Genomic DNA, 41,519 nt, shown 5'->3' with positions numbered 1-41,519 from the left:
AGTTGCCCCGGGGCAACTCGGCCTCGGCCGCTTCGATCCGCCACGGCTGAGGCGCCACGCCGCCCAGCGCGATCCGGCCGCTGCCGTCACGCTGCACCACCGCGCCCACGGCCACCAGGGCGAACGCGAACGACGCGCGGTCCCGCACTTTCCGATAGAAGTGCACGCCGCCGATCGGCTTGGGCAGCGTGACCGCCGTAATGAGTTCCCCCGCCTCCAACGCGTTGTCGATATGGGGCGTGTTTCCTGGCTGACGGTAAAAGTCCGCAATCGGGATCACGCGCCGGGAGCTGTCGGCACGCACGGTTTCGATGCGGGCGTCCAGCAGCCGCATGCCTACCGCCATGTCGCTCGGGTGCGTGGCAATACAGGCATCGCTGGCGCCGATCACGGCCAATTGCCGGGTGACGCCGCCGATGGCCGAGCAACCGCTTCCGGGCGCCCGCTTGTTGCAGGGCATGTTCGTGTCGTAGAAGTACGGGCAGCGCGTGCGCTGCAGAAGGTTACCGGCGGTCGTGGCGCGGTTGCGGATTTGTCCCGATGCGCCGGCCAGGATGGCGCGCGCCAGCACCGCATAATCGCGCCGGATGCGGGCATCCGCCGCAAGATCCGTGTTGCGCACAAGACTGCCTATCCGCAGGCCGCCTTCCTGCGTTTCGGTGATGCGGTCCAAGTCCAGACCGTTCACGTCCACCAGGTGCGTGGGTGTTTCGACTTCCAGCTTCATCAAGTCGAGCAGATTCGTCCCGCCCGCGATGAAGCGCGCGCCACGCACCCGCGCGGCACCGGCGGCCGCTTCAGCGGGCGTGCGGGCGCGCTCGTAGGTGAAGGGCTTCATGTTTTGCCCCCCGCCTTGCCCTGCGCGACCTCGACGATGGCGTCGACAATATTCGAATACGCGCCGCATCGGCAGATATTGCCGCTCATGCGTTCACGGATCTCGTCCACGCCAAGCGGCGGGCGCTCGGTCAGGCTGGCGCTGACGTGGCTGGGAATGCCCTGCTCGACCTCTTCCAGCATTGCGACGGCCGAGCATATCTGCCCTGGCGTGCAGTAGCCGCACTGATAGCCATCATGCTTGATGAACGCGGCCTGCAGCGGATGCAGCGCCGTCGGCGTGCCCAGCCCTTCGATGGTCGTTATGTCGGCCCCGTCATGCATCACGGCCAGCGTCAAACAGGAATTGACGCGCCTGCCGTCCAGCAGCACCGTACAGGCGCCGCATTGCCCGTGGTCGCACCCCTTTTTGGTTCCGGTCAATTGTAGATTTTCCCGCAGGGCATCCAACAGCGTGGTGCGCATGTCCAGCGACACTGCGCGCGCGGCGCCGTTGACACGCAGCGTCACCGTGACAGCCGTGGGCAGCACGGCGCCTTGCGCGGCCTGCTGCGCGCAGGCGACCGACGGGGTGGCCATCGCCGTGGCCGACACGGCGCCGGCTTTCAGCAGATTGCGCCGAGTGATCTTGATTGAGAGCGAATTTTCCAAAACAACCCCTTTGTTGGGCCGGACAGGATGCGGGCCATGCCGCAAGCGGCGGCGTCTGGCAGCAAGCGGCATTCCCGGCGCATCCGCGCCTGTCGGCAAGACGCGTGCCTGAACCGGACACACTGGCGAGCGCTAAAGGCCACAGCAGAAAGTGTGTAGTTGTTTAAAGCGCGCCCGTCCGCTTCTTCACACTCCTTAAAGGGATTCAAGAAAATCCCGGGACGCTTCCCGATACATTGCCCGCCAGCGGTCGCCCGGCCGCATCGCAAGCGAGGGAGGGAGGCCGCCCGTGTCGGAAATCGTTGTCTATGTCAGAAGCCAGCCGCAACTGGGCGACCAGATCGTCGCGCTGCCGACGCTGTATCAGTTGAAAAAATGGTGGTCTTCCAGACGCATCAAGGTGGTCGCCCGCGACGATGTGGGCGGGTTCTACCAGTCGTTGCCCTGGGTGGATGAATTCGTGCGCGCGTCCACGTTCGGCGATTACCTGCGCACCCTGAAAAAAGAAACCCGGGTATCGGTCAGCCTGCATCACAGCAGCGAACGTTTCGGTCTGGTCAATCTGCTGCGCCTGCCGTCGATCCGGCTGGGGTTCCGCAATGCGCGGATCAGCGATCTGATCTGGACGCATTCCCATCGCAAGGACACGGGCGAATACATCGGCCAGGCGAATCTGCGCCTGCTGGCCGCATACCGCCCGTTCGACCCTGAAAGCGCGGCCCGGGAGTGCTTCCAGGCGCTGGGTGGAACACACCTGCGCACCATTCAAACCGCCGATGTGGTGATGATCCCCGGCGGGGGCGCGGGCGCGTTCAAGCGATGGAGCCTGACAAACTACCTGCGCCTGGCGGACCGACTGAAGCGGCTGCTGGGCGGCGGCACGCGTTTCCTGTTCGTGCTGGGCCGGCAAGAAGCCGCGGAACGCGACGCCTTGGAGGCCATGCAGCGCCCCGACATCGCTATCGCCTATTGCCGGCCGGTTCCCGAACTTAGCGCCATCATGCTGCGCGCGCGCCTGGTGGTGGCCAACGATTGCGGCCCCTCACATATCGCCCAAGGTGCGTGTGTGCCCTACGTCGGGATATTCAACGAACCGAACCCCGAATGGTTCTGGCACCGTGCCGGATCGGCCGCCGTCGTTCCGCGACATCCACACGACGGCATCGACGCCATAACGCCTGACGACGTACTGGGCGCGTGCCGCAATGTACTGGAGCATCATGCGCATACTGCATACGCTGGCTGAATACAGCCTGGGCGGACTGGAATTCCGCACCTTGGAGCAGGCAAGCTGGCTGCAAAGCCATGGCTACGACGTCGCGATCGCATCCCCGGCAAGCAGCGCCGTCAGCCGCCAAGCCCGCGAGCGCAACCTGACAACGGTGGACATCAACTTCAAGCCCGCCTATTCGCCGTCGACGGTGCTGACGCTGCGGCGCGCCATCAAGGCGTTGCGCATCCAGGTCATCGACAGCCATAGCCGCGCCGACGGCAAGACCGCCGCGCTTTGCCGAGACCTGTGCGCGGTCGTCAGGACCCGCCATTTCGCCAAACCCATGCGAACCTCGCCGCGCCGCCGGCTGGAATGGAAGATCGGCTGTGATCACGTCATCGCGACCAGTAACGTCGGCAAACAGGAATTGGTGGCGGCACGCCTGGTTCCCGAAGACCGGATCAGCGTGGTAGGCGAGTGGGCCCGCGACGATTTCTTCGGTCCGGCCAGCACGCCCGATGCGTCCCTGCGCGTACGTCAAGACCTGGAAATCGCCGCGCCCGAAACCGCCTACGTCATCGCCACGGTCGGTATGCTGCGGCCGGAAAAAGGCCAGGCTGACCTGTTGCGCGTTGTGCAATGGCTACGCGTCCAGGGCGTACCCGCCGTCGGCCTGGTCGTAGGCATGCCAACGGCGGGCACCAAGCCTTATGCCTACGAGCTGTACCGCTTGGCGGTGGATCTCGGGATTGCGGAACATGTGGTCTTCGCCGGCCATCGGACCGATGTCGCCGACATGATCAAGGCGGCCGACGTGGTCTTGGTGCCGTCGGCCACTGAAGCGTGGTCGCGCATCGTGCCCGAGTCATTTGCCGTCGGCCGACCGGTCGTCGCCAGCCAGGTCGGCGGCTTGCCTGAGATTGTGAGGCCCGGCCAGACCGGTTGGCTGGCCGCGCCGGGCGACGTCGCGGGCTATGCGGGCTGCATCATGCAGATCCGCAACCGCCCGTGGCTGGCCGCGGCCATCGTCGATAACGCCAGAAGGTTCGCGGAAACGAATTTCCGCTTGGGGGGAAAGATGTTCAGCACGCTCGAGGCGTATCGGCGGGCCACGGGCGGCGGGTGATCCGGCAAGCCGGTCAACCGCGAATCCCCGTCACGATACGGATATGGCTATCGTTTTTTTCCTGGGCGTTCCTGCAGCCGGACTTCTGCGGCTGACTCCACTGCAGAAAAACGTCCTTTCTCATCAGCACGATTATCTTTGCCTGCACTGGCGGCGTCACGCAGATTATCTCTTCGATTATTTTTTGCGATGGCCAGACCGCAAGCAAAGAAGCCACAGACACTACCCACGCCCTGTTCAGCATCCCGGATTCGCATTTCTACACGGACCGCGCAGTGTAGAGAGAGATACAAAAGGCCGCCGCTAGTAAACGCAAATAAAGTGGACAGAAAGTATCTAACCCGTTAACTATGTTTCGATTTATTCCGCAATATAGTTTCCCAGGTTTTCGCACGACGGCGTCACCCGCTTACTGGGCAAACGCGCGGCGAAGCCGTTCCAATTCGGCCTTGTTCAGGCGCTTGGCTTCCTGCTCCGCATAATTGCGCTCACCGGCGTCATACGATCCTTCGTAAATGCACCGGCTGCGCAGAAACTTGCAGTTGTCGCTGACCACCCGCTCGGAGGCGGCGCTTGAACTTGCGCCTGAACCGGAGCTTGATGCCCCGGGGAGGATCGACGAACACCCCGAAACGAGTGCGACGAGTAAAAGCGCCACCGTATAGCGACTCAGTGTTTGAATGGACATCTTCCTGCCTGGATAGCTGTTGCAGGCATCTTTATAGCAAGCTCCGGCCGCGATAGGGGTTCCAAAAAGTACCGGGCGGCCCGTGCGGAAGGGACTTGCCGGCTATTCGGCGCGCAAGACCTTGCGGCGCACGCGCAGACTGCCGCGCATCGTGCCGCGCCGGTCATCGGCAGGCCGGTCCCCGCGCCTCTTGCGCCGCTCAGACCGCGCCTGCAGCCTGGCTCGCGCCGTGCAGGCCGCCGCCAGCGCGAGCAGCTTGTCTTCGTCCAGCCGTTCGGCATCCACGAGCCCCTCGTCCGCCCCCTTCAGCGCGATGAGCAGTTCGTCCAGTTTCAGGTGCAGCGCCTGACCGTCCTTGTTCTGGCTCTGTTGAATCAAAAAAACCATCAGGAACGTGATGATAGTGGTGCCGGTGTTGATCACCAGCTGCCAGGTTTCGGAATACCCGAACATGGGGCCGCAAGCCGACCAGACCAGCACCGCACCCAGCGCCAAACCGAAGGCGACGGGAGAGCCCGCCCACTTCGTGACATGGGCGGCAAAGTGATCAAAGAACCTGGCGACGGCATTGCTCTGCCGACTGTGCTTTTTTTCGGGCATGGCCGTCTCCACGGAAGGAATCGTCGACCCCGAGCAAGTTCCGTGCCGCAGCCCGGTCGGTTGCACTAGTCCGTATAGCGCTGCAACACTATTGCAGGACCGCCCACGGCTGCGTAATACTGATTGCCCACTCATCTACTTTTGGAGGTGCGGCAATGCACGATGACATCCGAAAGCTGGGCGCCCAAGCCGCTCGTGATGGATTGACGTTGTGGGATTGTCCCTACTATCAGGCGGCCGTCATGCCGGGGCACACCGGGGAACCGATTGCCGAATGGCGCGAAAAAGTTGAGGCCTGGGAAGCAGGATGGATGGCCGAAACGAAATCCTGGAAACCTCCTAACGAGCTCGTCAGATATGTACCGCGTGCAACCGAAAGACGCCGTCATTGAATGATGCCCGGGGGGTGCCTGGGGTGACGCATAGGATGACGGCAGGATGCTTTCGGCCTGGGCGCCTGGTTGCTGGTGGCGGGCATGGAGAAAACGATGAATCTTTTTTATGCGAGCAGTGCGCCGCGTGAGCCTGGCAAAGGCGATCCGCTCCCCCCTCAACATCCCGCGGAGATCCCGCCTGCCCAGCCAAAGCGGGACGATCCTCCGCAGCGAGAAGGCGGAAAGCAAGCCCCCTGGCCACCCGATAGCATCCCGAACCCCATGCCCGGTGTCGACCCTCAACAGACGCCGGGCATTGACCGGCTAGGATCCGCCTGCGCCCGCGTGGCTAACCGCTAAACGGTGGAGGTCTTCAAGGACGGCCGCCCGTGCTAGATTTGACGCGGCACGCCCAACTGGCGCGAATGTTCTTGGAGACTCACCGCAATGGCCATATTCGGCGCATTTGTCCTGCTTCACGGCATCATCCTATTGCCCTTTCTGCTTTAGCTACGCGCACACGCCTGAAACCATCGGAGATCGAGCCGGGGAAAATGTCCGATGGCCCCGCATGGGTCTTTGCCCTTGCCGGGACCTGCGAAGCAGCCGCAAAGCCTTCAGGGTTCGCGGCCGTACTTCTGCCGATAATCCCTCTCCATGCGCTCACACGTGCTGGCGACGAACTGTTTGTCGGACGCGCTTAACGATTTTCTTTCGTAATCTTTCCAGCATAGGGCGATGCCGCCTCTCAGGGCAGCCTCGGGCTCTGCCTGCCCCGAATTCCTGCCCATAACGCTGAAAATCAGAATCGCCCCGAACAGGCCTCCGATCACGAGCACCGCCTTGCCAATAAACGGCATGCCTTCTTTCTGCTTGGCTGCCGAGGGAATCGCTTCAGCAGGCTGAGGCGTTACGAGTGCGTCCAGGATTTTCGCCTTTGCCCGGTCGAACTCTTCTGCACTGAGCACGCCACGATCCCTCAAGGCGGCCAGCCTCTCCAATTCGTCTACGTCGGTCATTCATCCCTCACCGCTAACGGTTTTACCAAGCCTCTGGATCGCCCGTTGAAAAAATTACTTGGGCGATTTGACCGCGAGACTATAGCCGACCACCGTCAACTGGGGACGCGACGGCCGACGCCCCCGCTTCCGGAACCTTAAACCGATTCCAGCTCGCGCGTCCCCGCTCTGAACTGCGCGAACGTGGGGCCGCCGGGATGCATGCGCAGGTTGTCGCGCAAGTTGGTCCAGGGCAAATCCAAGGGATTCATCGGCATCGGTCCCGGGGCCGCGCAGATCAGGATGTCTGCCGCGATGGGTGTGAAATCCGCCCGGAAATGCGTTGTGCTCTTGAGCACCAGGATGTTCTGCTGGGTAGGTTCGATTCCCACGTAGCGGAACATGGCCTGATCAGCCATCTGCGCCTTATGGGACGCCACGACTACGCGCACTTCGCCAATACGCAAGCAGGCGCTCGGCCCCAGCTCCATGCGAAAGCCGGAGTAAAAGGGACCGGTTGCGACAAACTTCCCATCGGACAGCCGCTCCACCAGGAAATCCGCCTCGAAAGGCGCATCGCCTGGAATCCGGGAATGGCCGCCGAGCGCGATACGCACCGTTGCCCCCTCCCCCGCCTTGTGCGCCAGCAGGGCCGCCTGGGGATCCACCATCAACCCCAATGCGCTGCCCGGCAAGTTGTAACGCACGAGCGCGCGCAGAATTGCCGTGGTGTCGGAGTCGCCGCCGGCGCCGGGATTATCTTGCGCGTCCGCAATGACGACCGGTTTATCGGCGCTGGCAGCCAGCGCCGCCGCATGCAGCACCGCTTCTTCCGGTGAATACAGCTTGCCCGCAAACGCGGCTTCGGCCGCCTCGACATCCGCGCTCAGCGCATCCGCCGCGGCATCCGCCGCCGACTGCGTATCGGCATAGGCCCACACGAGCGCGCCACAGTCCGGAAAATCCGCGGCGGGAAAGCCCATGCAAAAGGACATGCTGGAAATTCCCGCTGCGGCCTCCAGCGTTTCAAGACGCTCGTAAAGTCCTTTGGCCGGCATGGCCATCGTGCTTTGCCAGCAGGTTGGCAGCAAATAGGAAATGCGGCGGGCGGCGACCCTCGGACGCGGCATGCCGTCGAAGCGCTTTTGCATGAAGGCAAACGCGCGGGCGCCCGTATCAGCCATGTCCACGTGTGGATACGTGCGATAGGCGATCAGTGCATCTGCCTCTTCCAGCATGCGCTCGGTCACGTTGGCGTGCAGGTCCAGGCTGGCGACCAGCGGCACATCCGGCCCGATCAGTTCGCGCACGCGGCGCAGCACTTCCCCTTCCCCATCGTCGTAATGCTCGGCGACCATTGCTCCATGGAGATCAAGATAGACCCCGTCCACAGGCAGCGCAGCGGCGATGTCCGCAAGCAGGATCGCCGCAATGCGCTCGAAGGCATCGCGCGTGACGTGCGCCGAAGGGCTGGCGGCACACCACAACGTGGGGATCAAGGTGTGCGGGTGTCCACGCGCCGCATCCGCAAAGCCCGCTGCGGGGATATTGGCTCCCTGGATAGCCGGGAAGACTTCCTCGCCGCGCGCCATGCCGGGCCAGCCGCCCCCCAGTTTGAAGGCGTCCCAATCTGCCTTGCTTGGTGCGAACGTATTTGTTTCATGCTGAAAGCCGCCAACAATAATGCGCATCTTGCGCTCCTGTGCAAAGGGAAAAACAGTTAGATCACCGACATGCCTGGACGAGAGGCCCAGCCTCGATCCGGGTCCTGTGAATTGAATGCTTGGCCAGCGCTTCATGCCGCGCGCAAGGCGCGGAAATTGCGGAAATCCCAGTCCCGCCCGGGTGCCGCCTCGATCAATTCGCGCGTGTATGCCTGCTGGGGAGCCGTCAACACGCGGGCGGCAGGGCCGGACTCAACGACACGCCCCTTCTGCATGACAACAATGCTGTCGCAGATCTGGGCTGCCACGCGCAAATCGTGCGTGATGAACAGGATCGCCACGCCCGTACGGGCACGGATCTCCTCCAGCAGCTTGAGAACCTGATCCTGTACCGACACGTCCAGGGCGGAAACCGCCTCATCGGCCACCAGCAGATCCGGTTCCATCACGACAGCGCGCGCAATGCACAGGCGTTGACGCTGCCCCCCCGAGAACTGGTGGGGATAGCGCTGCATCACATCGCGCCCCAGACCCACCAGTTCCAGTGCCTGCGCGGCCTTCTCGCGGGCGTCGGCGTTTGCGACGCCAAAGTTGACCAAGCCCTCGATCAACGAATCGCCCACCTGACGCCGCGGATTCAACGAGCGATAGGGATCCTGGAAAATCATCTGCACACGGGTCCGCCGCAGTCGCATCTGGGCACTCGAAACCCGCACGATGTCCTCGTCCTTGAGAAAAATGGCGCCCGCGCTCGGCTCAATCAACCTGACGACACAGCGTGCGACGGTCGACTTGCCCGATCCCGATTCACCCACCACGCCGGCGATTTCACCGCGTCTTACCGTCAGGGCCACGTCTTTGGCTGCCGCAACCACACGCGCCGCGCCAAAAAAAGGCTTCTCCGTGTAGGTCTTATCGAGTCCCATGATCTCCAGCACTTTCTCTCCGCTGGGCAATGGCCGCTGCTGCGGCACAAGGCTGGGCACCGAAGATACCAGCATGCGTGTATACGCTTGCGACGGCCGGGCAAGAATCTGATCGCGCGTGCCTGTCTCCACGACGCTGCCCCGGTTCATGACCACGATGCGATCGGCAATCTCGGCCACCACGCCGAAATCGTGCGTGATGAACACCACGGCGGTGCGCTGCCGTTCCTGAAGCTCCCGGATCAGCGTCAGGATCTGCTTTTGCGTGGTCACGTCCAATGCGGTGGTGGGTTCGTCCGCGATCAGCACTTGCGGCTTCAGAATCAAGGCCATCGCAATCACAATGCGCTGGCGCTGCCCGCCAGACAATTGATGCGGGTAGGCGTTGTAGACCCGCTCGATGTCCGGCAAATGCACCGACTCCAGCATCGCCAATACCTGTTTACGCCGCTCGGATGCCCCCAGGCGACTGTGCAAGCGCAACACCTCGTCAATTTGCCGGCCCACCTTTTGTACCGGGTTCAACGCCGTCATGGGCTCCTGGAACACCATGGCGATCCGGGAAGCCCGCAGGGCGCGCAGTCGGTCAGGCGTCGCCCGCAGCACATCATCATTGCCAAGCAGGATGCTGCCGGCCGTTGCGGTCAGCACGCCCTTGGGCAGCAGTCCCATGGCGGCCAACGAGGTCACGGATTTGCCCGAACCGGATTCGCCCACCACGCACAGGGTTTCGCCGGGATAGACCTCGAACGATATGTTCTCGATCACCGGACGACGGGCGGCGCCATGGCCAGCTTGCACGGTGAGTGCCGAGATCTTCAGCGCAGGCGCCTGGCTCGTCTCGCGAGTAGCGGATGTCGTTTTCATACAGTCGTGATTCCTCGGTAAACCATCAGAAGCGGCGCGAGAATCGCGGATCGAGCGCGTCGCGCAACGCGTCGCCAAGAATGTTCACGCTCAGCACGGTCAACGACAACAAGAGTCCCGGATACAGGATCAGGCCTGGCAGCATCTGGAAGTACACGCGCCCCTCGGCCATCACATTGCCCCAAGACGGCGTTTCCGGCGGAATCCCCGCGCCCAGAAAGCTCAGTACCGACTCCGTCAGAATCGCCGCGGCGAAGATATAGGTGCCTTGCACGATGAGCGGCGCATAGGTATTGGGCAGCATGTGCCGCAGCACCAGAACCGGCACCCGGGTGCCCAGCGAAATCGCCGCTTCAACGTAGGGTTCGTTGCGAACGGACAGGATGACGCTGCGCACCATACGCGCAACCCGGGGAATCTCCGGAATGGAAATCGCCACCAGCACCGTGAACAGACTGGCCCCGGACAAGGACACCAGCGCAATCGCCAGCAAGATGCCGGGAATGGCCATCACGCCATCCAGAAAGCGCATGATGACGGTGTCGGCGGACTTGAAGTATCCGGCCAGGATCCCCAGGACCAAGCCAGCCAGCAGGCTGGCCACGACCGCCCCCAATCCCACCACCAACGACACACGCGCGCCAAAAAGCGTGCGCGAGTAGACATCGCGGCCATACGCGTCGGTACCCAGCCAGTGCTCGGCGGACATCGGCTTCAGGCGTATGGCTGGATCCATCAGCGTGGGATCCACGGTCCCCAACCACGGGGCAAAAATCGTCCCGACCAGCAACAGGCTCAATAAGGCGATAGCCAGCATGGCCGGCCAGGCCGACATGGTGGTTTTGAGTTGCCCCAGGATCGAAGACGTGGCGGCAGCCTCGACGGCAGGCGCGCCAGGCGCCGGCAAAGATGAAGTCGTAGCAGACATGGCGTGCGCACCTTTAGTAACGAATGCGCGGATCAAGAACGGTGTACGAAAGATCGATCACCAAATTGATTCCGACATAAACCAATGAAAAAAGCAGGATCATGGCTTGGATGACGGGATAGTCCCGCGCCAAGACGGCGTCCACGACCAATCGCCCCAGGCCGGGAATGTTGAACACCGATTCCGTCACCACCACGCCGCCAATGAGCATCGCGATACTGACCCCGATGATCGTGACGATGGGAACGGCGGCATTGCCCAGGGCATGACGCAGCAACACGCCGCTTTCGCCCAGCCCCTTGGCGCGTGCCGTGCGCACGAAGTCTTCCTGCATGACTTCAATCACACTGCTGCGCACAATGCGCGCGATCAGGGCGACATACACCGTGCTCAAGGCGAGCGTCGGCAGGACCAATCGTTGCGCGAACTGCCACCCGCCCTCGGACATCGGCTGATAGCCCTGCACGGGGAACCAGCCTAGCTGCATCGAAAAGACCAGGATCAACACGTAGCCAATGATGAAGACCGGCACGGAGAACCCGACAACCGAGCCTGCCATGATGGCGCGATCCAGCAGTTTTCCCTGCCGCCAGGCCGCCACCACACCCAGCGGAATCGCGACCAGCACCGTAAAGACGATGGTGGACAGCGACAACGCGACGGACGGCCCGATGCGGTCGGCGATAAGACTGGACACCGGCGCATCGGAAATCAACGAGGTGCCCAGATCTCCCCGCGCCAGTTGGCCTACCCATATCGAAAACTGATCCGGAATGGACTTGTCCAATCCCATGTTCTTGCGTATTTCGTCTATCTGAGCCGAGGTGGCCCCGTCGCCGGCAATGATTGCAGCGGGATCCCCTGGCGTCAGACGCAACATGGCAAAAACAATGATGGCGACCACCACCAATACCGGAATGACGGAAAACAGGCGCTTCAAAAGAAATCCAGGCATGGCCGACTCACTTACCGGTTTTCTGAAGGTCCCAGAACACGGGAACCGGCGCGACCACCACACCTGTTATTTGCTTGCCCGTGGCGGACAGGTTTGAAAACTGGCCCAAGGGCACGATGACACCTTCATCGATCACCAGTTCCTGGATCTCGTCGGCCAGGCGCTTCTGCACGGCCGGGTCATTCGTGCGCGCAAACTGTGCGCGGCGCTTTTCGATTTCCGGCACGTCCGGCCAGCCGAACCAGGCATCCTTGCCGTTGGCCGCCACGCCCATGAACGCAAGCGGGTCCCGGATATCCGGAATTACCGTATAGGTGCCGAAGATATTCCATCCCCCCTTGGCGGCCGGTTCGTGAGAAGCGCGACGATTAAGCACCGTCTGCCAGTCCATGGACTGCAGGTCCACCTTGAAACCGGCCTTGCGCAGCGATTGCGCAACCACTTGCAGGATAGGCGCCGAACCCGGATTGTCGGAAGGCATCAAGATCACGACCGGCGTGCCGTCGTACTTCGCCTCTTTCAATAAGGCCGCGGCCTTTACCGGATCGCCCTTCACCAGTTTTTCGGCGCCGATGCTGCTTTCGTAGGGGCCGCCGCAGCCAAATACGGCGGGGCACGTCTGGAAGTACTTGGGATTGCCGATCTGCGCCTGCAGCACCTCTTTCTGATCGACCGCCAGTACCGCGGCTTGCCGAATCAGCTTGTTGTTAAACGGCGGCTGCTCGAAATTGAAGCGGATCTCGGATTGCCCGCCTTGCGAGGTCAGGACGTGCACGTTGATGTCTTTATTGCCTTCCAGCATCGGCAACAGATCGAAGGGCGCCTTTTCGAGGAAATCAATTTCCTTGTTGATCAGCGCATTCACCGCCGTCATCTGATCCGGCATGGTCACCCATTTGACCTTGTCCACCTTGACGACCTTTCCTCCCGCCAAGCCGCTTGCCGGCTCCTTGCGCGGCACATAGTCCGTGTTCTTCACGTAGACCACCTGCACGCCCGGTTTGTATTCCTCGGTCACAAAGCGGAACGGACCCGAGCCGATGGTCTCCTTTATCGGTTGCGACGGCGGCGTATTGGCAACGCGCTCGGGCATCATGAAGGCGGGGATGGCGCTGGGCTTGGCCAAGGCGCGCACCGCCAGATCCGTGGCCTCGGAAAAGCGCATGACAAAGGTCTTGTCATCGACCGCCTCGATACCGGACATCATCGACGCCATCATCTGGCCCATCTTGTCCTGCGACGCCCAACGCTTGATCGACGCGATGCAGTCGGCCGAGGTCACCGGCTTGCCGTCATGCCACTTCAGCCCCTCTCGCAAGGTGAAGGTATAGGTCTTGCCATCGTCCGAGGCTTTCCAGGACGCAAGCATCTGAGGCTGGATCTTGTTGTCCCCGTCCAGGGAGAACAGGGTGTCATACACCATGTAGCCATGGTTCCGGACGATATAGCCGGTGGTGATCACCGGGTCCAATGAACGCAAAGCGGCATGCATCACTGCCGTCACGGTCTGCGCCTGAACGGGCGCCAATGCGGTCGCGCCGAACACCGCGCTGGCGGTCAGCGCCAGGCGTACTGCCTGCAATGCCATCGATTGCTTTTGTGCCATGTTTTTTTCCCCTTGGTCTAAAAGAATGAAAGCTGCTTAGAAGTAAGTGCGAATGGCTCCCACCACGTCATACCGCTCGTCCACCATCAGAATGGCCTCCCACTTGTCGAACGTCAGGCAGGGGTGCGAAATGCCGAAGCACACCATGTCGCCCACGCGCAAGGGCGAATCGGCGGGAACGCTCATGTGGCAGTGCTGGTCATCCAGACCCGTCGCCACGTGGTCTGGCGACAAGGAGGAAGGCGCCGCGCCGGCTGCGGGTACGGCATTCGCGGCCGGCCGGAACCACCCCATCACGGGGGGCATGTGGTCGGGTGAAATATCGCGCTTTCCCAGATTGACAATGACCTTGCCCGACTCCGGCCGAGACTGCACATAGCCCCAGACTTCCAGCGCCGGCCGCAAACCATGGCCCAGGCTGGCAACATCCGGACTGCGATCCTTCAAGCGAGCGAAGGCCTCTTTGTAGAGATGTGAATCGTGCGTCAGATAGCAGCCGCTACGGGTCAACACCATGTGCTCGCGCGACAAGCGCAGCGAGGAAAAGTGCCGGGTCACCAGGTCGTAGAAAGACGAGCCGCCGGCGCTCAGCAGAATCGGGCCGTCGGCAAATGCCTGCTGGGCTTCACATGCCTGCACGGTGGCAATCATGCGGGCAAGGAAGGCGGCGATCTGCGTTTCCACATCCTGGTCGGGCAAAGGCTTGATCAAGCCCTCGAATCCTTCCACCCCACGCAGGGCCAGGTAAGGGGACGCGTGCTTCAACGCGGCAATCACCTCTTGCACGCACGCATCGTCTCGGCACCCGGTACGGCCGCCGGCATACCCCACTTCAAGCAGCACCTGCAAAGGCCTGCCGACATCGGCCTCGCGGGCCGCCTGCGCCAGGGCTTGCACATGCGCCGCGTCGTCCACCAGGCAATAGAAATCGAAGCTCGGATCGTCGCGCAACGCCTGCAGGATGTATGCGACAGATTGTTTGCCGACCAGCTGGTTCGCCAATACGATCCGCTTCGCGCCGAACTGGCGTGCGACCTGAACCTGATGGCAGGTCGCCAAGGTGATGCCCCAGGCGCCATCGCGACGTTGCAGATCAAACAGCTGGGGGCTCATCGTGGTCTTGCCGTGGGGCGCGAAAATCGAGCCGCGCTCTTCCAGGAACCGGCGCATCCAGTCGCTGTTGTGATGCAAGGCGTCTTGCCTGATCACGGCCAGCGGCAGCGGCAGATCCTCGCGCAAGACGTTCCATCCCTGCTTGGCGATGTCCTCGACGGGCACCGGCCCGATCAGGCCCGGCATTCCTTTCACGCAGGCATCCAGGGGAGCATGCGCGCGCGTGGCTGCTTTCTTGTTCAAGGCTGGACCCACGCCCTTGCGCTCGACAATCAAGCCGTAGTGCTGCGGCTCGCGATGGCGCTCGAAATCAAAGAATGTCTCGCGATACACCTTGCTCATGTCCAGATCGCAGCGCGCGGTCACGAGTTCGTCTTCGAGCGTTGTCGCCATCGCCACGATTTCGCCGGAAGGCGCGATGATGGCGCTCTGCCCGATCATCTGGGACCCCTCTTCGCGGCCGCACTTGGCCGTGCCCACCACCCACGTGCTGTTCTGATACGCCCCCGCCTGCATGGCCAAGTGGTTATGGAAATTGGACAAACCATCCACCGCGCCGTCGCCGGTATGGTCATTGGGCGTGTTGTAGCCCAGCACCACAAGCTCCGCGCCTTGCAGGGCCATCACCCGATAGGTTTCGGGCCAGCGCCGGTCATTGCACAAGCACATGCCCACCACGCCGCCAAAGGCATCCCATACGGGAAAACCCAGATTGCCCGGTTCAAAATAACGCTTCTCCAGATGCTGGGCATCGCGGCCGGGCTGCGGCTCCGCATGCCCGGGCAAATGGATCTTGCGATACTTGCCAATGATTTCGCCATCTGCACCGACCAGAATGGACGTGTTGTAGTGGTGCGTCTTGCCGTCTTCGACGGCCAGCTCCGCATACCCAATATAGAAGCCGATGCCTAAGGCGCGCGCCTCATCGAACAAGGGTTGCGTCTGCGCGTTTGGCATTTCGGCCTCGTACCAGGCGTCCAGCTCGGGGCCGCTTTCAATCAGCCAGCGCGGAAAGAAGGTGGTCAGGGCCAGCTCGGGAAAAACCACGAGTTCGCAGCCGCGGGCACTGGCTTGCCGAAGCAATGCGATCAGCCGCTTGACCACCGCCTCCCTGCCCTCTCCCCTGGCAATCGGGCCAAGCTGCGCCGCGCCGATCGTGATATGCCGTGCCATCTTCATCTCCGTGAGGTCGACCTGCATGTGGTCGCTGATGGCTGCATAGTCACCTTGATCAGAAGGCGATACAAACGACTTATACTGGCCCAGCCCATTAGCCGCACTAATCTCAGGCCGGACAATCGCCGGGATCGGGCAAAGCACGATTTGCTGCACCGCGATGAGGTTTTTTTCGCACCGTCTCATGCCAATCCTGCACCACGCCGGGGAACGGCCACCCAACTAACGAAGCAGATGATGAAGACGCGTTTCTCACCCTCTCTATTGACTTGGTTGCGCTGCTTCGAGGCCGTTGCGCGCTGCGGCAGCTTCACGCGTGCGGCGCAGGAACTTCACATCACCCAGGGCGCCGTAAGCCAACAGATCAAGCAACTTGAAGGTTGGCTTGAAGTCCCCGTGCTCCAGCGATTACCCCGGGAAGTCCTGCTTACCGCGGAAGGCGAACGATTGCGTTGCGTGGTCAGCGATGCCTTTCGCTGCATGGATACGGTCATCGGTGAAATCCGCCAGGAACGCATTGCCGCGCCCATGGAAATGATTTGCGCGCCCTCGTTTGCCATGCGCTGGCTGATGCCCCGCATGGGAGACTTTTTTCGATGCCATCCTGATATACCCCTACGCGTGCAGGCCGAAGTGCAGCCCCTGGACGATAAGCACCCTCCTGGCAAACACATCGACGCCATGATTTGCTTCACGCCCGCGCAGACGGCACCCGCCGAGGGCGTGGCAATGCTCGATGAATGGATCTTCCCCGTCGCCAGTCCGGAATTCCTGGCTGCGCACCCCGAGATCCTGACCCCTCAAGACCTGCGGCCGAATTTCCTGCTGCACGACGACTCTGCCTGGTCGGGCGCACCCGCCCTGATCGAATGGCGCACGTGGCTGGAACATGCCGGCGTGGATCTGCCGGACTTGCACCTGGGTCAACGCTTTAACCTGTCGCAATTGGCGGTGGGCTCGGCCATGACCGGGCAAGGCATCGCGATGGGACGCGCAGCGATCGTTTTCGAAGATGTGCTGGCAGGCCGCTTGATCGATGTGTTCGGCATCTTCGCGCCCTCGCCCGCGTCATACTTCTTCGCGACCGCGCACCAGCCGTCCGAACAGATCGCCGCGCTGCAGGGCTGGATGCTTGCCGAGGCCGATGAATTCCGCCACCAACGCGATCAGCATTTCGCGCAGCATGCCGCCGTCACCCGCCATGCCCCGTCCATGCAATTGCAGATGCGGAACAGCGGAAGCTGACCTTGGAACGCAACCCTTTTCGTTGCCCGGTGTATGGAGCCTCAGGCCGGCGCCATCAAATACTGCGTCAATTTCTCCATCATGGCGTCGCAGGCCGCCAGCTGGGAGAGCTCGACGTATTCGTCGGCCTTGTGCGCCACGTCGATGCTGCCCGGCCCACAGATCAGCACGGGCGTGCGCGCCCAAAGCGCCTGGAATAATCCGCCTTCGGTGCCGAACGCGGCCTTGGTGAGCGGCGTGTGCGGCGGCAGCCACGAGGCCAGCAACGCGACGCCCGCGGAGTCCTCCGGCGTGGCAAGGCCAGGATAGCTATTGACTGTCGTGACTTGGGGCGGCTCAGCATCGGGCAAGGCGCCCGCGGCACGCATTTTCGCCCGGGTGAGTTCCAGCACCCGCTCCAGGATCTGGTTCGGGTCGTCCTGCGCAACGTTGCGGATCTCGAAATTGACTTCGCATTCCGCGGGCACGATGTTCAGCGCCGTGCCGCCTTTGATGGTGCCCGCATGCACGGTCGTGTAGGGCACCTCATAGCCGGGCTCGCGCGGCCCGTGTTCGGCAAGATCTTGCTGCACGTCGCGTAGAGCGCTGATCAGGTCGCTGGCCGTATGGATGGCATTGACGTAATGCGGCGCCAGCCCGGAGTGGCCCGCCTGGCCGCAGCACAGGGCCCGGTAGGCCGCCTTGCCTTTGTTGCCGGTGCCGATCTTCATCAGCGTCGGCTCACCCACCACGCAGAGCAGCGGGGCCGGTTTCATGTGCTCCAGTGCGCGCAGCATGTGCCGCACCCCCACGCAGCCAATTTCCTCGTCGAACGACAGCGCCAAATGCAGTGGCCGCGCAAGCGGCAGACGGGCCGCGCGGATCATGGCCATCACGGCGCAGGCGACGAAGCCCTTCATGTCCGCGCTGCCCCGCCCATAGAGGCGCCCGTCGCGTTCGGTCGCCTCGAAGGGCGGCGAGGTCCAGCGCTGGCCCATCACGGGGACCACGTCGGTGTGGCCCGACAGCACGATACCCGGCACGTCAAGGGGGCCCACGGAGGCGAACAGATTGCTGCGCCTGGCGTCCTGCGGATCCGCCACCAGCGTGGACGCGATGCCCGCCTGCGCCAGCAATGCCCGAACCCGGTCGATGAGTTCGATATTGGGCGTCAGCGTGACGGATTCAAACGCGAGCAGCTCGCGCAATAGATCTGGACTGTTGTCCGGAGTCGGTGTGCTCATGACATGGACCTGCAAGGTTGCGAGCGGCACGCGGGCGCGCCGTCCGTTCAGTTGTTTTCGGGAGGCGGCACATAGGGGTCGAAGAAGCTGCCTTCGCTCATGCCTGGAATGTATTGATCAGAGATATAGGCGCGGCAGCGCTGCATGAATACCTCGGTCAGGCGCGACGGTTTCATCGGTTTGTAGGTCGTCAGCCCAAGCAGCATGGGGCGGTGCTCGCCCACCAGGCGCAGCCGCACCAGCCGCTTTCCATCCAGGGCTTGCGTAGACTTCGGCCGCACGTTGAACAGCGCATAGCCGATGCCGTTGGCGACCATGGACCGCACCACTTCTTCGGAACGCGAACGCGCCACGATGTTCGGCTCCAGGCCGACCTTGGCGAACAGCGACATGAAGTATTCACGGCTCAAGGGCAGGTCCAGCAGCACCATGGGCAAGCGGGCCAGCTCCTCCAGCGTCACCGCGATCTGCTGCGACAGCGGATGCAATTCGCTTACCACCACATGCGGCGGCAGGCGCGCCAGCGCCTCGAACGAGATTTCGTCGCCCAGCCTCAGGTCGTAACTGAGCGCGACGTCGATCTCCAGGGAATGCAGCTTGTCGATCAGCAACTGCTGGTCGCCTTCGACCATGTGCAGGTCGACTTTGTCGAAGGCGCGCGAGAACCCGAAGATCACCTCGGGCGCGATCATGGCCGTGAGCGACTGGAAGCAGCCCACGCGCAACGTACCCTGAATGGTATTGCTGGAGACGGACGCGATCTTGTAGAGACGCGACGCGCGCTCGAGCAGGTCTTCGCATTCGCCCATGACCTGTTGGCCGAGCACCGTCAAGGCCAGGCCCTTGGACGGGTGCCGGACGAACAACTGCACGTCCAGCTCGGTTTCGACATGTGCGATGGCGGCCGAAATCGAAGGCGCCGAAATGTGGATCTGGCTGGATGCCGCAGCGATACTGCCGTGCTTGGCCGTGGCGACGAAGTACTCCATCTGGCGCAGCGAAATGCGATTGAGCATAATCCGAAGTGAGAAAACTGGAGCAGGCTGGAGGGAGGTGGCGTTCCAGCTGGCGGGCCGCCACCGTGGCCCGGCGCCGGCATGCGCCGCACCGAGGAAAAATGTCTCCACTATGCCCGGACAGCGGGCATGGCGCTCCTCGGGTTTTCTCGCACTTGCCCCGCGCCAGCCACAGGCTGTCACAGATTACCTGGCACGCCGAAACTCGGCGCAGCGCGCGGATCCCTGGCGCGGGTGATGTAGTCCTGGATCTGCGGCTCGTAGACAGTCCAGGCCTCGTAAAGCGTCTCGACGGGGCATTGTTCCACCCAGTCCATGCGCAGATCGACGATGGGCCAATCCAGATCCGCCACCACCAGCAGCCCGGCCGAATGGACCGGCCCCTCTTCGCCGCCGGCAGCTTGACCGGCCAACATAGCCTGCATCAGACGTTCGGCCAGCGAGCCCGGCGTCCTCTCGAATGCGGACAGCATGGCCGCGGGCACATCCAGCGACGCCAGCATATTGCCGGCGCAGGCGGCGTGCTCGCCTTTTGCGCTGGCGAGCCGGCCTAGCGCGTTCGACCCCGTGAAGATCGCCGGCGCCTGCGTGGCGTCGATAGCCATCAGTTGCCGGTAATTGATGAAAGGACGTTCGGCCAGGGACTGCAGCGCGCGCTCGGGCGAATGGCCCTGGTCCATCGCATCGAGAATGAGCGGCCCCAGGGCCGGGTCGGTGATGTTCTGGCTGACCGCCGCACCCACGCCAGCGCGCGCGCGGACGCAACGCGCCGCCACTGCGGGAGACGAGGACGAGACGGCCGCGCCGAATTGGCCTGTGGCCGGACAACGGGCGATGATCGAGAAAGTCATGACCTGGGCCTCCTGAGGCGTCAATCTGGAATAACAGCCGTCGCGTCGATTTCCACCAGCCATTCGGGGCGCGCCAATGCCGACACCACGATGCCGGTGGACACCGGGAACACTCCCTTGAGCCACTTGCCGACCACCAGATAGACCGCTTCGCGATACCGGGGGTCGATGATGTAGATCGTGATCTTGCAGATGTCCTGCAGTTCGCCGCCGGCCTCCTTAAGCAGGATGTCGATGTTCTTCATCGCCTGCTCCGCCTGACCCGAGGCATCGCCGATGCAGACGCTTTCGGACGTGTCCAGGTTCTGGCCGATCTGCCCACGCAGAAAGACGGTGCTGCCGCGCGCGACGACGGCCTGGCACAGATCGTTGTCGAGTTTCTGTTCCGGGTAGGTTGCCTTGGTATTGAAGGTGCGTATGCGCTTGTGCTTCATGGCTCGACTCTTTATTAGGGTTTATCCGGAGGCCCCGCGCCTGCCTGGCTGGCGGCGTCGCATAAGGCCGTGACCTGCCCGCTGATGGTCGGCCCAAGCGGGGCGGCAGCCTATTTGTTTTTTCCGGCGTCCCGTCTCGGAAATCCTGACGTGGGCGGCACTCGCGGCGATGCGCCTTCGCCATGCCTCGGGGCGCCTCGCCCGGCCATCAGGAAAATCTATCCATGCCAACGGAAAAGGCGACTTGGTCGCTCGGATCGCGTCTCTCATCATTGGTTTTCGCTAGCCGAAGCAACCTCTCTTTGCAGGGAAACCGGATGAACACTGCCTCAACGCCCCTACCCGCTGCCTATCCCCGATTCCGCTATGACGGCTCTGGCGATCTTGCCCGCATCGGGCTGATCTACATCGCCTCCAGCGTCGTGATGGAAGAAGAAATGTGGGCTATGTCCGGTCCGGGGGTTTCTACCCATACCGCGCGCATCAAGCTGCCCAAGGTCACCGTGCAGGGCATCGAGGAAATGATGAATGCGCCGGAACTCGAACAGGCCGCGCGCCTGGCCGGCGCGGCGCCCATCGACGTGCTGCTGTTCGGCGGGACCAGCGCCTCGTTTCTGCACGGCACCGCCTACGACCAGGCGCTTATCCAGAAGCTGCGGCAATGGGTGCCGGGGCCGAAGATCACCACGGCGTCCACCGCCACGCTCGCGGCCTTGAAGCAGGTGAAGGCTGGCAAGGTTGCGCTCGCCACGCCGTATCTGCCGGAAATCCATGAGCGCGCCATCCGCTTCCTGCAGGAAAACGGCCACGAGGTCGTCAGGAGCGCCTGCCTGGGCATCTCGGACGATCACGCCCTGGCCGAGGTGTCCCTCGCGAAGGTCTATGACCACGTGATCTCGGTCGACCATCCCGATGCGACCGCCATCTTCGTTTCGTGCACCAACTTCCGGACCGTCGGGGCCATCGAGGCGCTGGAACAGAAACTGGGCAAGCCGGTGATCTCGGCCATTCAGGCGTCGTTCTGGCACTGCCTTGAACTGACTGGCGCGGCAGGCGCCAAGCCCGGTTACGGGTCGCTGTTCAACGCAAACCTGACCAAGGCCAACACGATGTAAGCGCTTCGCCACGGCGGATAACCAATAAACAAGGGGAAAAAAGATGCATCTGCACAAAACCATTACGGCGCTGACACTCGCAAGCGCTTCGTTATTCGTCCTGACGCCGGCCCATGCCGAGAAGCTGGTGCTTGGCAACGAGGGAAGTTACCCCCCGTTCAGCATGGTCGATCCCTCGGGCCGCCTGACGGGCTTCGAACCCGACCTGGCGCGCGAAATGTGCAAGCGGATGAAGGTCGATTGCGAAATCGTCGTCATGGACTTCAAGGCCCTGATTCCAGCGCTGCTGCAGAAGAAACTGGACGCCGTGGTCAGCCAGACCAAGCCGCTGCCGGAACGCAAGGAAAAGGTGCTGTTTGGCCGCGCGGTGCTGTTCAATCCGGATTCCTACGTGGTACCGGAAGCGAAGAACTACACCTTCACGCCTGAAGGGCTCAAGGGCGTTCGCATCGGCCTGCAACGCGGATCGGCGCAAGCCAAATACGTGTCCGAGACGTTCGGCAACGGGGTACAGATCGTGTTCTACGACAACCCCGACCAGATCCGGCTCGACCTGGCCAACGGGCGGCTGGACATGAGCCTGGGCCCCAAGATCAGCTGGACCAACGAGTTCCTGTCCAAGCCCCAGGGCAAGGGTTGGAAATTCGCGGGCGGCGACTTGTGGACCGGTGGCGGCGAAGCCGGCTCAAGCTGGATCGCCCGCAAGGACAGCGGCGAACTGCTCAACCGCATGAACACCACGCTGGAGACCATCATCAAGGACTGCACTTTCACCAAGCTGCGCAAACCTTATATGGAAGTGGAGCTACTGCCCGAGGAAGCGGCCTGCCGCTAGCCGGATACGTGCCCCCGCCTGAGCCGCCCGCCACGAGGCCGGCGGGCCAGGCGGCATGTTTCATACGCTTGCCAAGGTCTGCGCAAGGCGCCTTTCAATGTGAACAGGCTATAGGAATACCTCATGCCTTCGATGGGTTTCGTGCAGCAACTCGCGACCGGCGCAATGATGACGATCCAGGTCGCCGTCTGTGCCTATCTGCTGGCGCTGGCGATCGGGACATTCTTTGCCCTGATCACGCTACGGCCGACATGGCTCGCCAGGATCATCTGGATCCCGTATGCCTCCATTTTCACCGGCGTGCCTTCGCTGCTGGTGGGATTCCTGTTCTATTACGGCGGCTCGCAGATTGTCGCCGGCCTGCTCTCGCCGTTCGGCATCGGCCAACGTATCGAGATCACGCCTTTCATGGCGGCGGTAGCGGCGCTCGGCATGGTGTACGGCGCCTACCTGGCCGACCTGATACGCAGCGCGATCCAGAACGTGCCTCACGGACAGTTCGAGGCCGCGCGCGTGCTGCTGGTGCCGCGCAGCGCCATTTGGCTGAAGGTCATTCTGCCGCAGATGTTGCGCCTGGCCCTGCCCGGCATGACCAATATGTGGATCGTCGTCCTCAAGGACACCGCGTTGATTTCGTTGATCGGCCTGAAGGAAATCATGGCCTACGCCAAGCTCGCCTCCGGCGTAACCAAGGAACCCTTCGTCTACTACCTGCTGGCGGCGTTCTTCTTCCTTCTGATGACCTGGCTGACCTACTACGTGGCCCGCCGCGTTGAAACGTGGGCCGCCCGCGGCTTCCATCCCGTCGTGACCCGGGGAGCATCTCATGCACTTTGATTTCCAGGTGGCCTGGGAGAGCCTGCCCAAACTGCTGGCCGGCGCCGGCACGACATTCGCCGTACTGCTGCCGGTGCTGGTCATCGGCCTGCTGCTGGCGCTGCCAGTTGCCCTGGCAAGCTTCCGGCCGGGCGCGCGCGCCGTCTTCGCCAGCAGCTATATCGGCTTCTTCCGCGGCGTGCCCAGCTTGGTGCTGCTGTATCTGATCTATAGCGGACTGCCGCAGTTCTCTTTCGTGCGCGATACCTTCCTGTGGAACGTCTTCTCCAGCGCCTATGTCTGCGCCTGGCTGGGCTTGGCGTTGACCCACTCGGGCTTCATGGCGGAGATCATCCGCGGTGGCCTTGCGGCAATTCCGAAGGGCACGATCGAGGCCGCGCAGACGCTGGGCCTGAAGCCCGTGCAAATCCTGTTCCGGCTGCGGCTCCCGCTGGTCGCGCGCTATGTGCTGCGCGCCTACCAGAACGAGTTGCTGATCATGGTCAAAAGCACGGCGGCCGTCAGCGCCATCACGCTGGTCGACCTGACAGCCGCCGCCAATACCGTGTTCGACTACACCTATGACCCGTTTACGCCCCTGATCACGGCGGCGGCCATCTATTGGTGCATTACCAACAGCATACGTCTTGGATTCTCGATCGCGGATCGCAGATTGAACCGCTATCTCGTCAGAGTCTGAACCGCCCGGCCGACCGTCCACCAGAGCGCGAACCATCATGACTGCCATCCTGTCCAGCATCACGCCGCCGTTGTCCTCCGTCCGTTCAGAATGCGCGCCCGCGGTATCCATCTCGGGATTGAACAAGTTCTACGGGTCGTTCCACGCGCTGCGGGATATCCACCTTGAAGTATCCAGCGGCGAAATCGTCATCCTGTGCGGCCCGTCCGGATCCGGCAAGTCGTCGCTTATCCGTTGCATCAACCATCTGGAACAGCACGACTCGGGCGATATCCACGTCAATGGCACCGCACTGACCCGGCGCCCGGAGAGCGTAGAACAAGTCCGGCGCCAGCTGGGCATGGTGTTCCAGAGCTTCAATCTCTTTCCGCACATGACGGTGCTGGAAAACTGCACCTTCGCGCTGAAGATCGCCTTGAAGACGCCGGCCGCCGAGGCCGAGCAGACGGCGCGGGAGTACCTCGCCAAGGTCAATGTGATCGAACAGGCCGGCAAGTATCCGATCCAGCTTTCCGGCGGGCAGCAGCAACGCGTGGCCATCGCGCGCGCGCTCTGCCTGCGGCCGCGCATCATGCTTTTCGACGAACCAACGTCAGCGCTGGATCCGGAATCGGTCGGTTCCGTGCTGCGCATCATGGAAGACCTGGCCCAGACCGGCATCACCATGATCTGCGTCACCCACGAGATCGGCTTCGCCCGCAGGGTGGCCGATCGCTGTGTGTTCATGGAGTGCGGCGAAATCATCGAGACCGCGCCCGCCGAACAGTTCTTTGCCTCGCCCAGGAGCGAGCGCCTGAAGCATTTCCTGGAACAGGTTCTGTAGCCAACAACATAGACAAGGGGTTGTCATGATCAAGAAACTTATTTGCGCGGGCATGCTTGCCGGCGCGGCCTTAGCCAGCACGGCGCATGCGCAGGATGCCCTGGTGGTGAGCACCTGGGGCGGCAGCTTCCGGGACCTTATCGATGAGACCATCTCCAAGGAGTTCACGCGGCAGACGGGGGTGCCGGTGAAGTACATCACAGGCGGCACCATCGACCGCCTGAACAAGGCCAAGCTGGCCACCAAACCGGAAAGCGACATCACGTTCACCACATCGCACATCGGCTGGCTCTACGTCAATGGCGGGCTGTACGAAAAGCTGGACTTAAGCAAAATCCCCAATTACTCGCACCTGGTGGATCGCGCCAAGATCAGCCCATACCATATCGGCAGCTGGGCGTACGTGTACACCATCGGTTACCGCCCCGACCTGGTTCCCGCCGGCATCACCTTCAACAGCTGGAACGATCTCTGGAACCCGGCGCTGAAAGGCAAGCTGTCCGCGCCCGATTTCGACCCCAGCCATATCATCGACGTTTCGGCTTTGCTCTCGGGCGGCGACGCAAGCAGCTGGGAAAAAGGCCAGGAAAAACTCAAGGCCCTGAAGCCCAATTTCAAGGCTTTCTACACCAACGATGCCAACAGCCAGCAACTGATCGCCGCCGGCGAGACGCCCGTGCAGATTGTGCTGTCCATGAACGCCTACTACATGATCGGCCAAGGCGTGCCGATCAAGGTGGCCATGCCCAAGGAAGGCGCGGTGTTGGGGGTGGACACCATGGCTATCATGAAAGGCAGCACCAAGATCGACCTGGCGCACAAGTTCATGAACATCGCGCTGTCGCCGGAGGTGCAGGCCAAGATCGTGGCCGCCAAGAAGGCCAGCCCCGTCATCGACGACGCCAAGGTCTCGCCCGAAGACGCCGCGCTGCCGGGCGTCTTCACGACCAAGCAGCAATGGGATACCCAGGCCATCGTCATCGACGACAAGCTGCGCGCCGAAAAGACCGCCGAGTGGCGCAAGTGGTTTACCGAGAACATCATGAACTGATTGCCGATGCCGCAGCCCCATGGGTCGCGGCGTCGCCACGCTTTCACCGTACACGAAGGATGGGTCCACCATGGATGCGCGTTCCACCCTGCGGGGATGGCTGATATCCCCGGCCAGCTTCATCGCGCTGTGCATCTGCGTCGCCATGGCGGCCGTGCTGCAGTACAGCTTGCGCACTTTCATTCCCGGTTCGCTGGATGTCGGCGGCCTGACGCTCTCGAACTTCTCGGGCATGGGCAAGCAGATCTACGTCGATGCCTTTGTCAACACCTTGCGCCTGAGCGTGGAAACCACGGTTTTCTCCTTGCTCGTCGCGTACCCTTTGGCGTATGCCCTGGTCAGGGTGCGAAACCGCTACATCAAGTCTTTCATCCTGATCGTCTCCATCACGCCGCTCTTCCTGGGCGAAATCGTGCGCACCTATTCCTGGATCATCGTGCTGGGCAGCACGGGCTTCATCAATTCGATGCTGCTCAAGCTGGGCCTGATCGATACGCCGCTTGCGCTGATGTTCAGCCATCTTGGCGTACTGGTGGCGCTGGTGCACGTCACCGTCCCGGTGGTCGTGCTGATGCTGGCTACCGCCATCTCGCACATCGACCGCGATTACGAGAAGGCCGCCGAAAGCCTGGGCGCAGGGCCGGTGCGAACTTTCCTGACCATCACGCTTCCGTTGTCGATGCCGGGCATTCTGGCCAGCATCACGACCTCGTTCGCCTGGACATTCAGCGCCTTCGCCACGCCGCAAATGATCGGCGGCGGCCGTGTCCCGACGGTTTCCACACTGGTCTACCAACTGGGATTCTCGTCGATGAACTTTCCCCTGGCGGCCAGCCTGAGCGTCATGGGCCTGGGCCTGACGGCGATCTCGCTGATGCTGCTCGGTCGCGTCACGCGCCGTCTCAAGGCCATTGGAGGACACTGACATGGGTCTCCGTAAATCCCTGCCCCTGTGGCTGCGTATCGGCGCGCCCGTGCTGATCGGGCTCATCCTGGCCTTCGTGCTGCTGCCCGTGGTGGTGGTGGTGCTGGCTTCTTTCAATGAGAAAGCCTTGCTCACGTTTCCGCCGCAGGCCTGGTCCTGGCGCTGGTTCGAGCGAGTTTTCACCTATTCCGACTTCCGTGACGGCTTTCGCGCCAGCATGGTGGTGACGTTCTGGTCGTCGTTGCTGGCGCTGGTCATCGGCACCGGCCTGGCGATCGCGGTCAAGCGCATGGCGTTTCCCGGCAAGAATATCCTGCAGGCCATTCTGCTTTCGCCACTGGTGATCCCGCACTTCACGGTGGGACTGGGCCTGTTGATCCTGGTGGCCCAGCTGAACATCGATCGTGGCTACGGCATCGTGATCCTGTGCCACGTCATCCTCGTCCTGCCTTTCGTGCTGCGCAGCGTCTATGTCTCGATGGAGAACCTGGACGAACGCCTGGAGCAAAGCGCCGCCAGCCTGGGAGCGTCGCCGGTGCGGGTTCTGTTCACGATCACCGTGCCCCTGCTGACGCCCGGCTTGTTTGGCGGCTGGCTGTTCGCGGCCATCATGTCATTCAGCGAATTCACCGCGTCGCTGTTCGTGACCACTCAAAGCACGCAGACCCTACCCGTGACGATGTACAACTATGTGCGTGAGTTTGCCGACCCGACCCTGGCCGCGTTGTCGGTGGTGTATATCGTGGTGACGGCCAGCCTGCTGATCTTCGCCAACCGCTTCCTCGGGCTGGGCAGGATTCTGAATATCGAGGACAACCGCTAGAGAATTTTTGGGTGGAATGTGGAAGTTTGATTTTGTGACGCCAGGTTCGTTCTTGAGCCACCGGAGTCCGGACTGCGGGATTCCGATGCTCGGCCCGGTGGTCCTGCGCTTCGGATCCCTCCGCCCGGCCCCCGGCTCACGGCATCTGCCCACGAGCGAGTTCAAGGCCACCGGCATCTACCTATGAACGGGTTTCAAAACCCTCGCATTGGGCGGCTGTAAGGCGAGGCCCCCGGAGCCATCCGAAGCGCAGCCCCCAGTGGGGCGAGCATCGGAATGGCGCAGGGCAGCCTCGGCGGGTTCAGAACCCTGACATCCGCAAGCTCTAACATCCGAGCGAGCCCGCTGAGCCCTTCAATAGCCGCGCGCCGGATCGACGCGGTTGGCGGGCTCCAGGCCCTGGCTGACTCGCAGTACGTTGTCGGCGATCTGTCCGGCGGCCGATGCCGGAATGGCCACCGAAGCCAGGTGCGGTGTAATGAGCACGTTGTCCATTCCCCAGAGCGGGTCCCCAGGCGGCAAGGGCTCGCGCTCGAAGACGTCCAGCGTCGCGCCGCCCAGATGGCCGCTGCGCAGCAGGTCGGTCAGGGCGGCCTGATCCACCAGCGCGCCCCGGGCCACATTGATCAAGGCCGCGCCGCGCGGCAGGCGCTGCAGACGGTCACGGTCCAACAGGCCGCGCGTCTGCGGCGTAAGCGGAAGCATCACCACCAGGATGTCGGCGCGCGACAGGACGGTATCCAGCGACGCCATGCCAGCGTGGCACTCAATGCCTTCGATGTTGCGCGGACTGCGCGACCAGCCCAGCACGTTCAGCCCCTGGCGGGACAGTTCCCGCGCCGCATAGGCGCCCAGTTCTCCCAGGCCCAACACCGCCACGCGCACGGCCTCAGGCGAGCGGGGATGGCGATAGGCCCATTCGCCCCGCCGCTGCGCCGCTTCAAAATAGGGAATGTCACGCGCATACCGCAGGGCGGCGAACAGCACATAGCCGGCCATCATGCGCGCCATATTGGGATCGGTGAGGCGCGTGATGGGTACCTCGGCGGGCAGGTCTTCGCGACCGACAATCGAATCCACCCCCGCCCCCAGATTCACGATGAGGCGCAGGTTCTTCATGCGGTCGAAGAACTTCTGCGGTGCCTTCCAGACCAACGCGTAGTGGATGTCGGCCGGATCGTGCGCGTCGTTGCCGTGCACCACGCGCAAGTCCGGCAGGCGCGCCTGCATGGCATCGCGCCAGGCCGTGTAGTCGTCGAAATCGCTATAGAAGATCATTGCACCCGACACGGCGGGGCGGGAGGATGCGGGCATGGTCGGTCTACCTCAGGTGCCGCGGTTGATCAGGCGGGACATGGCCTCGATGGCAAGCTCGTAGCCATCGCCGCCCAGCCCCGCGATGACACCATCCGCGGCCTTGGAAATGTAGGAATGATGGCGGAAGGCTTCCCGCCGCCAGATGTTGCTCATATGGACTTCGATGATCCTGCCCGGAAAGGATAGCAAAGCATCGAGGATGGGCACCGACGAATAGGTCAGGCCAGCCGCGTTGATGATGACGCCCTGAGCGGTGCCACGGGCTTCCTGGATCCAGTCGACCAGCTGGCCTTCATGGTTGGACTGCACGAAGTTCAACTGGATACCCAGCGAGGCGGCCTTGCTTTCGCAGCGCTGCTGCAACACGGGAAAACTGTCGGAGCCATAGGTCTTATTGGCATCCAGTCCGTAGAGATTGGCGTTCGGCCCGTTCAGAAACCAGACCGTGGAAGATGTTGGGGTTGCGCTCGGCGTCGTCATGGAGGCAGTCTCAGGCGTCATGGGGAAGGGTCGCCTGCATCGCAGGCAATGCGTTGAACACGGAGAACCACGCCGCGGTGCGCGGATGCGCGGTGCGCCAGTCCAATTCGGGAAAGCGGAAATCCAGATAACCCAGGGCGCAGGCCAGGGTCAGGTCGCCGATGCTCGGATGCGCTCGCGGCAGGTCGTCTGCCTGCGACTCGATGTCCGCCAGGCAGGCCTGGACTTTGACAAGCTGCGCCTCGCGCCATTGGGGCCACTGGATTTCGGCCGGCCGGGCCGTGTGCTCATAGCGCGCCAGCAGGGCGGCATCCAGCAGGCCGTCGCCCAGCGCCTGGCGGGTCAATGCGACCCAGCGGGCCGGACCCGTCGGAAACAACTGCGTATCGCCGGCAGCTTCGGCCAGGTATTCGCAGATCACGCGGCTGTCATAGAGCGCCCTGCCGTCCGGCAAGATCAGGGTGGGTACCTTGGCCAGCGGATTGTGGGCGGCGATGCGCGTATCGCGATTGACCGGATGCGCGGCGCTGGCCAGCCATTCGATCCGTCCGGCCTGGCCGGTCAAATGCGCGCAAACCATTACCTTGCGCACGAAGGGAGAGGTCGGGGCGTAGAGAAGTTTCAATCCATTCTCCGATTGTCAGGGGGTGAGGACCAGCTTGCCGAACACCTTGCCGCTTTCCAGTAACTGATGCGCGCGCACGGCGTCGGCCAGGGGCAGGCTTTGTGCCATCCTGGGCCTGATGCGGCCCGTGGCGACCAACGGCAGCACATGGCGCCTGAGCGCGGCCGCCATTCGGGCCTTCTCCGCGTCGGCCTGCGGGCGCATGGTCGAAGAATGGAGACTCAACTGCTTCTGCATCAGGGTCAGCAGTTCGAGGTTGATGGCGGACCCCTGCAGGAAGGAAAGGCTGACGTGGCGCCCGCCAAAGGCCAGCGCCTGCAGATTGCGCCGCACATAATCGCCACCGACGATATCCAGCACGACATCCACCCCCCGGCCCTGGGTGAGGGTCGCGCAGGCTTCGACAAAATCCGTGTCATGAAAGCAGATCACCTCGGCGGCGCCGAGTTCGCGCAAGGCGTCGAAGCGGTCGCGGTCGCCGTCCGTGACGATGACCCGCGCGCCAGCGGCATGCGCCATCTGGATGGCCAGCGTGCCGATGCCCCCGCCGCCGCCATGGATCAGCACCGTCTCGCCCATGCGCAGGCGGCCCAGCTCGAACAGGTTGTGCCAGACGGTGAACAGGCCTTCCGGCAGGGCGCTCGCCTGCGCGTCTTCCAGCTCATCAGGCACGGCCAGGGAATGATCCACGCGCGCCACGCACCACGGCGCATAGCCACCGCCCGCAAGCAGGCTCATGAGACGTTGCCCAAGCAAAGACGCCGGCACGCCGGGACCGCAGGCGGCCACTTCGCCGCATGCCTCCAGGCCCAGCACGTCGGTCACACCCGGCGCCGGCTTGCTTACGCCCTGGCGCTGCATGATGTCGGGCCGGTTGATGCCCGCCGAGCGCACGCGCAGCAACACTTCTCCTGGGCCCGGCGCCGGTACCGGCCTGCCGGCCAGCGTCAACACCGTGGCGTCGCCCGGCTCGCGGGCGATGATGGCTTGCATTTCAAGGGGAATCTGGGTCATGGCACTTGTGCCTCGCGGACGAATGAAAACTCGGCGGCTGCGCAGGCGCGGCCGCCAGGAAGGGAACCTCGCGTGAAACCGGCTTCAGGACGACGCGTTGAAGACACTGACCCCGTGGCCAGGCAGCGCAAGTCCCGCCACGGCGCCCACAGGCCATTCATGGAGGCAGTTCAGGTCGAAGGTGCGCACCATCACGTGCTGGCGCCCTTCCACGGGAATGTGAACCTCCAGGTACAGATCGACGTGGTCGCCCTGAAACACGTGGTTGACGACCGTGCCGCTCACGATCGACCCGCTGTGCAGGGGTTCCAGCTTGATATGTTCCGGCCGCACATAGAGATCAAGCCGGTGGCCCTCGTGCGAGCCGCCCACCAGGCGCTGCCGGGGGATATGCGTCAGCCCCGCCCCCAGGCGCAGCTGGATGGTTTCCGCGCTGGAGCCGTGATAGTGCGCGGGCAGGATGTTGACATCACCCAGGAACGACGCCACGAACGGATCCTGCGGATTGCGGTAGAGCTCGTCCGGCGTGGCGACCTGTCGGATCACACCCTGGTTCATCACGGCGATGCGATCCGACATGCTGAGGGCTTCGCCCTGGTCATGCGTGACGAAGATCGTCGTCACGCCCAGCCTGCGCTGGATGTCGCGGATCTCCACCTGCATGGCGCCGCGCAGACTTTTGTCCAACGCCGAAAATGGTTCGTCAAGCAACAACACCTTGGGGCGGATCACCAGGGCCCGCGCCAGTGCCACGCGCTGCTGCTGGCCGCCCGATAGCTCGCGCGGCTTGCGCTCGCCCAGCCCTTCCAGCTTTACCAGGGCCATAGCTTCACGCACCCGCTGCTCGATCTCGGCGGCCGGCACGCGCCGCATCCGCAGGCCATACGCGATATTGCGTTCGACGGTCATGTGCGGGAACAGCGCATAGTTCTGGAACACGATGCCGATCTGGCGCTGATACGGCGGCAGAGCCGTGACTGGCGTGTCGTCGATGAATATCTCGCCGTCATCCGCATCGGCAAAGCCCGCGATCAGGTTCAGCAGGGTGGTCTTGCCGCAGCCCGATGGGCCCAGCAGCGTCAGGAATTCCCCGCGCTCGATCTTCAGGGATACCTGCTGGAGCACCGCGTGACCGCGGTATTTCTTGACCACTCCCTCCAGGCAGACCGCGCTGGAGCTATCGGAGGTAAAGGGAAGATTCGGCATGGCTGCTGCACTCACGGAGTTCAGTCTCCCGGCGCGAAAATTCCGGGAAAAACAGGCGGTGGCCGCATGGCACGCAAGGCTGCGACGCCAGCGTTCTGGTGCAGTCAAGAATACGGTAAAGCCCTATTTCCAGTGCGTTGCCGATGCTGATGGGGGCCATCGGAAAAAAGAAATCACGACGATCGCACGCGCGGCGGCGCGCGCCGCCCGGCAAGACCGGCACCTTTGCTTTTTCCTAAGTCAGCCGTCCGAAAAACGAAGTTATCAACTCGGGCCTTCGGGGTCACACTGCATGCCAATCGTTCAGCGCGCACCGTGATCGTGCACGCGGTTCGCCGGCCTTCTTTTCCTTGATCGTCGTGTCAGCCTCGAGACGCACCAGGGTCTCGGTATTCCTTAGGATCTTCAAATGTCAATTGAAAAAACCAATACGCTGGTGATCGGCGCCGGCCAGGCCGGCATCGCAATGAGCGAGCACCTCGGCGCCATGGGGATTGCGCATATCGTGCTTGAACGCAAGCGGATCGCCGAGCGCTGGCGTTCCGAACGCTGGGACTCGCTGGTGGCCAACGGCCCCGCCTGGCACGACCGCTTTCCCGGGTTGAAGTTCGATGACGTCGGACCCGATGTCTTTCCGCCGAAAGAGCGCATGGCTCAGTACTTTGAGGACTACGCCAGGATGCTCAATGCACCGGTGCGGACCGGCGTCGAAGTCCGGCGCGTCCAGCGCAATGACAAGCGTCCGGGCTTCACCGTCACGACCTCCGAAGGCATCATCGAAGCCCTGCATGTGGTCGCCGCGACCGGCCCCTTCCAGGTTCCCACCTACCCGAACATCGTGCCGGAAAACAGCGGCATCCAGCAACTGCATTCCTCGGCCTACAAGAATCCGGGCCAATTGGCCGACGGCGCCGTGCTTGTCGTCGGCGCGGGAGCCTCCGGCTCGCAGATCGCCGAAGAGCTTCGCCAGGCAGGCCGCACCGTCTACCTGTCGGTGGGCGAACACTACCGGCCGCCCCGCTCCTACCGCGGACGGGATTACTGCTGGTGGCTCGGGGCGCTGGGAATGTGGGATGAAGTGAAGAAAAAGCCAAAGCGCGAACACGTCGCCTTTGCCGTGAGCGGCTATGAAAACGGCAAGACCGTCGACTTCCGGCGCCTTGCCCACGACGGCATCCAGCTCGTCGGCATCACCACTTCGTACGAAAACGGCGTGCTGCGCTTCGCCGACAACCTCGCCCGCGACGTCGCCCAGGGCGATGCCGACTACTTCGAAGTCCTGCGCGAAGCCGACACCTATATCGAGCAGAACGGCCTGGACCTGCCACCCGAGCCCGATGCCTGGAAACTGCTGCCCGACCCGGAATGCCTTGCCTACCCCATCCTCAGCCTGAACCTGGCCGAGGCCGGCATCAAGACCATCCTGTGGGCGACGGGCTTCAAAGTCGATTTCAGCTGGATCGACGTCGATACCTTTGACGAGAAGGGCTACCCCATCCACAAGCGCGGCATCTCCGTCGAGAAAGGCATCTACTTCCTCGGCCTGCCCAACCTGACCAACCGCAGTTCGTCCTTTATCTGGGGCGTCTGGCACGACGCCCGCTACATCGCCGACCATATCGGCATCCATCTGGACTACTTGGCGTACAAGAAGGAGTGACGGACGACGACAGGCGACTGGTGAAAGGGGCTACGGCGACGGAGTGAAGTTCTAATGCAGGCATTTCTATTAATAATTAGCCTGTTCGCGAACCTGCGTCGCCCGTAACGCCCTGTATTTGCTAGAGATTCTGGCGCGGCAGGAGGGGCTCGAACCCCCGACCCCGGGCTTAGAAGGCCCGTGCTCTATCCAGCTGAGCTACTGCCGCGCAGTTTGTTGACGTCCCGGAAGATGTCCGGGCGCCGCATTTTACCTTGTTGCGGGAAAAGGTGGGCGAGCGCAGGCCTGCCCTACTCTTCTTCGATATCCGCGTGCGTGGACACCCAGAGCACGATCGCGTCGTCTTCGCTCAGGCTGATCACCCGGTGCCCCATGCGGCTGTCTATATAGAAGCTCTCGCCCGCCTTCAGCCGGGCCGGTTCGTAGAACTCGGTGTACAGCTGCACCTCGCCTTCCAGCACATAGACGAATTCTTCGCCGCCGTGGCGGCTCCAGTCCTGGAATTCGTCGAAGGCGCGCGCTTTGACGCGGGTGTGGAACGGCATCATGCGCTTGTGCGACAGCGCGGTGCAAAGCAGCCGGTGGTCGTAATACGGCGTTTCGTATTGGCGCCCCTCGCCCTGGCGGCTGAGGCTGCGGCGGCCGGTACCCATGTGGGCGTCGGACGCAGTGAAGAGTTCGGCCACGTCCAGGTCCAGGCCCGCGGCGATCTTGATCAGGTTGTCATAGGTAGGCGACAGCAGGCTGTTTTCGATCTTGGACAGCGTGGACGCGGCGACGCCGGTGGCCGCCGCCGCCTGCTTCAGTGTCCAATCGCGCGCCTGGCGCAGGGCTCGCAGCCGTTGTGCCAATGCGCTCTGTTTGTTGCCTTGCATCCTGTGTACCTTGTCATGCCCGCGTCGTGCGCTCCCGCCACCAATCGCGCGCCTGGTAAGACCAATAGGTCAGTTGAACCGCCGCCGTGCCCAGCCCCCCGCCGTTCCATGCCAGCCCGAAAGGTTGGAATAGCTTGTAGCGCTGGGTGTCGCCCGTGATCCCTTCCGCGACGACACGCCCGCCGATTGAGGTGGTATTCATGCCATGCCCGCCAAACGCCGTGCAATACCAGACGTCTGGCGCCAGCAGGCCGATCTGCGGCATCAGGTGCCGGGCGTAGGCCATGCGCCCCGACCATGCGGTCTCGACGCGCAGCCCCTGCAATTGGGGGTAGACGGACAGCAATTCGCGGCGCAGGGACTCGGCCAGATCGGGCGGGTCGTCGACACGGGTGGTGATTCTACTGCCCCAGCCGATGCGGCCGCCATCCAGGACACGGTAATAGTTGCCGGCGCGGCGGTCGTCGCCGATCGCCGCCGTGCTGCGGATGGCTTCCCGCACGCGGTCGCCCAAGGGTTCGGTCAGCATGATGTAGGTGGCGATGGGCAACATGGCGCGGCGCAGCGCCGGCACGACGTCGCCCGTGTAGCCGCCGGTAGCCAGCACGACAGTGCGGGCGTCGACCTGCCCCTGCGCAGTCCGCAGATGTTTGACCCCGCCGTTCAGCGTGGCGGCGGTGACGGCGGAATCTTCGTGGATGCGCACGCCCAGCCGCGTGCATTCGCGGGCCAGGGCCCGGGCATAGTTCAACGGATGGAAGTGGAACGAGGCGGGGTCTTCGACGCCCTGGTGGTAGACATCCGACACCAGGCGTTCGCGCACCTGATTGCGGGTCAGGAAGCGCACGTCGCGGCCGAAGTCGCGACGCTGCGCGTCGCACCACTGGTTCAGCGCATCGGTGGCTTCGTAGCGCACCACGCGCAGACGTCCGTCGACCTTGTGCGCATCGGCGATGGCCAGGCTGCGGATATTGTCGCGGATGATTTCCACGCCTTCCATGGACAGCCGGTACAGCTGCCGGTAGTGGTCTTCGCTGACGTGCTTCTTGATGGCGTCGGCGCCGGCCGAAAACGCCGGCGAGACCGATCCCCCGTTGCGCCCTGACGCCCCCCATGCGATGCGCTTGCCTTCCAGCAAGGTGACGTTGCACCCACGGCGGGCCAGTTCCAGGGCGGTGGACAGCCCGGCCAGGCCGCCACCGATCACGCAGACGTCCGTGCTGGACGCGCCCGCCAGCGGCGGATAGTAGGTCGCGGTGTCTGACAGCGTGCGCTTGTAATAGGTGTCGATGTACTCGGAGGCCATGCCGGTGGGGTCCGTGTCAGTGCAGGCTTGCGCCCTGCAAACCACCCGTCAGGCGCTTTTCAAGCCAGTTGGCCAGGCGCAGCAACGGGTAGCAATAGATGAAATAGATGGCGGCAATCATGCCGTAGATAAACAGCGACTTGGCCGGAAAGGTGATGATGAACACTTCGCCTTGCCGGGTCAGTTCCGTGATGCCGACCACCGACAGGATGGCGGTGCTTTTGATCAGCATGACGTAGACGCCGCTCATCGGCTGCACGATCAGGCGCATGGCTTGCGGCAGGATGACCAGCCGCAGTATCTGCAGGGGGCGCAGACCCAGGGTCATGGCGCCTTCGGTCTGGCCGCGCGGCACGGACTGGATGGCGCCCATGACGATTTCCGCCACATAGCAGGACGTGTACACCGACAGCGACACGAAGGCCGCGGTGCCGGAATCCCAATGCAGCAGTTCGATGCCGGAGCTGGGCAGCACGAAGTAGAAGATGTAGAGCTGCACCAGGAACGGCGTGCCGCGCAGGACGTGGATGTACAGGCCCAGCAGTTGGTGGATGCCGCGGATGCGGTAGCTGCGGATCACGCCAATCACGAAACCCAGCAGCGACCCCGCGATGATGGCCACGAACGAGATCTTCAGCGTTTCCCAGAAGCCCTTCAGCAGGAAGGGCAACACGACGCCGGCGGTGGAAAGATAGGAATCCAGCATGCTTACCTCGCGTTCCAGGCCGGACCTGCCAGCCAGAGGCTGACGCCCCGGGACAACAACAGCATGACGCCGTAGATCAGCAGGTAGCCCGCAGCGATGGTCAGGAAGCTCTCGTTGGGCACGATGCGGTCGCTGTTCATCTGCACGCCGGCCGCGACCAGTTCAAACACCGTGATCAACGACAGCAGCGAGGTGTCCTTGATCAGCACGGCGGTCTGACCCAGCAGGGGCGGCAGCGTATTGACGAAGGCCTGCGGCAGCACCACATAGCGCAACCGCTGCTGATAATTCATGCCGCACGCCTTGGCGCCTTCGATCTGGCCGCGCGGGACGGATTCGATGCCTACGCGGATGATCTCGCTCATGTAGGCGGCGTGGTGCAGGGTCATCGCCAGGATGCCCAGCACCATCTCGCTCCAGCCCTTCGCCCCCGGGATCAGCATGGGCACGGCGTAATAGACCAGGTAGATCTGGACCAGCAAAGGCGTGGACCGGATGAACTGCACGTAAGCGGCCACGGGACGCCAGATAGCGGCTTTGGACGACATGTGCAGAAGCGCCAGCGGCACGCCGGCCAACACCGACAGCACCAGGCTTGCGCCCGCGGCGATCAGTGTGTTGGCCAGGCCGGTGGCGAATTGGCCCGTGTACTGGCTGACGATGCGCCAGTTGTAGTAATCGATCAGCCAGTCCATGGGCGGTCCGGTCTCCCTGTAGCGGTGCTAGAGCCTGTTGATACTAAGGAGCCTTGCGCAGGCCCGAGTGATTAATGGTCTTTCTTCCAGTCGGTGGAATACCAGTACTTCACCTGCTCGGGCAGCGTGTTGTCGGCGGTCTTCAGCGTTTGCCAGTTGTCCAGCCAGAACTTCAAGCGGAAGGCGTTCGGGCCGACGGCGAAGGCCAGCGGCTCGCGCACCATCACGCCATCCAGCACGCGGAGGTTGCCGAAGTCGACCAGGAACTGGTTGGCGGTGGACATGGACATGATGCCGGCGTCCAGGCGGCCGCTGGACAGGGCCTGGCCGACCGGGGCGCTGCCGCCCGAGAACTCTTTCATGGTGGCCTTGGGCAGCATCTTCTTGCCCACTTCGGCGTAGGTACTGGCGCCCAGCACGCCGACGTTCACGCCCGCCTTGTCCAGTTCCTCGTACGACTTGTACGGCGAATCCTTGGGCACGACCGCCACGGTTTCGGCGTAGAACATCGGCGCCGAGAACAGCACCTGGGCCGCGCGTTGCGGCGTGGGCGTCATGTCGGCGGCCACCATGTCGGCCTTGCCCGACAGCAGCGCCGGCAACAGGCCCTTCCATTCGTAGTCTTGCAGGACCAGCTTCACGCCCAGGTCGTCGGCCATGCGCTTGGCCACTTCCACCGCCAGGCCCGTGCGCTTGCCCGTCTTGTCCATGAAGCTCATCAGCGGACCGGAGGTCTGTACCGCCACCCGCAGTTCGCCGCGCTTGATGATGTCGCCCAGTTCGTCGGCTTGCGCGGGCAGCGCCACGGTGGCGGCCGCCAGGGCGACGCCGGCCACGCCCAGCCATTGCTTGATTTTCAGCATTTCAATATCCCCTAGAGGTGGATGAAACCTTGTCATTCCGGGCAAAGCACGTCGTGTTGCCGCAGGGCCGGCAGCGCCCGGATTAGCCGGACCGGCCTGCTTGGACTACAAAATCTTTTCCAGAAAGGCGCGGGTGCGCGCCTCCTTCGGGTGGCAGAACACCTCGTCGGGCGTGCCCATTTCCACAATGCGCCCCGCATCCATGAACAAGGCCCGGTCGCCGACGTCGCGCGCGAAGCCCATCTCGTGGGTCACGACCGCCATCGTCATGCCGTCCCGGGCCAGTCCGCGCATCAATTCCAGGATGCCGCCGACGGTTTCCGGGTCCAGCGCGGACGTGGCTTCGTCGAACAGCATCAATTTGGGATCCATGGCCAGCGCGCGGGCGATCGCCACCCGCTGCTGCTGGCCGCCGGACAATTGGCTGGGGTAGCGTTCGCCGAAATCACCCATCCCCACGCGGCCCAACAGGTCGCGGGCATAGCGTTCGGCGTCGGCGCGGCTACGGCCGCGGACGACCCGTTGGGGTAGCGCGACATTGTCCAGCGCAGTACGGTGTTGGAACAGGTTGAAGTGCTGGAAGACCATGCCGACTTCCGTGCGCCAGCGGTTGACGTCGGTGGCGGGGTCCGTCAGCGACACGCCGTCCACGCGGATCGTGCCGCTGTCGATGCTTTCCAGGCCGTTCAGCGTGCGCAGCAAGGTGCTCTTGCCCGAGCCGGACGGTCCGACCACCACCATGACCTCGCCCCGGTTCAGCTGGCAATCGACCCCGTCGAGCGCCCGATGCGGCGGCTGGCCGTCGCGCTGGAAGGTCTTGGTGACTGCTTGGACATCAAGTAAAGCGTCTGCCACTGATGTACCCCGAAAGAGGTTTCCGAGCCGGCCCCGGGGCCGCCTCGGGAGGGAAGCGGCGCTTAAGCCGGTTAAGAAAAAAAAGTTTCGCAATTCACACTGGAGTTTCGTATAGTAAATTTTTTTCCCGAATCGCCACATAGGCATAACCCTTAAGCGAAGACATCGGCTTCGCTGGCAATCCAAGGAACCGGCATGGACACCCCCCAAGACATCCTGCGCGCGCTCGGCCTGAACGCGGCCGCGCTTACCGGCGGCACGCTGACCGCACGCAGCCCGATCGACGGCGCCGAACTGGCCCAGGTGCATGAACACACCGTGGCGCAGGCCCATTCGGCCATCACCCGCGCCCGCCAGGCCAGCCTGGCTTGGCGCGACGTACCGGCGCCGCGCCGGGGGGAATTGATCCGCCTGCTGGGTGAAACGCTGCGCGAGAACAAGACCGCGCTAGGCCGTCTGGTCAGCCTGGAAGCCGGCAAGATCGTGGCCGAAGGCGAAGGCGAAGTGCAGGAAATGATCGACATCTGCGACTTCGCCGTCGGCCTGTCGCGCCAGTTGTACGGCCTGACCATCGCGTCCGAGCGCCCCGGCCACCGCATGATGGAAACGTGGCATCCGCTAGGGGTCATCGGCGTCATCAGCGCCTTCAACTTCCCCGTGGCCGTGTGGTCGTGGAACGCGGCGCTGGCCATCGTCTGCGGCAACGCCGTGGTCTGGAAGCCGTCCGAGAAGACGCCGTTGACCGCCCTGGCCTGCCAAGCCCTCTTCGCACAGGCCATGCAGCGTTTCGGTGATGCGCCCGCCGGCCTGTCCGAAGTCCTGATCGGCGACCGTGAAGTCGGCGAAGCGCTGGTGGATTCGCATACGGTGGCATTGGTGTCCGCCACGGGATCGACCCGCATGGGCCGCCAGGTGGGCCCGCGCGTGGCGCAACGCTTTGGCCGCGTGCTGCTGGAACTGGGCGGCAACAACGCCATCATCGTCGGCCCCACCGCCGATCTGGACATGGCCGCGCGCGGCATCGTGTTCGGCGCCATCGGCACGGCCGGCCAGCGCTGCACCACTACGCGCCGCCTGATCGTGCACGAAAGCGTGGCCGACGCGCTGGTCCAGCGCCTGCACAAGGCCTACGCCAGCGCCACCATCGGCAACCCGCTGGACAGCGGCAACCTGGTCGGCCCGCTGATCGACCGCGTGTCGTTCGACGCCATGCAGGATGCCCTGAAGGCCGCCCGCGAACAAGGCGGCAAGGTCACCGGCGGCGAACGCGTGCTGGCGGACGAATACCCCAACGCCTGGTACGTGCGCCCGGCCATCGCCGAAATGCCCGGCCAGACCGACGTGGTCTGCCACGAGACCTTCGCGCCCATCCTGTACGTGATGCGCTACCAGGAATTCGGCGATGCACTGGCGTTGCAGAACGGTGTGCCGCAAGGCCTGTCGTCGGCGATCTTCACCAATGACCTGCGGGAAGCCGAGACCTTCCTGTCGGCCTCGGGTTCCGACTGCGGCATCGCCAACGTCAACATCGGTACGTCCGGCGCCGAAATCGGCGGCGCCTTTGGTGGCGAAAAAGAAACCGGCGGCGGCCGCGAATCCGGTTCGGATGCTTGGCGCAACTACATGCGCCGCGCGACCAACACCATCAACTATTCGCGCAACCTGCCGCTGGCGCAGGGCATCAAGTTCGGCGAATAAGCCTCGCAAGGCTTGAAATACAAGGCCCCGCGCATTGTCGACAATGCGCGGGGCCTTGTTGCATCAGACCGCCCGGCGGGCATGCCGACATCCTGAGTAACACCTGTTTATTACATGCCCTACATCCGATAAGCCTGCCTTACAAACAGTTGCGGCGTGCGATGCTACATTGCCTCGTCACAAAAAAAACCATCGCACGCCATGTCCCGACGCCGTCACACTCGCTTCCCCCTTGCCCTGCGCACCCTTGCCGGCGCCCTCGCCTTGGGTGCCGCGGGTTCCGCCGCCGCTGGCGTGTCGTACCGCCTGGACCGGCCGTCCGCGGCCCCCGGCGAAACCGTCACCATCGAAGCCGTGTACTTCAACGAAGGCAGCGCGCGCGCCAACTGGGAAGCGCCGCCAGAGCTCGTGCTGCAATGGCGCAGCCAGGACGGCCAGATCGTGCGTAGCCTGGCCAAGCTGGCCGGCGACCGCGCCAGCTACAGCGTGCCGGTCAACAATTTCGCGCGCATGGCGTGGACCGCCGTCGTGCCCAGCACGGCGCGCGGCCTGCAAGCCGTCTCCATCGAAGGACAGCCTTCGATGATGGCGCTGGACGCCACCGGCCGCGAAAGCGGCACCGTCGCCAGCACGCCTGCCC

General features: G+C 63.3%; 41 protein-coding genes, 1 tRNA gene and 1 pseudogene. 16 read left to right on the top strand and 27 right to left on the bottom strand.

The window, feature by feature from the left end; all coding sequences use genetic code 11:
* Together HG262_RS24885 and paoA are read right to left on the bottom strand one after the other, a co-directional pair.
* On the bottom strand, positions 1–838 hold an 838-nt coding region (locus tag HG262_RS24885; RefSeq protein ID WP_169273548.1), incomplete at its 3' end, for a xanthine dehydrogenase family protein subunit M.
* Positions 835–1,488 (bottom strand): aldehyde dehydrogenase iron-sulfur subunit PaoA, encoded by a 654-nt coding sequence (paoA, locus tag HG262_RS24880; protein ID WP_169273547.1) that lies wholly within the window; start codon positions 1,486–1,488, stop codon positions 835–837. The genes HG262_RS24885 and paoA, both read right to left, overlap by 4 nt.
* Before the next feature lie 289 nt (positions 1,489–1,777).
* Between paoA and HG262_RS24875 the strand changes: the two genes are divergently transcribed.
* Together HG262_RS24875 and HG262_RS24870 are read left to right on the top strand one after the other, a co-directional pair.
* Entirely contained in the window at positions 1,778–2,734 is a 957-nt protein-coding gene (locus HG262_RS24875; RefSeq protein ID WP_169273546.1) for a glycosyltransferase family 9 protein, read from the top strand.
* Positions 2,709–3,827 carry a glycosyltransferase family 4 protein gene (locus HG262_RS24870; protein WP_169273545.1) on the top strand — a complete coding sequence of 373 codons (1,119 nt, stop codon included), beginning with the start codon at positions 2,709–2,711 and terminating at the stop codon, positions 3,825–3,827. Before HG262_RS24875 ends, HG262_RS24870 begins: the two co-directional genes overlap by 26 nt.
* 409 nt (positions 3,828–4,236) lie before the next feature.
* Here HG262_RS24870 and HG262_RS24865 read toward each other — a convergent pair whose 3' ends face one another.
* Positions 4,237–4,515, bottom strand: a complete 279-nt coding sequence (locus HG262_RS24865; RefSeq protein WP_169273544.1) for a hypothetical protein — start codon at positions 4,513–4,515, stop codon at positions 4,237–4,239.
* A 102-nt stretch (positions 4,516–4,617) separates the two neighbouring features.
* On the bottom strand, positions 4,618–5,115 hold the full coding sequence (locus HG262_RS24860; protein WP_169273543.1) for a low affinity iron permease family protein: 498 nt from the start codon (positions 5,113–5,115) through the stop codon (positions 4,618–4,620).
* A gap of 155 nt (positions 5,116–5,270) precedes the next feature.
* On the opposite strand from HG262_RS24860, the gene HG262_RS24855 reads away from it, so the two are divergent.
* Positions 5,271–5,507 (top strand): CrpP-related protein, encoded by a 237-nt coding sequence (locus HG262_RS24855; RefSeq protein ID WP_169273542.1) that lies wholly within the window; start codon positions 5,271–5,273, stop codon positions 5,505–5,507.
* Positions 5,508–6,106: 599 nt separating this feature from the next.
* Here the strand turns inward: HG262_RS24855 and HG262_RS24850 are convergent.
* The 7 genes from HG262_RS24850 to HG262_RS31230 form a co-directional block, all read right to left on the bottom strand.
* A complete protein-coding gene (locus HG262_RS24850) occupies positions 6,107–6,508 on the bottom strand; it encodes an SHOCT domain-containing protein (RefSeq protein ID WP_169273541.1) in 402 nt (133 codons plus the stop codon).
* Positions 6,509–6,645: 137 nt separating this feature from the next.
* Complete coding sequence (locus HG262_RS24845; RefSeq protein ID WP_169273554.1) at positions 6,646–8,178, bottom strand: M81 family metallopeptidase; 1,533 nt, start codon at positions 8,176–8,178, stop codon at positions 6,646–6,648.
* Between the two features lie 104 nt (positions 8,179–8,282).
* A complete protein-coding gene (locus HG262_RS24840; protein WP_169273553.1) occupies positions 8,283–9,944 on the bottom strand; it encodes an ABC transporter ATP-binding protein in 1,662 nt (553 codons plus the stop codon).
* 25 nt (positions 9,945–9,969) lie between these two features.
* Positions 9,970–10,872, bottom strand: a complete 903-nt coding sequence (locus tag HG262_RS24835) for an ABC transporter permease (protein ID WP_248293492.1) — start codon at positions 10,870–10,872, stop codon at positions 9,970–9,972.
* A gap of 13 nt (positions 10,873–10,885) precedes the next feature.
* Entirely contained in the window at positions 10,886–11,827 is a 942-nt protein-coding gene (locus HG262_RS24830) for an ABC transporter permease (protein ID WP_169273551.1), read from the bottom strand.
* A 7-nt stretch (positions 11,828–11,834) separates the two neighbouring features.
* On the bottom strand, positions 11,835–13,433 hold the full coding sequence (locus tag HG262_RS24825) for an ABC transporter substrate-binding protein (RefSeq protein WP_169273540.1): 1,599 nt from the start codon (positions 13,431–13,433) through the stop codon (positions 11,835–11,837).
* A 36-nt stretch (positions 13,434–13,469) separates the two neighbouring features.
* On the bottom strand, positions 13,470–15,719 hold the full coding sequence (locus tag HG262_RS31230; protein WP_211187763.1) for a nitrilase-related carbon-nitrogen hydrolase: 2,250 nt from the start codon (positions 15,717–15,719) through the stop codon (positions 13,470–13,472).
* Between HG262_RS31230 and HG262_RS24815 the strand changes: the two genes are divergently transcribed.
* Positions 15,708–16,967 carry a LysR family transcriptional regulator gene (locus tag HG262_RS24815; RefSeq protein ID WP_248293491.1) on the top strand — a complete coding sequence of 420 codons (1,260 nt, stop codon included), beginning with the start codon at positions 15,708–15,710 and terminating at the stop codon, positions 16,965–16,967. The two genes, HG262_RS31230 and HG262_RS24815, sit on opposite strands and share 12 nt — an antisense overlap.
* 41 nt (positions 16,968–17,008) lie before the next feature.
* On the opposite strand, the gene argE is transcribed toward HG262_RS24815, so the two are convergent.
* From argE to HG262_RS24795, 4 genes are all read right to left on the bottom strand, one after another.
* Positions 17,009–18,190, bottom strand: coding sequence for an acetylornithine deacetylase (argE, locus tag HG262_RS24810; RefSeq protein ID WP_169273539.1), 1,182 nt, complete (start codon positions 18,188–18,190; stop codon positions 17,009–17,011).
* 47 nt (positions 18,191–18,237) lie between these two features.
* Complete coding sequence (locus HG262_RS24805; RefSeq protein ID WP_169273538.1) at positions 18,238–19,206, bottom strand: LysR substrate-binding domain-containing protein; 969 nt, start codon at positions 19,204–19,206, stop codon at positions 18,238–18,240.
* A 179-nt stretch (positions 19,207–19,385) separates the two neighbouring features.
* The gene (locus HG262_RS24800; RefSeq protein WP_169273537.1) at positions 19,386–20,057 is read right to left on the bottom strand and encodes a DUF1028 domain-containing protein; all 672 of its coding nucleotides are present in this window, start codon (positions 20,055–20,057) and stop codon (positions 19,386–19,388) included.
* Between the two features lie 20 nt (positions 20,058–20,077).
* Positions 20,078–20,491: a RidA family protein gene (locus HG262_RS24795; RefSeq protein ID WP_169273536.1), complete on the bottom strand. Its 414-nt coding sequence runs from the start codon at positions 20,489–20,491 to the stop codon at positions 20,078–20,080.
* A gap of 317 nt (positions 20,492–20,808) precedes the next feature.
* On the opposite strand from HG262_RS24795, the gene HG262_RS24790 reads away from it, so the two are divergent.
* The 8 genes from HG262_RS24790 (at position 20,809) to HG262_RS24755 (ending at position 27,579) form a co-directional block, all read left to right on the top strand.
* Positions 20,809–21,606, top strand: a complete 798-nt coding sequence (locus tag HG262_RS24790; protein WP_169273535.1) for an Asp/Glu racemase — start codon at positions 20,809–20,811, stop codon at positions 21,604–21,606.
* Between the two features lie 43 nt (positions 21,607–21,649).
* Positions 21,650–22,441: a transporter substrate-binding domain-containing protein gene (locus HG262_RS24785; protein ID WP_169273534.1), complete on the top strand. Its 792-nt coding sequence runs from the start codon at positions 21,650–21,652 to the stop codon at positions 22,439–22,441.
* A 123-nt stretch (positions 22,442–22,564) separates the two neighbouring features.
* The gene (locus tag HG262_RS24780) at positions 22,565–23,278 is read left to right on the top strand and encodes an ABC transporter permease subunit (RefSeq protein ID WP_169273533.1); all 714 of its coding nucleotides are present in this window, start codon (positions 22,565–22,567) and stop codon (positions 23,276–23,278) included.
* On the top strand, positions 23,268–23,957 hold the full coding sequence (locus tag HG262_RS24775) for an ABC transporter permease subunit (protein WP_169273532.1): 690 nt from the start codon (positions 23,268–23,270) through the stop codon (positions 23,955–23,957). The genes HG262_RS24780 and HG262_RS24775 overlap by 11 nt, the downstream gene beginning before the upstream one ends.
* 37 nt (positions 23,958–23,994) lie before the next feature.
* Positions 23,995–24,780, top strand: coding sequence for an amino acid ABC transporter ATP-binding protein (locus HG262_RS24770; protein ID WP_088589341.1), 786 nt, complete (start codon positions 23,995–23,997; stop codon positions 24,778–24,780).
* A 25-nt stretch (positions 24,781–24,805) separates the two neighbouring features.
* The gene (locus HG262_RS24765; RefSeq protein WP_169273531.1) at positions 24,806–25,831 is read left to right on the top strand and encodes a polyamine ABC transporter substrate-binding protein; all 1,026 of its coding nucleotides are present in this window, start codon (positions 24,806–24,808) and stop codon (positions 25,829–25,831) included.
* A gap of 70 nt (positions 25,832–25,901) precedes the next feature.
* On the top strand, positions 25,902–26,756 hold the full coding sequence (locus HG262_RS24760; RefSeq protein ID WP_169273530.1) for an ABC transporter permease: 855 nt from the start codon (positions 25,902–25,904) through the stop codon (positions 26,754–26,756).
* Position 26,757: 1 nt separating this feature from the next.
* Entirely contained in the window at positions 26,758–27,579 is an 822-nt protein-coding gene (locus HG262_RS24755; RefSeq protein WP_169273529.1) for an ABC transporter permease, read from the top strand.
* A gap of 354 nt (positions 27,580–27,933) precedes the next feature.
* Here HG262_RS24755 and HG262_RS24750 read toward each other — a convergent pair whose 3' ends face one another.
* The 5 genes from HG262_RS24750 to HG262_RS24730 form a co-directional block, all read right to left on the bottom strand.
* Entirely contained in the window at positions 27,934–28,893 is a 960-nt protein-coding gene (locus HG262_RS24750; protein ID WP_169273528.1) for a glyoxylate/hydroxypyruvate reductase A, read from the bottom strand.
* 12 nt (positions 28,894–28,905) lie between these two features.
* Positions 28,906–29,376 (bottom strand): type II 3-dehydroquinate dehydratase, encoded by a 471-nt coding sequence (locus HG262_RS24745; protein WP_169273527.1) that lies wholly within the window; start codon positions 29,374–29,376, stop codon positions 28,906–28,908.
* Between the two features lie 10 nt (positions 29,377–29,386).
* The gene (locus tag HG262_RS24740) at positions 29,387–30,001 is read right to left on the bottom strand and encodes a glutathione S-transferase (protein WP_169273526.1); all 615 of its coding nucleotides are present in this window, start codon (positions 29,999–30,001) and stop codon (positions 29,387–29,389) included.
* A gap of 15 nt (positions 30,002–30,016) precedes the next feature.
* Complete coding sequence (locus HG262_RS24735; protein WP_169273525.1) at positions 30,017–31,015, bottom strand: NAD(P)H-quinone oxidoreductase; 999 nt, start codon at positions 31,013–31,015, stop codon at positions 30,017–30,019.
* Positions 31,016–31,099: 84 nt separating this feature from the next.
* The gene (locus HG262_RS24730) at positions 31,100–32,221 is read right to left on the bottom strand and encodes an ABC transporter ATP-binding protein (protein ID WP_169273524.1); all 1,122 of its coding nucleotides are present in this window, start codon (positions 32,219–32,221) and stop codon (positions 31,100–31,102) included.
* On the opposite strand from HG262_RS24730, the gene HG262_RS24725 reads away from it, so the two are divergent.
* Positions 32,220–32,540, top strand: a complete 321-nt coding sequence (locus HG262_RS24725; protein WP_169273523.1) for a hypothetical protein — start codon at positions 32,220–32,222, stop codon at positions 32,538–32,540. The two genes, HG262_RS24730 and HG262_RS24725, sit on opposite strands and share 2 nt — an antisense overlap.
* A gap of 90 nt (positions 32,541–32,630) precedes the next feature.
* Complete coding sequence (locus tag HG262_RS24720) at positions 32,631–33,881, top strand: NAD(P)/FAD-dependent oxidoreductase (RefSeq protein WP_169273522.1); 1,251 nt, start codon at positions 32,631–32,633, stop codon at positions 33,879–33,881.
* A gap of 131 nt (positions 33,882–34,012) precedes the next feature.
* Here the strand turns inward: HG262_RS24720 and HG262_RS24715 are convergent.
* The 7 genes from HG262_RS24715 to HG262_RS24685 form a co-directional block, all read right to left on the bottom strand.
* Positions 34,013–34,089, bottom strand: a tRNA-Arg gene (locus HG262_RS24715).
* Positions 34,090–34,171: 82 nt separating this feature from the next.
* Positions 34,172–34,756 (bottom strand): XRE family transcriptional regulator, encoded by a 585-nt coding sequence (locus HG262_RS24710; protein ID WP_169273521.1) that lies wholly within the window; start codon positions 34,754–34,756, stop codon positions 34,172–34,174.
* A gap of 13 nt (positions 34,757–34,769) precedes the next feature.
* The gene (locus tag HG262_RS24705; protein WP_169273520.1) at positions 34,770–36,062 is read right to left on the bottom strand and encodes an FAD-binding oxidoreductase; all 1,293 of its coding nucleotides are present in this window, start codon (positions 36,060–36,062) and stop codon (positions 34,770–34,772) included.
* Positions 36,063–36,078: 16 nt separating this feature from the next.
* Entirely contained in the window at positions 36,079–36,768 is a 690-nt protein-coding gene (locus tag HG262_RS24700; RefSeq protein WP_169273519.1) for an amino acid ABC transporter permease, read from the bottom strand.
* A 2-nt stretch (positions 36,769–36,770) separates the two neighbouring features.
* Positions 36,771–37,463 (bottom strand): amino acid ABC transporter permease, encoded by a 693-nt coding sequence (locus HG262_RS24695; RefSeq protein ID WP_006221999.1) that lies wholly within the window; start codon positions 37,461–37,463, stop codon positions 36,771–36,773.
* Between the two features lie 71 nt (positions 37,464–37,534).
* Entirely contained in the window at positions 37,535–38,326 is a 792-nt protein-coding gene (locus tag HG262_RS24690) for an ABC transporter substrate-binding protein (protein WP_105557365.1), read from the bottom strand.
* Positions 38,327–38,431: 105 nt separating this feature from the next.
* Positions 38,432–39,181 carry an amino acid ABC transporter ATP-binding protein gene (locus tag HG262_RS24685; protein ID WP_169273518.1) on the bottom strand — a complete coding sequence of 250 codons (750 nt, stop codon included), beginning with the start codon at positions 39,179–39,181 and terminating at the stop codon, positions 38,432–38,434.
* Positions 39,182–39,376: 195 nt separating this feature from the next.
* Here HG262_RS24685 and HG262_RS24680 point away from each other — a divergent pair, with 195 nt between their 5' ends.
* Both HG262_RS24680 and HG262_RS24675 read left to right on the top strand, forming a co-directional pair.
* On the top strand, positions 39,377–40,879 hold the full coding sequence (locus tag HG262_RS24680; RefSeq protein WP_169273517.1) for an aldehyde dehydrogenase family protein: 1,503 nt from the start codon (positions 39,377–39,379) through the stop codon (positions 40,877–40,879).
* 201 nt (positions 40,880–41,080) lie between these two features.
* Positions 41,081–41,519, top strand: a pseudogene (locus HG262_RS24675) (phospholipase); the annotation flags it as partial.

It is taken from the genome of Achromobacter sp. Bel (assembly GCF_012928505.1).
Taxonomy (GTDB): Bacteria; Pseudomonadota; Gammaproteobacteria; order Burkholderiales; family Burkholderiaceae_B; genus Achromobacter.
Note: the sequence above shows the minus strand (reverse complement) of the source record. Positions and strands in the feature narration are given on the sequence as shown.

Coding starts and splice junctions, on each gene's coding strand:
- HG262_RS24780 (WP_169273533.1), top strand. CDS start 22,565: ATGCCTTCGATGGGTTTCGTGCAGCAACTCGCGACCGGCGCAATGATG.
- HG262_RS24840 (WP_169273553.1), bottom strand. CDS start 9,944: ATGAAAACGACATCCGCTACTCGCGAGACGAGCCAGGCGCCTGCGCTG.
- HG262_RS24720 (WP_169273522.1), top strand. CDS start 32,631: ATGTCAATTGAAAAAACCAATACGCTGGTGATCGGCGCCGGCCAGGCC.
- HG262_RS24830 (WP_169273551.1), bottom strand. CDS start 11,827: ATGCCTGGATTTCTTTTGAAGCGCCTGTTTTCCGTCATTCCGGTATTG.
- HG262_RS24815 (WP_248293491.1), top strand. CDS start 15,708: ATGCCGTGCCATCTTCATCTCCGTGAGGTCGACCTGCATGTGGTCGCT.
- HG262_RS24785 (WP_169273534.1), top strand. CDS start 21,650: ATGCATCTGCACAAAACCATTACGGCGCTGACACTCGCAAGCGCTTCG.
- HG262_RS31230 (WP_211187763.1), bottom strand. CDS start 15,719: ATGGCACGGCATATCACGATCGGCGCGGCGCAGCTTGGCCCGATTGCC.
- HG262_RS24730 (WP_169273524.1), bottom strand. CDS start 32,221: ATGCCGAATCTTCCCTTTACCTCCGATAGCTCCAGCGCGGTCTGCCTG.
- HG262_RS24860 (WP_169273543.1), bottom strand. CDS start 5,115: ATGCCCGAAAAAAAGCACAGTCGGCAGAGCAATGCCGTCGCCAGGTTC.
- HG262_RS24770 (WP_088589341.1), top strand. CDS start 23,995: ATGACTGCCATCCTGTCCAGCATCACGCCGCCGTTGTCCTCCGTCCGT.
- HG262_RS24850 (WP_169273541.1), bottom strand. CDS start 6,508: ATGACCGACGTAGACGAATTGGAGAGGCTGGCCGCCTTGAGGGATCGT.
- HG262_RS24765 (WP_169273531.1), top strand. CDS start 24,806: ATGATCAAGAAACTTATTTGCGCGGGCATGCTTGCCGGCGCGGCCTTA.
- HG262_RS24690 (WP_105557365.1), bottom strand. CDS start 38,326: ATGCTGAAAATCAAGCAATGGCTGGGCGTGGCCGGCGTCGCCCTGGCG.
- HG262_RS24755 (WP_169273529.1), top strand. CDS start 26,758: ATGGGTCTCCGTAAATCCCTGCCCCTGTGGCTGCGTATCGGCGCGCCC.
- HG262_RS24825 (WP_169273540.1), bottom strand. CDS start 13,433: ATGGCACAAAAGCAATCGATGGCATTGCAGGCAGTACGCCTGGCGCTG.
- argE (WP_169273539.1), bottom strand. CDS start 18,190: ATGAGCACACCGACTCCGGACAACAGTCCAGATCTATTGCGCGAGCTG.
- HG262_RS24705 (WP_169273520.1), bottom strand. CDS start 36,062: ATGGCCTCCGAGTACATCGACACCTATTACAAGCGCACGCTGTCAGAC.
- HG262_RS24805 (WP_169273538.1), bottom strand. CDS start 19,206: ATGCTCAATCGCATTTCGCTGCGCCAGATGGAGTACTTCGTCGCCACG.
- HG262_RS24855 (WP_169273542.1), top strand. CDS start 5,271: ATGCACGATGACATCCGAAAGCTGGGCGCCCAAGCCGCTCGTGATGGA.
- HG262_RS24845 (WP_169273554.1), bottom strand. CDS start 8,178: ATGCGCATTATTGTTGGCGGCTTTCAGCATGAAACAAATACGTTCGCA.
- HG262_RS24870 (WP_169273545.1), top strand. CDS start 2,709: ATGCGCATACTGCATACGCTGGCTGAATACAGCCTGGGCGGACTGGAA.
- HG262_RS24735 (WP_169273525.1), bottom strand. CDS start 31,015: ATGACCCAGATTCCCCTTGAAATGCAAGCCATCATCGCCCGCGAGCCG.
- HG262_RS24750 (WP_169273528.1), bottom strand. CDS start 28,893: ATGCCCGCATCCTCCCGCCCCGCCGTGTCGGGTGCAATGATCTTCTAT.
- HG262_RS24700 (WP_169273519.1), bottom strand. CDS start 36,768: ATGCTGGATTCCTATCTTTCCACCGCCGGCGTCGTGTTGCCCTTCCTG.
- HG262_RS24775 (WP_169273532.1), top strand. CDS start 23,268: ATGCACTTTGATTTCCAGGTGGCCTGGGAGAGCCTGCCCAAACTGCTG.
- HG262_RS24790 (WP_169273535.1), top strand. CDS start 20,809: ATGAACACTGCCTCAACGCCCCTACCCGCTGCCTATCCCCGATTCCGC.
- HG262_RS24795 (WP_169273536.1), bottom strand. CDS start 20,491: ATGAAGCACAAGCGCATACGCACCTTCAATACCAAGGCAACCTACCCG.
- HG262_RS24680 (WP_169273517.1), top strand. CDS start 39,377: ATGGACACCCCCCAAGACATCCTGCGCGCGCTCGGCCTGAACGCGGCC.
- HG262_RS24760 (WP_169273530.1), top strand. CDS start 25,902: ATGGATGCGCGTTCCACCCTGCGGGGATGGCTGATATCCCCGGCCAGC.
- HG262_RS24865 (WP_169273544.1), bottom strand. CDS start 4,515: ATGTCCATTCAAACACTGAGTCGCTATACGGTGGCGCTTTTACTCGTC.
- HG262_RS24710 (WP_169273521.1), bottom strand. CDS start 34,756: ATGCAAGGCAACAAACAGAGCGCATTGGCACAACGGCTGCGAGCCCTG.
- HG262_RS24800 (WP_169273537.1), bottom strand. CDS start 20,057: ATGACTTTCTCGATCATCGCCCGTTGTCCGGCCACAGGCCAATTCGGC.
- HG262_RS24835 (WP_248293492.1), bottom strand. CDS start 10,872: ATGTCTGCTACGACTTCATCTTTGCCGGCGCCTGGCGCGCCTGCCGTC.
- HG262_RS24695 (WP_006221999.1), bottom strand. CDS start 37,463: ATGGACTGGCTGATCGATTACTACAACTGGCGCATCGTCAGCCAGTAC.
- HG262_RS24745 (WP_169273527.1), bottom strand. CDS start 29,376: ATGACGACGCCGAGCGCAACCCCAACATCTTCCACGGTCTGGTTTCTG.
- HG262_RS24725 (WP_169273523.1), top strand. CDS start 32,220: ATGGCTGCTGCACTCACGGAGTTCAGTCTCCCGGCGCGAAAATTCCGG.